At 59.8% G+C, this 57,671-nt stretch carries 50 protein-coding genes and 6 tRNA genes (2 of these 56 cut by a window edge); 53 read left to right on the forward strand and 3 right to left on the reverse strand.

The annotated features are described in order from the left end of the window. The 26 genes from ACGHEN_RS01645 to proC form a co-directional block, all read left to right on the forward strand. Positions 1–1,145, forward strand: partial view of a cation-translocating P-type ATPase gene (locus ACGHEN_RS01645; protein WP_390396863.1) — the 3' portion only. 1,537 nt of this gene lie to the left of the window's left edge; only the last 1,145 of its 2,682 coding nucleotides appear in the window; its start codon lies off the left edge, out of view; it ends in the stop codon at positions 1,143–1,145. A gap of 471 nt (positions 1,146–1,616) precedes the next feature. Continuing rightward, positions 1,617–2,570 (forward strand): ribosome small subunit-dependent GTPase A, encoded by a 954-nt coding sequence (rsgA, locus tag ACGHEN_RS01650; protein WP_390399351.1) that lies wholly within the window; start codon positions 1,617–1,619, stop codon positions 2,568–2,570. 252 nt (positions 2,571–2,822) lie between these two features. Further along, complete coding sequence (gene cpaB / locus ACGHEN_RS01655) at positions 2,823–3,482, forward strand: Flp pilus assembly protein CpaB (protein WP_349124676.1); 660 nt, start codon at positions 2,823–2,825, stop codon at positions 3,480–3,482. Further along, complete coding sequence (locus ACGHEN_RS01660) at positions 3,482–5,125, forward strand: P-loop NTPase (protein ID WP_349124675.1); 1,644 nt, start codon at positions 3,482–3,484, stop codon at positions 5,123–5,125. The genes cpaB and ACGHEN_RS01660 overlap by 1 nt, the downstream gene beginning before the upstream one ends. Next, positions 5,122–6,450 (forward strand): CpaF family protein, encoded by a 1,329-nt coding sequence (locus ACGHEN_RS01665; protein ID WP_390396867.1) that lies wholly within the window; start codon positions 5,122–5,124, stop codon positions 6,448–6,450. The genes ACGHEN_RS01660 and ACGHEN_RS01665 overlap by 4 nt, the downstream gene beginning before the upstream one ends. Continuing rightward, entirely contained in the window at positions 6,423–7,349 is a 927-nt protein-coding gene (locus ACGHEN_RS01670) for a type II secretion system F family protein (RefSeq protein WP_390396870.1), read from the forward strand. Before ACGHEN_RS01665 ends, ACGHEN_RS01670 begins: the two co-directional genes overlap by 28 nt. Beyond that, complete coding sequence (locus ACGHEN_RS01675) at positions 7,346–7,987, forward strand: type II secretion system F family protein (RefSeq protein WP_390396873.1); 642 nt, start codon at positions 7,346–7,348, stop codon at positions 7,985–7,987. The genes ACGHEN_RS01670 and ACGHEN_RS01675 overlap by 4 nt, the downstream gene beginning before the upstream one ends. Before the next feature lie 10 nt (positions 7,988–7,997). Beyond that, positions 7,998–8,231, forward strand: a complete 234-nt coding sequence (locus ACGHEN_RS01680; RefSeq protein ID WP_390396876.1) for a Flp family type IVb pilin — start codon at positions 7,998–8,000, stop codon at positions 8,229–8,231. Beyond that, the gene (locus ACGHEN_RS01685) at positions 8,195–8,758 is read left to right on the forward strand and encodes a hypothetical protein (protein WP_390396879.1); all 564 of its coding nucleotides are present in this window, start codon (positions 8,195–8,197) and stop codon (positions 8,756–8,758) included. The genes ACGHEN_RS01680 and ACGHEN_RS01685 overlap by 37 nt, the downstream gene beginning before the upstream one ends. A gap of 1 nt (position 8,759) precedes the next feature. Further along, positions 8,760–8,978, forward strand: a complete 219-nt coding sequence (locus ACGHEN_RS01690; protein WP_147333370.1) for a hypothetical protein — start codon at positions 8,760–8,762, stop codon at positions 8,976–8,978. Then, entirely contained in the window at positions 8,953–9,453 is a 501-nt protein-coding gene (locus ACGHEN_RS01695; RefSeq protein ID WP_390396882.1) for a TadE/TadG family type IV pilus assembly protein, read from the forward strand. The genes ACGHEN_RS01690 and ACGHEN_RS01695 overlap by 26 nt, the downstream gene beginning before the upstream one ends. Further along, positions 9,425–11,590, forward strand: coding sequence for a hypothetical protein (locus tag ACGHEN_RS01700; RefSeq protein WP_390396885.1), 2,166 nt, complete (start codon positions 9,425–9,427; stop codon positions 11,588–11,590). Before ACGHEN_RS01695 ends, ACGHEN_RS01700 begins: the two co-directional genes overlap by 29 nt. Next, positions 11,590–12,066, forward strand: a complete 477-nt coding sequence (locus ACGHEN_RS01705; RefSeq protein WP_390396888.1) for a hypothetical protein — start codon at positions 11,590–11,592, stop codon at positions 12,064–12,066. Before ACGHEN_RS01700 ends, ACGHEN_RS01705 begins: the two co-directional genes overlap by 1 nt. Next, complete coding sequence (locus ACGHEN_RS01710; RefSeq protein WP_390396891.1) at positions 12,063–12,422, forward strand: DUF192 domain-containing protein; 360 nt, start codon at positions 12,063–12,065, stop codon at positions 12,420–12,422. The genes ACGHEN_RS01705 and ACGHEN_RS01710 overlap by 4 nt, the downstream gene beginning before the upstream one ends. Before the next feature lie 58 nt (positions 12,423–12,480). After that, positions 12,481–12,747 (forward strand): hypothetical protein, encoded by a 267-nt coding sequence (locus ACGHEN_RS01715; RefSeq protein WP_117770513.1) that lies wholly within the window; start codon positions 12,481–12,483, stop codon positions 12,745–12,747. Then, a complete protein-coding gene (locus ACGHEN_RS01720; protein WP_390396894.1) occupies positions 12,747–13,031 on the forward strand; it encodes a ribbon-helix-helix domain-containing protein in 285 nt (94 codons plus the stop codon). The genes ACGHEN_RS01715 and ACGHEN_RS01720 overlap by 1 nt, the downstream gene beginning before the upstream one ends. Positions 13,032–13,166: 135 nt before the next feature. Continuing rightward, positions 13,167–13,239, forward strand: a tRNA-Phe gene (locus ACGHEN_RS01725). A gap of 484 nt (positions 13,240–13,723) precedes the next feature. Further along, a complete protein-coding gene (locus ACGHEN_RS01730; protein WP_117770515.1) occupies positions 13,724–14,785 on the forward strand; it encodes a glycoside hydrolase family 5 protein in 1,062 nt (353 codons plus the stop codon). A gap of 6 nt (positions 14,786–14,791) precedes the next feature. Continuing rightward, entirely contained in the window at positions 14,792–15,670 is an 879-nt protein-coding gene (gene rsmI / locus ACGHEN_RS01735) for a 16S rRNA (cytidine(1402)-2'-O)-methyltransferase (protein ID WP_118376994.1), read from the forward strand. A 69-nt stretch (positions 15,671–15,739) separates the two neighbouring features. Continuing rightward, positions 15,740–17,341, forward strand: coding sequence for a methionine--tRNA ligase (gene metG, locus ACGHEN_RS01740; protein ID WP_390396897.1), 1,602 nt, complete (start codon positions 15,740–15,742; stop codon positions 17,339–17,341). A gap of 110 nt (positions 17,342–17,451) precedes the next feature. Beyond that, positions 17,452–18,312, forward strand: a complete 861-nt coding sequence (gene rsmA, locus ACGHEN_RS01745) for a 16S rRNA (adenine(1518)-N(6)/adenine(1519)-N(6))-dimethyltransferase RsmA (protein ID WP_117776647.1) — start codon at positions 17,452–17,454, stop codon at positions 18,310–18,312. Beyond that, entirely contained in the window at positions 18,302–19,219 is a 918-nt protein-coding gene (locus ACGHEN_RS01750) for a TatD family hydrolase (protein ID WP_390396901.1), read from the forward strand. Before rsmA ends, ACGHEN_RS01750 begins: the two co-directional genes overlap by 11 nt. Positions 19,220–19,262: 43 nt before the next feature. Next, positions 19,263–19,349, forward strand: a tRNA-Leu gene (locus ACGHEN_RS01755). 288 nt (positions 19,350–19,637) lie between these two features. Further along, positions 19,638–20,576 carry an SPFH domain-containing protein gene (locus tag ACGHEN_RS01760; protein WP_055250521.1) on the forward strand — a complete coding sequence of 313 codons (939 nt, stop codon included), beginning with the start codon at positions 19,638–19,640 and terminating at the stop codon, positions 20,574–20,576. A 6-nt stretch (positions 20,577–20,582) separates the two neighbouring features. Beyond that, entirely contained in the window at positions 20,583–21,053 is a 471-nt protein-coding gene (gene rlmH, locus ACGHEN_RS01765) for a 23S rRNA (pseudouridine(1915)-N(3))-methyltransferase RlmH (RefSeq protein ID WP_117736221.1), read from the forward strand. 73 nt (positions 21,054–21,126) lie between these two features. Next, the gene (proC, locus tag ACGHEN_RS01770; protein ID WP_390396905.1) at positions 21,127–21,897 is read left to right on the forward strand and encodes a pyrroline-5-carboxylate reductase; all 771 of its coding nucleotides are present in this window, start codon (positions 21,127–21,129) and stop codon (positions 21,895–21,897) included. A gap of 157 nt (positions 21,898–22,054) precedes the next feature. On the opposite strand, the gene ACGHEN_RS01775 is transcribed toward proC, so the two are convergent. Beyond that, the gene (locus tag ACGHEN_RS01775) at positions 22,055–22,228 is read right to left on the reverse strand and encodes a DUF6724 family protein (protein WP_168170424.1); all 174 of its coding nucleotides are present in this window, start codon (positions 22,226–22,228) and stop codon (positions 22,055–22,057) included. A 111-nt stretch (positions 22,229–22,339) separates the two neighbouring features. Here ACGHEN_RS01775 and serS point away from each other — a divergent pair, with 111 nt between their 5' ends. The 8 genes from serS (at position 22,340) to ACGHEN_RS01815 (ending at position 29,192) form a co-directional block, all read left to right on the forward strand. Then, positions 22,340–23,623 carry a serine--tRNA ligase gene (gene serS, locus ACGHEN_RS01780; RefSeq protein WP_055285929.1) on the forward strand — a complete coding sequence of 428 codons (1,284 nt, stop codon included), beginning with the start codon at positions 22,340–22,342 and terminating at the stop codon, positions 23,621–23,623. Positions 23,624–23,796: 173 nt separating this feature from the next. Next, the gene (locus tag ACGHEN_RS01785) at positions 23,797–24,174 is read left to right on the forward strand and encodes a hypothetical protein (RefSeq protein WP_117645937.1); all 378 of its coding nucleotides are present in this window, start codon (positions 23,797–23,799) and stop codon (positions 24,172–24,174) included. A gap of 77 nt (positions 24,175–24,251) precedes the next feature. Continuing rightward, positions 24,252–24,328, forward strand: a tRNA-Arg gene (locus tag ACGHEN_RS01790). Between the two features lie 355 nt (positions 24,329–24,683). Beyond that, a tRNA-Arg gene (locus tag ACGHEN_RS01795) sits at positions 24,684–24,760 on the forward strand. A 188-nt stretch (positions 24,761–24,948) separates the two neighbouring features. Further along, positions 24,949–25,025: transfer RNA gene (locus ACGHEN_RS01800), tRNA-Arg, on the forward strand. A 163-nt stretch (positions 25,026–25,188) separates the two neighbouring features. Next, positions 25,189–27,630, forward strand: coding sequence for a tetratricopeptide repeat protein (locus tag ACGHEN_RS01805; protein ID WP_390396910.1), 2,442 nt, complete (start codon positions 25,189–25,191; stop codon positions 27,628–27,630). A 285-nt stretch (positions 27,631–27,915) separates the two neighbouring features. Beyond that, entirely contained in the window at positions 27,916–29,034 is a 1,119-nt protein-coding gene (locus tag ACGHEN_RS01810) for an AAA family ATPase (RefSeq protein WP_390396913.1), read from the forward strand. A gap of 67 nt (positions 29,035–29,101) precedes the next feature. Beyond that, positions 29,102–29,192: transfer RNA gene (locus tag ACGHEN_RS01815), tRNA-Ser, on the forward strand. A gap of 131 nt (positions 29,193–29,323) precedes the next feature. On the opposite strand, the gene ACGHEN_RS01820 is transcribed toward ACGHEN_RS01815, so the two are convergent. Beyond that, positions 29,324–30,664 carry a D-alanyl-D-alanine carboxypeptidase family protein gene (locus ACGHEN_RS01820; RefSeq protein ID WP_390396916.1) on the reverse strand — a complete coding sequence of 447 codons (1,341 nt, stop codon included), beginning with the start codon at positions 30,662–30,664 and terminating at the stop codon, positions 29,324–29,326. 199 nt (positions 30,665–30,863) lie between these two features. Between ACGHEN_RS01820 and ACGHEN_RS01825 the strand changes: the two genes are divergently transcribed. From ACGHEN_RS01825 to larD, 19 genes are all read left to right on the forward strand, one after another. Beyond that, on the forward strand, positions 30,864–31,559 hold the full coding sequence (locus ACGHEN_RS01825) for a response regulator transcription factor (RefSeq protein WP_368138203.1): 696 nt from the start codon (positions 30,864–30,866) through the stop codon (positions 31,557–31,559). Between the two features lie 25 nt (positions 31,560–31,584). Beyond that, on the forward strand, positions 31,585–32,823 hold the full coding sequence (locus ACGHEN_RS01830) for a sensor histidine kinase (protein WP_390396920.1): 1,239 nt from the start codon (positions 31,585–31,587) through the stop codon (positions 32,821–32,823). A gap of 103 nt (positions 32,824–32,926) precedes the next feature. Beyond that, positions 32,927–33,802: a phosphate ABC transporter ATP-binding protein PstB gene (pstB, locus tag ACGHEN_RS01835; RefSeq protein WP_390396923.1), complete on the forward strand. Its 876-nt coding sequence runs from the start codon at positions 32,927–32,929 to the stop codon at positions 33,800–33,802. 64 nt (positions 33,803–33,866) lie between these two features. Next, positions 33,867–34,595 (forward strand): response regulator transcription factor, encoded by a 729-nt coding sequence (locus tag ACGHEN_RS01840; protein ID WP_118080836.1) that lies wholly within the window; start codon positions 33,867–33,869, stop codon positions 34,593–34,595. A 3-nt stretch (positions 34,596–34,598) separates the two neighbouring features. After that, positions 34,599–36,023, forward strand: a complete 1,425-nt coding sequence (locus ACGHEN_RS01845; RefSeq protein ID WP_390396926.1) for an ATP-binding protein — start codon at positions 34,599–34,601, stop codon at positions 36,021–36,023. A gap of 178 nt (positions 36,024–36,201) precedes the next feature. Continuing rightward, positions 36,202–36,858 carry a YveK family protein gene (locus tag ACGHEN_RS01850; RefSeq protein ID WP_195239562.1) on the forward strand — a complete coding sequence of 219 codons (657 nt, stop codon included), beginning with the start codon at positions 36,202–36,204 and terminating at the stop codon, positions 36,856–36,858. A gap of 2 nt (positions 36,859–36,860) precedes the next feature. Further along, entirely contained in the window at positions 36,861–37,598 is a 738-nt protein-coding gene (locus tag ACGHEN_RS01855) for a CpsD/CapB family tyrosine-protein kinase (RefSeq protein WP_055309657.1), read from the forward strand. A 17-nt stretch (positions 37,599–37,615) separates the two neighbouring features. Continuing rightward, entirely contained in the window at positions 37,616–38,266 is a 651-nt protein-coding gene (locus ACGHEN_RS01860; RefSeq protein ID WP_117716627.1) for a tyrosine-protein phosphatase, read from the forward strand. A 39-nt stretch (positions 38,267–38,305) separates the two neighbouring features. After that, positions 38,306–38,806, forward strand: coding sequence for a GNAT family N-acetyltransferase (locus tag ACGHEN_RS01865; protein ID WP_390396931.1), 501 nt, complete (start codon positions 38,306–38,308; stop codon positions 38,804–38,806). 201 nt (positions 38,807–39,007) lie between these two features. Further along, positions 39,008–41,032, forward strand: a complete 2,025-nt coding sequence (htpG, locus tag ACGHEN_RS01870) for a molecular chaperone HtpG (protein WP_390396934.1) — start codon at positions 39,008–39,010, stop codon at positions 41,030–41,032. 387 nt (positions 41,033–41,419) lie between these two features. Next, positions 41,420–44,185 (forward strand): YhgE/Pip family protein, encoded by a 2,766-nt coding sequence (locus ACGHEN_RS01875; protein WP_390396937.1) that lies wholly within the window; start codon positions 41,420–41,422, stop codon positions 44,183–44,185. Then, entirely contained in the window at positions 44,186–46,375 is a 2,190-nt protein-coding gene (locus ACGHEN_RS01880; protein ID WP_390396939.1) for a YhgE/Pip family protein, read from the forward strand. It begins immediately after the preceding gene. Between the two features lie 200 nt (positions 46,376–46,575). Beyond that, the gene (locus ACGHEN_RS01885; RefSeq protein WP_117839796.1) at positions 46,576–47,559 is read left to right on the forward strand and encodes a DMT family transporter; all 984 of its coding nucleotides are present in this window, start codon (positions 46,576–46,578) and stop codon (positions 47,557–47,559) included. A gap of 116 nt (positions 47,560–47,675) precedes the next feature. Then, positions 47,676–48,974 carry a M20 family metallopeptidase gene (locus tag ACGHEN_RS01890; RefSeq protein WP_117839795.1) on the forward strand — a complete coding sequence of 433 codons (1,299 nt, stop codon included), beginning with the start codon at positions 47,676–47,678 and terminating at the stop codon, positions 48,972–48,974. Between the two features lie 39 nt (positions 48,975–49,013). After that, a complete protein-coding gene (locus ACGHEN_RS01895) occupies positions 49,014–49,466 on the forward strand; it encodes a hypothetical protein (RefSeq protein WP_390396942.1) in 453 nt (150 codons plus the stop codon). Between the two features lie 159 nt (positions 49,467–49,625). Continuing rightward, entirely contained in the window at positions 49,626–50,939 is a 1,314-nt protein-coding gene (hisS, locus tag ACGHEN_RS01900; protein ID WP_117640032.1) for a histidine--tRNA ligase, read from the forward strand. Positions 50,940–51,196: 257 nt separating this feature from the next. Then, complete coding sequence (locus ACGHEN_RS01905) at positions 51,197–54,010, forward strand: phosphoenolpyruvate carboxylase (protein ID WP_390396945.1); 2,814 nt, start codon at positions 51,197–51,199, stop codon at positions 54,008–54,010. An 879-nt stretch (positions 54,011–54,889) separates the two neighbouring features. Then, positions 54,890–56,167 (forward strand): nickel-dependent lactate racemase, encoded by a 1,278-nt coding sequence (gene larA / locus ACGHEN_RS01910; protein ID WP_390396948.1) that lies wholly within the window; start codon positions 54,890–54,892, stop codon positions 56,165–56,167. Between the two features lie 49 nt (positions 56,168–56,216). Continuing rightward, positions 56,217–56,948 (forward strand): D/L-lactic acid transporter LarD, encoded by a 732-nt coding sequence (larD, locus tag ACGHEN_RS01915; RefSeq protein WP_390396951.1) that lies wholly within the window; start codon positions 56,217–56,219, stop codon positions 56,946–56,948. Positions 56,949–57,145: 197 nt separating this feature from the next. Here larD and ACGHEN_RS01920 read toward each other — a convergent pair whose 3' ends face one another. Then, positions 57,146–57,671, reverse strand: partial view of a TetR/AcrR family transcriptional regulator gene (locus tag ACGHEN_RS01920; protein WP_390396953.1) — the 3' portion only. It continues 14 nt past the right edge of the window; the window shows 526 of its 540 coding nt (coding positions 15–540); its start codon lies off the right edge, out of view; it ends in the stop codon at positions 57,146–57,148.

Consider the following 57,671-nt stretch of genomic DNA (forward strand, 5'->3'; position numbering starts at 1 on the left):
TGGTCTTCTGCGGCCTGTCCGGCATGATCGACCCGGTCCGTCCCGAGGTGGCCGACGCCATCCACGAGGCGCACGACGCCGGTATCCGCACCGTCATGATCACGGGCGACCACATCGACACCGCCGTGGCCATCGCCAAGCAGCTGGGCATCGTCGCCGATCGCAGCCAGGCCATCACCGGTGCCGACCTCGATCGCATGAGCGACGAGGAACTCGACGCGCACATCGAGGACTACGGCGTGTACGCCCGCGTCCAGCCCGAGCACAAGACACGCATCGTCGAGGCTTGGAAGTCGCGCGACCAGATCGTGGCCATGACGGGCGATGGCGTCAACGACGCCCCGTCCATCAAGCGCGCCGACATTGGCGTTGGTATGGGCATCACCGGTACCGACGTCACCAAGAACGTCGCCGACATGGTACTTGCCGATGACAACTTCGCTACCATCATCGGCGCCTGCGAAGAGGGTCGTCGCATCTACGACAACATCCGCAAGGTCATCCAGTTCCTGCTTTCGGCCAACCTTGCCGAGGTGTTCTCGGTGTTTATCGCCACGCTCATCGGCTTTACCATCTTCCAGCCGGTGCAGCTGCTGTGGGTGAACCTGGTCACCGACTGCTTCCCCGCGCTCGCGCTGGGCATGGAGGATGCCGAGGGCGACATCATGAAGCGCAAGCCGCGCAACGCCAAGGACGGTGTCTTTGCCGGACATATGGGTCTGGACTGCGTGGTCCAGGGCCTAATCATCACCGCGCTGGTGCTGGCGAGCTTCTTTGTGGGCGTGTACTTTGACATGGGCTACATCCATATCGCCGATATGATCGCCGGCAATGCCGACGAGGAAGGCGTGATGATGGCGTTCATCACGCTCAACATGGTCGAGATTTTCCACTGCTTCAATATGCGCAGCCGTCGTGCGTCGCTGTTCACCATGAAGAAGCAGAACAAGTGGCTGTGGGCTTCCGCCGCGCTGGCACTGGTGCTGACGGTGATCGTGACCGTGCAGCCGACGCTTGCCGAGATGTTCTTTGGCCCCGTGACGCTTGAGCTCAAGGGCGTTGTCGCTGCCCTGGGCCTGGCCTTCCTGATCATCCCGCTGATGGAGATCTACAAGGCGATCATGCGCGCGGTCGAGAAGGAGTAGGTCGAAAGGTCTTCCTTCCCACCGGCCCGACCGCCTGCGGGGTTTCTTCCTCGCTGGTCCTCGCGCTTCGCGCTGCGGGATCGCTCGGAAGAAACCCCTCCCGGCGGGCGGGCCTTCGGATAACCTCTCGGGACCATTGGCTGAGGGAAAGTGTGTGAGTCGGTCGAGCATTTGCTCGACCGACTCTTTTTTGTGGGAAAATACCTGCTCAGTTGTGATTTGTGGTGCTGGGAGGCGCTTGTGGGCAAGGCTAAGGCTAAAGCGAAGAAAAAGACGACGGGGGCGCGGGCTAAGCGTGATCGTCGTCGGAAGCTCGCGACCGAACCCCCTGTATCTGCTGAGGAGTTGCTGGCGAGTGTACCGGGGCTTGACGCGCTGCAGGATGTTCCGGCGTTTGATGACCTGCCGGTCGATGAAGCTCAGCAGGCTGCCTTTGATGATTTCTGCGCACATGCCGAGGAGCCCGAGCAGATGCAGCTTGGCGCCGTGGTGCGCTTGGATCGTGGGTTTCCGCTGGTGGCGACTGCCGACGATACCTTCCGCGCCGAGCATGCCGTGGGATTTGCCAAGTCGCGCGGTGGGGACGAGGTCCTGCTGCCTGCCGTGGGCGATCGTGTGGCGGTGCGCCGCGCTCCCGGGCACGATATGGGCGTGATTGAATGCGTGCTGCCGCGCCGTACGAGCTTTGAGCGTTGGCGCGGCCGTGCTCGCGGCGAGCGTCAGGTGCTTTGCTCCAACGTGGATAGCGTGCTGATCGTGCAGGCGCTCGGCGCCGGCGAGGTACTGCTCGACCGCGTGGCGCGCTCGCTGGTGTTGGCACTCGACTGCGATGCCGAGCCGGTGGTGGTACTCACCAAGGCCGACCGCTGCGACGCCGATGAGCTCGAGCGCGATCTGGACCGTGTGCACCGCTTGGTGGGTCCGGACGTGCGCGTGATCGTGACGTCCTCTGCCGAGGGTCGTGGCCTGGACGAGGTGCGCGCCTGCGTGCCCGCCGGGAGCTGCGCCATGATCTTGGGTGAATCGGGTGCTGGCAAGTCGACGCTGCTTAACGCGCTGCTGGGTCACGATACGTTGGCGACCGGCGGCGTACGTGAGCGCGATGACCAGGGTCGCCACACCACGGTCGCGCGCGTGATGGTGGCGCTGCCGGGCGAAGCCGGCGTTATTGCTGACGCGCCGGGCCTGCGCAGTCTGCCGCTCGTGGGGCATGAGCGGGGCTTGGCACGCGCGTTTCCCGAGATTGTCGAGGCGTCGCGTGCGTGCCGGTTTGCCGACTGCACACATACTCACGAACCGGGCTGTGCCGTTCGCGAGGCCGAGGGTGCCGGGCGGATCGACAGCCTGCGTTTGGAGACGTTCCAAAACTTGGCGTCATCCATGCGCGTGAGTGCTCAGATGCTCGATCCCGATGTTCATCTGTAATTGAATCTATCTATGACAGCCGTCTCCCAATGGTGCGGGAGGCGGCTTTTTTATTGCCGATGCGCCCCTAAACGTGCATTTATCCGACGTGCTGACAAAAACCTTGCCACGAGCTTGACGGGTCGGTCAGCTTTTGGTCGGCAATTGGTTTGACACTCAAAACCAAGATTGCGATCGCGTTGTTTTGCCGCTTGCTCGCTCGGACAATGGTGGTACGGGCATCCGCCCGGTGCTACCTTGAGAGGAGCGGCCGTGAACAAGAGCAAGCGCATCGCCATCAGTCTGATCGCGGGCGTGCTCGCCGCGCTGCTCTGTATGGTTTACGCGTCATCGATTCGCTCGCAGGCAGAGCAGGCCCAGGCCGAGACACTGGCCAAGTACGGCGGCGATCGCGTCGAGGTGTGCGTCGCGGCGCGTGATATCGATGCGGGCGAGACCCTCGACGAGACCAATGTCATAACCCAGGAATGGCTGGTGAGCCTGCTGCCGCGCGATGCGGCGACCGAGCTGCGCCAGGTGCGCGGTGACGTGACGACCTCGCGCATCCCTAAAAATGCCGTGATTTGCGATGTCTACACCAAGGCCGAAAGCCACACGCTCGAGGTGCCCAAAGGCAAGGTCGCCGTTTCGGTGGCGGTCGATGCCGAGCATTCGGTCGGGGGCGCCACGGGCGTGGGCAGCTACGTGGACGTGTACGTGCAAAAGGACGGCGTGACCGATCGGCTGTGCGGCGCGCGCGTGATCGATACCAGCGAAGTGGCCGGCGCCACGCGCGAAGGCAAGATCGAATGGGTGACTCTGGCGGCCGACCCCGAAGACGTTAAGGAATTGCTGGGGGCCTCGGGTAAGGGGACGGTCAGTTTGACGATCCCCGCCACGGTGCGCGGCAAAAAGAGCGGAGGCGACGAGTGATGAAGGCGATCTGGCTTGCATGCTGCGCGTGCGGTGATTACGGATTGCTGCAGCGGGAAGTCGAGGGCCGCGATGCGGGCGCGCAGGTGCTTCGCGTGGGCGACCTGGATGGGCTGGTGTCCATGGCGCGGGCGTTTCCGTCGCGCCGCGGGGCGGCGATTATCGCGGCAGCCCTGTTCGATGCCGAAGACGTGCGAAAGACCGTTGCGCGTCTGACGGCCGAGGGCCGCGTGAGTCGCGTGGTCGTACTGATAGAGACGCTCGATCCTTCGGATATCGAGAGGCTGTTTCGCGCGGGGGCGACCGAGGTTATCGCTGCGCGCAGCATATGCGGCAACGGGCGCGCGGGCGAGGGAACGGTTGATTACGACCGGTGTCTGACGATTGAGCCCGATGCTTTTGTTGATAGGGAACCCGGGGCGCCTCGCGCTACAAGAGGCCCGCGTGTTGATGATTGTGGAAAAGCGGAAGCCGAGCATGGTCGGTGTCCCCGGGACCCCCTTGCATACGATGAAGTCGGAGAGCCGGTGCCGTATGGCGAGGATCTTTTAGCTGTAGATATGGGATACGTGCATGGCGTAAGCCTGGTCGATGAACTCGACGAGGTGGAGGGGCTTGCCGGGAGCGACAGCGTGCGTGTCGATGCGACCGTGAAGTCTCCAGACTCGGTTCCGCAGACCGAGCAACCTGCCATACCGGCTTGGGCGCAGCATATGAGCGCTGCCGGGGAGACGGGGGCGTTGCCGTCCGTGCCCGCGTCGCCTGCCCCCGCGTCGCCAGCGGATGCCGCCGCTCCGTCGCATCGAGCCCCGGTTGTCTGCGTCGTCTCGGGTTCGGGCGGTTGCGGCAAGTCGACAATCGTCGCCGCCATGGCGCACGCGGCGTCGCTGCTGGGCCTGCGTGCTGCCGTGCTCGATTTGGACCTGATGTTTGGAAACCTCTACGACCTGTTGGGTGCCGATGCCCCGCATGACATGGCGACGCTTATCGAGCCATCGGCTGCGGGCGCACTTGCCGAATCGGACATCGTGGCCGCCTCGATGCGTGTGGCTCCGGGCGTCACGCTTTGGGGCCCGGTCGCCGCGCCCGAACAGGCCGAGCTCATGGCGCGCCCGGTGGAGCTGCTGCTCGACGTCTTGCGTCGCGAATCCGACGTGGTTCTTGTCGACACCTCGGTCTTTTGGGGCGACGCCGTGGCGGCCGCAGTGGCGGCAAGCGACCGCTGCCTGGTCGTGGGCGATCCATCGGTGTCGTCTGCGACGTCCGCGGCGCGCGTCATCGAGCTGGCGAGCCGTGTGGGCGTGCCGCGTACGCGCATGAGCGCCGTGTTCAACCGGTTTGGCGCGCGCGGCGCCGACGAGGATGTCGCCATGCGCTTTGAGATTACCTGTGCGTTGAGTTCCAAGATCCGCATCGCCGACGGCGGGCAGGACTTGGCGGCGCTCATGGCGTTCGGCCGTGCTGACGAGGCAGTGGGCCAGACCAGCGCTTTTGCCACCAGCGTGCGCGAAGCCACGCGCAAGATGCTCGTGGAGTTGGGCTGCGCCGTCGGTCCCTGGAGTGACATGGTCACCGACCGTGCGACACGCACCGAGCGCCCGCGCATCCGTCTTCCCTGGTCGCGCGAGGGTGATTCGCGATGAGCTTGCAAACAAGGATTAAGGCGGCCGGCGCGGCCGCGGCGACAGTGCCTGTTGACGCAGGGCGCCACCGTGCCGTCAAGCGCCGCACCAAGCGCGCCGTGATGGATCGCATGGGCTATGACGAGGTGGCGCGTATTAGCGCATACATCGATCCGGCGCGCGCCCGCTCGGAATTGCGTCCTGCGGTGGAGGCGGCGCTCAACGTGGAGGAGGCGACCGACCTGGCGACGCCCGAGCGCGAGACCATCATCGATGAGATCCTGGACGACGTGGTGGGCCTGGGCCCGCTGCAGCCGCTCATCGAGGACGACACCGTCACCGAGATCATGGTCAACGGCTGCCGATCGGCTTTCTTTGAGCGCGGCGGCGTCTTATATCCCATCGAGCATGCGTTTGAGGATGACGAGCAGATCCGCGTGCTCATCGACCGCATCATCTCGCCACTGGGCAGACGCATCGACGAGCGCAGCCCCATCGTCAACGCGCGCCTCAAGACGGGCTATCGCGTCAACGCGGTGATTCCGCCTGTGGCGATCGATGGGCCGATCCTCACCATCCGCAAGTTTTCAGACCGCATCTGTTCGTTGGACGAGCTTGTGGGCCTGGGGTCGCTACCGCTTTGGTATGCACAGCTGCTGTCGTGCGCGGTATCGCTGCGTCAGGATTTGGCGGTTGCAGGTGGCACGGGGTCGGGCAAGACCACATTGCTCAACGCGCTATCGTGCGAAATATCCACCGGCGAGCGCATCGTGACGATCGAGGACTCCGCCGAGCTCAAGTTTGCGCATCACCCGCATGTGGTTCGCCTGGAGGCGCGTGAGGCTTCAATTGAGGGCGAGGGCGCGGTGACAATCCGCGACCTGGTGACCAACGCCCTGCGCATGCGTCCCGACCGCATCGTGGTGGGTGAGGTGCGCGGTGCGGAATGTTGCGACATGCTGCAGGCCATGAACACCGGGCACGATGGGTCGCTCACCACGCTTCATGCGGGCACCGAGCAGGAGACCGTGGTGCGTTTGACGCTGCTTGCGCGCTATGGCATCGACCTGCCGAGCGAGCTTATCGAGGAGCAGATTGCCATGGCGCTCGACGGCATCGTGATGTCCGAGCGCCATGCGGACGGCAGGCGTTTCGTGTCCTCCTATTCGGGGGTGCGACGCGGCACATCAGGCGGCGTGGAGCTTGAGCGCTACGTGACGTTCGATGCCGCCACGCGCGCCTGGACGCTCGATCGCGAGCCTCCGTTTATCGCAGAGGGCCTGCGCTCGGGAACGCTCACGCAAGAGGAGGTGGACGAGTGGAGATCGTTGTGCCCCTCGTCGTAGGGGGTTTGACAGGACTTTCTGCCGCGGTGGCGTGCGGGGCGGAGCCTCGTGCGCCGCGCGTGCCGCCGGCGGAGCTGGTCAGCCATGCGCTTGAGTTGGTTGCCGAGAAGCTGCCGCGCGAGTTGGTAGAAAACGACCTGCTAAAAAAGATTGCCCGCTCTTGGGCGGCGCTGGTTCCAGCACATCGCGTTGGCCTTGTTATCGAGGATGACGAGGCGCGCCTGGCATGCTTGCTGCTATCGAGTGGTGTCTGCGGCATTGCCCTGACTGTCGTATCGCTGTCGCCCATCGGCTTTGTCCTGGGGTTGCTCGCGCCGTTTGGCGTAGGCGCCGCTCGCGACACCTTCGACCGTCGCCGCGAGCAACACGATGTGGAAGAAGCCATGCCCGAGGCCTTTACGGCGCTCTCTATGTCGCTCGCCTCGGGTCATTCGCTGGCCCAGGGCATGAGGTTTGTGGGAACTCACGCGCAAGAGCCGGTGCATACCGAGTTTTTGCGCGTGGCGGCGGCGATCGACTGCGGCGTCTCGGCGACTGATGCGTTGGATGACCTACTCGACCGTATCGATGCCCCCGGCCTTTCGCTTGTCACCTTGGCGCTTAAGGTGTCGCAGCGAACCGGTGCCCCGCTTGCCGACCTGTTGTCCGAGGCGTCGAGCATGGTGGGGGAGCGCATTGAGCTCAAGCGCCGCTTGGACGTCAAGACATCGCAGGCTCGTATGTCGGCACACATGGTCTCGGCGATGCCGGCGGGTATGTGCGCGGTGCTGGCGCTGCTTTCGGCCGACTTTCGCCGCGGCCTTGCGACGCCGGCGGGTGCCGGTGCCGTGGTACTGGGACTTGCCCTCAACGCCGTCGCCCTGGTGGTCATCCGACGCATTATGCGGGTGGAGCTATGAGCGCCCTGGTCGGGGTCGCGGCATGCCTGTGCGCGCTCAGCGTGTTTGTCGCGACGGGGCTCAATCGTGCGGACGCATGCAAGATCGCCCAGGTCTGCAAACGCGAGGCGCTGCTGGTTGTTGCGGCTGCCCGATCGGTGACCGATGTCCTGGTAGCACGGTTGAGGGGCATGCTCGGCACGGGTGGTACGGCGCAGGTGTCGCTTGGCGAGGTGTCCGAGATGATCGACGTGGTGCGTCTGGGGCTTTCGGCCGGCCTTTCGTTCGATGCGGCGCTTGAGGTTTTTTGCGCCAATCGCCGATTGACGTTGGCGCTCCGCCTTGAGCGAGCCTGCATGGCATGGCGTGTGGGCGTAGGGACGCGAGAGGATGAGCTTCTGGCGGCCGCGCGCGACCTGGATGTGCGGGCGCTCGAGACCTTTGCCATCACAGCGGGGCAGGCGCTTGCCCTCGGTGCCCCGCTTGCCGAGACGCTGGCGGCTCAAAGTCGCGAGATTCGCGCGGCCCATCGCGCTGCAGTCGAGCGCGAGATTGAGCGCGCGCCGGTCAAGCTGCTGATTCCCACCGGCACGCTCATCTTGCCGGCGTTGCTTCTGTCCATATTGGGCCCGCTGCTGGGGGCAGGCGGGATGATGTAGGGAGGAATACATGAATACGATGACTGACGTTGCTGGCAAGGTCTGGAGCTGGGCGTTTTGCCAGTCAATTCACGCTCGCCGGCGTGCCGAGGAACTGCTGCGGGAGGAGAGCGCGCAGGGCACCACCGAGTACGCCATCCTGGTCGGTGTGCTCGTGGTGATCGCCATCATTGCCATCGTCGCATTTAAGGGCAAGGTCCAAGATCTATGGAGCGCTATCAGCGAGGGCATCAACAGCCTGTAGAGGGCGCCCGTCCCGTCGGCGCGTTGTTGGTGCTCGCCTGTGCGGTCGTGGCGGTGGCAGTGGCGGTTTGGGGGCTTAACGCAGCACGGCAACAACGTTTAGGGGTTGCCGCGGATGCGGGCTCGGGTTCGACTGCGGCGTCTCAAATAGACGATGCGCGAGACGCGGACGATGCGAATGCCGCCGTCACGGCGCAAACGTTCTTGCAAGCACTCGACGAGCGAGCGGACGCTGCAACGGGTTCATCTGCAAACAATGCCGTCGCTGTTCGTCTCGCATGGTCCGAGTGCCGACCGATGACCGAAGCGGCGGCGGATATGCTGCGTGTCTATCGCGAGGTGCCCACGGCGCAACTTGCTCTGAGTGGCTATCTCGACATCAAGGGCAACGTGTGGGGCGCCATCGTGCGTGACGGACGCGGCTGGGTCGATATGGTGACGGTTGCCGCGGATGCTGGTGATACTTCGTGTCGCCTGCGCGTGGTCCGCCTGATCCCGCAGACAACGAACTCAAAGGAGGGGTCGTGAAATGCATGATGTCCTGCGTGAGGAATCTGCCCAGGCAACGGTCGAATACGCCATCGTCACGGTGGCACTGCTTTCCATCGTGCTGGCGATCGCAGGGCTTTGGCGTGCCGGTGCCGATGGGCGCTTGGCGGCGCTGGTCGAGCGGACGGCGTCTCACGGCGTCACCTCGACATCGGTTGTTGACGCTGCTGCGGGTGCTAAGGACATCGTGCTCTATTGATGTCACGCGCGAGGACCGGGCGCAGTCTACGGTCGAGGCGGCATTCCTGCTGCCGACGTTTCTGACGCTCGTCCTGTTGGCGCTGCAGCCGGTGTGCCTGCTCTACACGCGCGCCGTCATGGAGTCTGCCGCCGCCGAGACCGCGCGGCTTATGACCACGACGACGGTGGGGGATGACGAGAATATTAAGGAGTTCGCCCGCCGCCGTCTTGCCGCGGTGCCCAACGTCTCGATTTTTCATGCCGGCGGGCCCCTGTCGTGGGATATCGAGCTTGGTCGGGCCGATGCGGGCGGCGTCTCGTCCGTTTCCGTTACCGGCGAGGTTAAACCGCTGCCCGTGATCGGTGCGTTTGCGCAGGCTATGGGTAGCGCAGGCCATAACGGCTATGTCGAGCTTAAGGTCGACGTCTCGTATCGATCGCGTCCCGAGTGGCTGGAGGGAGATTATGATTCATGGATTGCTGCATGGGATTAAGCGCTGCCTGTTGAAGGTGACGAGGGGGCTTGCGGGCCGTTGCCGACCGCGTGCTCGCTGCAAGCGAGGCGGCTTTATGGGTCGAGCCGGGATCGACCTGTTTATCGAAGACGGTGCCTATACCACGCTCTCTTCTGCGGTGGTCATCTTGGTGGTGCTCACGTTGCTGTTTTCGTCGACGGCGGCGATATGGAGCATGTCGCGTGCCGGGGACACCCAGGTGGCTGCCGATAGCGGCGCGCTGGCAGGCGCCAATGTGGTGTCGTCCTACCATACGGCTGCGACGGTGGTGGATGCGAGCATTTTGAGTTTGGGCCTGGCGGGGTTTGCCACGATCGGCACCGGCTTGGTCGCCATCCTTATTCCGGGTGCCGAGCTTGCCGCGGGCGATATGGTCGACACGGGAGTCGAGATCATTAAAACGCGCAACAAGTTTGCCAAAAGCGCCTCCAAGGGCTTGCAGAAAATCGAGACGGCTCTACCGTATCTGGTTGCCGCGCGAGCTACGCAGGCCGTGTCGGCGCAGGATACCGAGGGTGCGACCTATACCGGTACGGCGCTTGCCGTGCCCAGGACGTCCGAGTCGGATTTCGTTGCGCTCGAGGGGTCCGAGATCTCGACCGATGCGATGAAAGACACATCGAAAGATCTGGAACGCGCGGCAGATGAGCTGCAGAAAGCCTCAGAGGAGACGGCGAAAGCAAAAGAACGCGCCTGGCTTGCGGATTGCGGCGGGTCGGTTCCGGCTTCGGCCGGTAGCTGTTCATGTATGTGGGAACGCGCGGGGAGCTTGGCAAAGCTCTCAGGTGAGCAAAACCCGCATTATGCCTCAAGCGTTACGTGGGAGCCACAGGTGGCGCTCGACCGCGCAAAAGCTTACTACCGTCAGCGTCTGGCAGACGAAAAACCGCAGAGTTCAAGCGTCGAGACGAAGGCGGAGTCGGCGGCGCGCAAGGCGTTTTACACCTATGCGAGCGCAGAGGTCAATCGCGCATATATAACCGAAGACGGAGACCGGGCCGCTTCCTATATCCCGCTGTTGCCGCGCAACACTGACGAGGTGCGAGCGACGGAACTCTATACCGATGCGGTGTGGCCAACCAGTACCAACGATGGCAAGACGTATCTGCATTACGGAACGAGTTGCCCCAACTATAAGAAGGGGGCGCCATGCGGGCTAGCCTCGGTTGCTGATTATGACGGGCAGGACAGATGCAACAGATGCCATTTTGGCGTTTCGTCGCTCGGTGCCGTTGCAGCGCCTTCGACTTCTATCGAAAACGGCTTCGAGTACCACTTTGATCGATTCAAAGACGCTCTGGAAGACTATGTCGAATGCCGCAACAAAGAGCTCGAGCTCATGCGCCAGACCGAGGACGAGGCTGACCGTGCGGGTAATGCGTTTGACCAGGCCATTAAAGCGCTTTCGGGCGAGCGTCCGCGTATCGCTCCGCCCGGTCGCAACGGCGTGGTTGCCCTTGCGGTTTCGGGTGCCATCTCGAGCCCCGATGAGCTCAACTCTTCGTTTAACACGACAGTCAGGCTTGGCGATCGCGGCGCGATCTCTGCTGCGGTGCTGGCGCCCGATGACGCGACGGCGCAGAACAACGTTCTCTCGCGGTTTTTCTCGACGCTGGAGGAGCGTTCGGGTGGCGTTGTCGGCGTACTCGATGGCGTCATGGATGTTTGGGGACGGCTGCTTGTGGGATACGGAGACATCCAAGGCTCGGCCGACGAGCTCATGGACGAGATGATCGATGACCTGGGAGGGGGCAGTGGCGCGTTGGGCTCCATTGCGTCGTGGCTTGGCGATACCGTTTCGGCGTCCGTGGCGGCGCTAGGCTTGGAGCCGTGCGACTTGCGCCTACGAAAGCCGGTGCTGACCGACACCGCCAACGTCATCAAGAGCCCGGGGTCTGACATCACAGGTCTTTCTAATGTGCAGGACAAGCTACGAAGTATTCCGCTGGGCGTAACCGACCCCAAGGCGCTTTGCGAGGCGCTGGAATATCAAGTCGAGCGCACCATCAGCGGCACGGTGTTTACGCTTGCAGAGATTCCGCTGCCCGGCGGCGGTTCCATCCCACTTACCGTCGATGTCGCCACGCTGGCGGGTGCCTTGGGCGGTGGGTCGTAATGGGCATCCGCACGCGCCTGTGCGAGGAGCGCGCCCAGGCGACGGTCGAGATGGCCGTGGTCACGCCCGTCCTGCTGGTTCTGGCGCTTATCGTGTACAACGTCATGGTCTTTGCCGGCGTGGTCGCGCGCTTCGATCGCGTGGTGCCCGATATCGTGCTAGCGCATGCCGTGGCGCCGAGCGGGGAGGGCGATGACAGCTCCATCGATGCCTCCGCGACCGTTCAGGCTCAGATCCAACATGCCATGGAAGGCTATGACTTGCAGATTGAGGTCTCGAGCGAGCAGGGTGCGACGACATCGGATGGCGGTCTGCTTTCGCTTTCCGGCACGTTTAGGACCTATACCTGTACCATGCGCTATGAGCCGTGGCCGAGCTCGCTCAGCATCGCCGGCGTTTCGCTGGGGGCACCGGCAAAGTTGTCGCACGAGCGCGCAGTGACAGTCGACCCGTGGCGTCCGGGGGTGGTCACGTGAACGCGGTCTCATCCTATATTGCCTACGCGCGGGCGCTCAACAGGCTGGGTTGGACGCCTGCCGAGTTTGTGGTGGCGGAGTCGTTTGCCGTGCGTCTACGCGGCATGCTGGGACGGTCTCCGATTGCTGCAAACGGGTTGCCGCTCGTCATGGCGTTTACACGCTGCTCTTCGGTCCACACCTGCTTTATGGTCTATCCCATCGACGTTGCCTTTATTGACCGTAACGGCAACGTCCTCGCGCGCTACGAAAACGTCCGTCCTTGGCGTATGTGTTCCTGTCCCGGTGCCTGGGCAGTACTGGAACGCCCTTCAATCCTCGCTACACCTCCCGCCCTTCAACAAGTGCCGGCGTAGGAATTGGCGACAGCTGACTTTCGTCATACGAAATTGGGTAAGATGGAGGAGAAGATGCATGGATGTTGAGATCCATCCCAACGCCAAAAAACACTTGACGGAAAAGCAGGTGCTTGGTGCCTGGTTCGCGGTTACTGAGTGCATTCGCCGCGAGTCGGAGGATGAGCCGCCGAGATGGCTTGCCATTGGATGGCTTCCAGATGGTCGAAGTGTGGAACTTGTTGCGGTCGAACTAATTCGTGGATGGCTCATTGTTCATGCCCTGTCTCCGGTTCAGAAGAAATTCTGGCAAGAGATCGAGCGAGCTCGGCAGAGGGGTCGATGATGAACAAGGCGTATACGGCTGCCAATGGTCAGGTTGTAACGGATGAAATGATTGACGCGTGGTGCGAGTCGTACGAGCATGGCGGGTTTCCGGACGGCGAGCATACCGTTGGGGGGATCGTGCACGGGCGGCCTCCGCTCTCAAGCGAAGGGACGGCAACGCTATCGGTCAAGATTCCCCTAGGGATGAAGGAGGCGATTCGTCGTCGGGCGGCGGCTGAAGGAATGACGCCAAGTGAGTTTGCCCGTGCAGCCCTGAGCGAAAAACTTCTTGCGGCCGGTTGATGTCTCTAACGTGCTGTTCTATAGGGTCGGACTTGTGGCTGACGCCGTGCTCAAAAACTTTTTTCAAATTCTCGGTTGACCGGAGCGCGTCCTTGGTTATACTAATCAAGCCTTGAAACAAGGCACACCTCAAATGGCTGGGTAGCTCAGTTGGTAGAGCAGAGGACTGAAAATCCTCGTGTCAGGGGTTCGATTCCCTTCCCCGCCACCTTGAATTGACTAGGACCTCTGCAAAGGGGTCCTTTTCTTTTATGTGGACCATGCGCGGAATCGAACCCCGTGAGGGCGCGGAGCTGAGGAAACGCGCAAGCGTTTTCCAGCGTAGCTCGCAAGGCGCGCAAGCGCCGCAGCGGTCCGTCCGCGCAGCGCGCGGACGCGATTCCCTTCCCCGCCACCTTGAATTGACTAGGACCTCTGCAAAGGGGTCCTTTTCTTTTATGTGGCGCCCGCGGGTTATGTGGACCCGCGGAAAATGCATCCCATTATTGAACGAAAGAATGGGATGCGCTTTCCGGCGCTTACTTCCGACGTGCGTGCGCATCTCAGCGTGCCCGCCCCAGACATTTCTCCCGCTTTTGCGCCACTTTGCAGACCGTTCGGTCGTCTGTCCGCACGCGCGGGTATACTCAAAACGATACTTTTCCTATGCAATACGATGCAGGCTCAGCCTGCACGATCCGAAGGGGGCAGTGATGGAGAGGATACTCGGCGTTAATCTCTCTGGCTGGTTTATTCCCGAGCCTTGGGTGACCCCGTCGCTATACGCGGCGACCGGTGCATCCAACGCGGCCGAGCTGCAGGAGGCCATGGGCACCGCCGCCTATAACGAGCGCATGCGCCGTCATTACGAGACGTTTGTGAGTGAGGACGATTTTTGCCGCATGGCGCAGATCGGTCTCAATGCCGTGCGTCTGCCGGTGCCCTGGTATGCCTTTGGCTCGCAGGAGTCCGATGCGTCCTACATCTCGGTTGTCGACTACATCGACCGTGCAATTGAGTGGGCCGCCAAGTACGACATCCGCGTGCTGCTCGATTTGGCAACTGTGCCCGGTGGCCAGGGCGATTCCAATGATTCGCCCACCACGCCGGAGGCTGTTGCCGAATGGCATTCGTCCACCAACGGCCGTCATGTCGCACTCGACGTGCTCGAGCGCTTGGCCGATCGCTATGGCGAGGCCGAGAGCCTGCTGGGCATTGAGCTGCTGGACACGCCGCAGATGAGCGTCCGCAAGAGTCTCTTTACCATGACGGATGGCATTCCGGCCCACTACCTGCGCAATTTCTATCGCGATGCCTACGAGCTCGTCCGTTCGTATATGCCCGAGGATAAGATCGTCGTCTTCTCGTCGTCGGGGCATCCCAGCGAATGGAAACATTTTATGCGCGGCGCCAAGTATAAGAACGTCTACATGGACCTTCACCTGTACCATTACCGCGACGAGTATGCGCTCGACATCACGAGCCCCCGCGGGCTGACGACGGCGATTTCGCGTAACAAGCGCGAGCTTAAAGAAGCGATCTCGACTGGGTTCCCCGTGCTGGTGGGCGAATGGTCGGGCGCGGCGATCTTTGCCAACTCGTCGGTTACGCCCGAGGGACGCAATGCCTACGAGCGTGTGTTTATCGCCAACCAGCTGGCTTCGTTTGCGCCGGCTGCCGGTTGGTTCTTCCAAACGTGGAAGACCGAGAAGCGTATTGCAGCATGGGACGCCCGCGCGGCGCTCGGTACGCTCGAGCGCGGCATGATTGAATAGGTTGATATGACGCAAAACAGCGCCCATACGGGCAAACTCTATGTGGTCGGCACGCCCATCGGCAACTTGGGTGACCTGTCCCCGCGCGTTGGCGAGGCCTTTGCCGCCGCCGATGCCATTTGCTGCGAAGACACGCGTGTGACGTCAAAGCTGCTGATGCACCTGGGCATTTCCAAGCCGCTTGTCCGTTGCGACGAGAATGTGATCGCCAGCCGCGCCGCCGGTCTGGTCGACCGTCTGCTGGCGGGGGAGACCCTCGCCTTTGCCTCGGACGCCGGCATGCCGAGTGTGTCCGATCCCGGCCAGGCGCTGGTCGAGGCGGCGCGTGAGGCCGATGTGCCCGTAGAAGTTATTCCCGGGCCCTCTGCTTGCGTCACGGCGCTCGTTTCGTCCGGCATTCCCTGCGAGCATTTTTTCTTCGAGGGCTTTTTGGGCCGAAAGCACGGCGACCGTGTGCGCCGTTTGCAGCGCCTTGCCGTGGTGCCCGGCGCACTCATCTTCTACGAGTCTCCACATCGCATCGTGGCGACGCTCGAGGCCGTGGCGGAGGTCTTTCCCCAGCGTGAGGTTGCCGTCTGCCGCGAACTCACCAAGCTGCACGAGGAGGTCTTGCGCGGGCCCGCTGACCAGCTTGCCGAGGAGCTGCGTGCTCGCGGCGAGGTAAAGGGCGAGATTGCGCTGGTCATCGCGCCGCCGAGCGAGGATGAGGAGGCCGGCATCGCGCCGGTTGGCGCTGCGGTAGCGGATCCCGACGAGGCCCTGCGCGAGGATATCCGCGCCGCGCTCGAGGAGGGGGAGCCCGCGTCTGCGGTGGCCAAGCGCCTGTCTCAGAAGTATTCGCGCCGCAAGCGCGATGTCTATGCCATGGTGCTCGATATGCAATAGATGGAGGATATCCAGCCCTTGCGCTAGAATCATCCTCTGTATGCAACGTTTTTCTGGAGGACAAACCCCATGGATCAAAGCAAGCCTTCGTTCTTTATCACGACGCCCATCTACTACGTCAACGCCGATCCGCACCTGGGCACGGCTTATTCCACCATCATCGCCGACGTTCAGGCTCGCTATCGCCGTTCCGCCGGCTATAACGTCAAGTTCCTGACCGGCATGGACGAGCACGGCGAGAAGGTCGCCGAGGCCGCAGCCAAGCATGGCATGACGCCGCAGGAGTGGACCGATAGCCAGGCCCCGCACTTCAAGGAGCTTTGGAGCAAGCTCGAGATTTCCAACGACGACTTCATCCGCACCACCGAGCCGCGCCAGCATCATGCCGTGCAGTATCTGTGGGAGCGCATGAAGGAGTCCGGTTACCTGTATAAGGGCAGCTACGACGGTTGGTATTGCGTGCCTGACGAGACCTACTTCACTGATACGCAGGTCCAGAAGGGCGACGAGGAGTACGGCAGCGTCGGCCAGCATCTATGCCCCGACTGCCACCGTCCGCTTGAGCGCGTGCAGGAGGAGTCCTACTTCTTTAAGCTTTCCGCCTTCCAGGACAAGCTTCTCAAGCTCTATGACGAGCACCCCGACTTTGTCGAGCCTGCGTTCCGCATGAACGAGGTACGTAGCTTTGTCGAGGGCGGCCTTAACGACCTTTCCGTGAGCCGCACGAGCTTTGACTGGGGCATTCAGGTCCCGTTTGACGAGGGTCACGTGACCTACGTGTGGTTCGATGCGCTGCTCAACTATATGACGGCCGTCGGCTACGGTGTCGACACCGACGAGGCGCGTGCCGAGCTGGCCTATCGCTGGCCCGCGCAGTTCCACATCGTGGGTAAGGACATCATCCGCTTCCACTGCGTCATTTGGCCCGCCATGCTCATGGCCATCGGCGAGGCCCTGCCCGAGCACGTCTTTGCCCACGGCTTCCTGACCGTGCGCAATGCCGAGACCGGCAAGGCCGAGAAGATGTCCAAGAGCCGCGGTAACGCCATCGCTCCGCAGGACGTTATCGACATGCTGGGCGTCGAGGGCTACCGCTATTACTTTATGACCGACGTGGTCCCCGGCACCGACGGCGCCATCAGCTTCGATCGTATGGAGCAGGTCTACAACGCCGATCTGGCCAACAGCTGGGGCAACCTCATTTCGCGCTCGCTCAACATGAGCGCAAAGTACTTTGACGGCTGCGCCCCGGCTAAACCGGCGTCTGCCGACGCGTTCGATAACCCGCTGGCAAAGATTGCCGACGGTTTGGTCGAGCGCTACATGGCCAAGATGGACGTGCTCGATTACGGTGGAGCCAAGGATGAGGTCATGGAGCTCATCCACGCCGCCAACCACTACATCGAGGACTCCGAGCCCTGGGCACTTGCCAAGGACGAGGCTAAGGCTGACGAGCTGGCGTTTGTGATCTACAACCTGCTCGAGGCCATCCGCATTTCCGCTCACCTGCTGATGCCGCTCATGCCTCAGACCTCTGCCGAGGCCCTGCGCCGCCTGTCCTGCGAGAACGAGGCCGCGACCGACGACCTCAAGGGCATTTGCGCTTGGGGCCTGCTTGCTGGTGGTCAGCCCGTCGAGAAGGGCGATCCGCTGTTCCCGCGTCTGGCGTAGAGACCGCGCGAGCGCCATATCGGCAATTTGCTGTTTAGATGTAAGGGCATGGCCGCAACGGTCCATGCCCTTTCGTTTCAAGACGCCGCCATCATGCTAAGGAGGCAACCATGACAACTTCGCCTTTGGCAAACCCCACGGCCACCAGGGAGCTGCTGGAGGAGTTTGGCCTTGCGACCAAGCATCGCCTGGGCCAGAACTTTCTAATCGACAATCATGTGATCGAGCGTATCTGCGAGCTTGCCGAGCTTGCAGGTGACGAGCGCGTACTCGAGGTGGGTCCGGGTTGCGGTACTTTGACACTTGCGTTGCTGCAGGAAGCGGCGTGCGTTACGTCCATTGAGGCCGATCCCGAGCTTGAGCCGGTGCTCGATGCCCACGCCGCCGACTATGCCAACTTCCGCTTTATCATGGGCGATGCGCTCAAGGTGACGCCGGAGCAGATTGAGCAGGCTGCGGGCGGTGAGCCGACGGTATTTGTCGCGAACTTGCCCTATAACGTGGCGGCGACGATCATTTTGCAATTTTTCCAGACAATGCCGGCGCTCAAGCGCGCCGTCGTCATGGTGCAAAAGGAGGTTGCCGATCGCATTGCCGCAGTGCCGGGCAACAAGACCTATGGCGGCTATACGGCAAAGCTTGGCCTGTATGCGCAGGTGACGGGTCGCTTTGAGGTGCCGCCGCGTTGCTTTATGCCGGCGCCACACGTGGACTCGGCCGTCGTGCGTATCGACCGTGTTGACGGTGTGGTGCCCGAAGGACTCGATCGCGAATTTGTGGCCCGCGTGATTGACGCTGCATTTGCTCAGCGTCGCAAGACCATCCGCAATTCCATGAGCGCCAACGGCTTTGCCAAGGACGTGCTCGATGCCGCCTTTGAGGCTTGCGGTATCGCACCCACCACGCGCGCCGAGACGCTCGGCGTCGCCGACTTTGTGTGCCTGGCTCGGGAGCTTTCCCATGACGCTTAATGCCGAACGCGTGACGTTTACCAAGAAAAAGAAGACGGTTGCTTGTCCCGTGCCCTTGGCACCGCTTGCCGACACACATGCGCATCTGCTTTCGTTCTGGGGCAAGGATGTGCCCGAGACACTCGTGCGTGCCAAGGCGGCAGGCATCGACCTGTTGGTGACGGTCTTCGATCCCATTGCCGACAAGCGCAGCGTGACGGACTATAGCGACTGGCTGACGCGCGAGATTCTGCCGATACGGGATATCCCGCAGATCAAGTATCTTGCCGGCGTGCATCCGTATGGCGCGCCGGACTATACCGACGACGTTCACGCACAGGTCGTTGCCGCGCTTGATGATCCCTTATGCGCCGGTATTGGCGAAATCGGTCTGGACTACCACATGGATTACGACGACGACATCACGCCGGCGCCCTACAGCGTGCAGATTGATTGCATGGCGCGCCAGCTCGAAGTCGCCGTGCGCTGCAATGTGCCGGTGGAGTTGCACCTGCGGCACGAGGACTCGGATGGGGAGCGCACCTCGCATATGGATGCGCACAACGTGCTTCGTGAGGTGGGCGTGCCCCAGGCCGGTTGTGTGCTGCACTGTTTTGGCGAGGACCGCGCCACGATGGAGCGCTTTGTGGAGCTGGGCTGCTATATCGCCTATGGTGGTGCGGCCACCTTTAAGCGCAACGACGACGTGCGCGAGGCATTTGCGGCAACCCCACTCGATCGAATTTTGTTCGAGACGGATTGCCCGTATATGGCTCCGGAGCCCATCCGCGGTCTTGAATGCGAGCCCGCAATGATCTCCATTACGGCAAACGCGCTGGTTAACGACCGTGTCGATCGCACTGGTGAGGACGCCGAAACAATCGCGCATGCCGCTTGGGAAAATGCCTGCAAACTTTTTCAAAAATAGTTCTTGCGTTCGCGGTGGCGCTCCGTTATTCTAATTCCTGCACGCGGGCGTGGCGGAATTGGCAGACGCGTACGGTTCAGGTCCGTATGGGGGCAACCCCATGAAGGTTCAAGTCCTTTCGCCCGCACCATTAAATGAAAGAGCTCCCAGCAATGGGAGCTTTTTTGTTATGTGCCCATCGCGGGGACTTGAACCTGCGAAGGAGCGAGCGTCAAGAAAACGCGGAGCGTTTTTAGCGAGCTGGCAAGGACGCCGGCAGGCGGCCGATGCCGGTGCGGATCCGCGAAGCGGATACGCGGACGTCCTTTCGCCCGCACCATTAAATGAAAGAGCTCCCAGCAATGGGGGCTTTTTTGTTATGCACGATCTCCTTGGACGGGTATCCTAATGGCAACGTGTGCCTATCAGAGGAGAGACCATGCTGTTTTCCGGTATCATCGCCGCCCTTACCAGCCTTTTGATTCCCATCATCATCCTGTTGCTGCTGCTCCCCAACGCCTGTTATGTCGTTGAACAGCAGCACGCCGTAATCATCGAGCGCTTGGGTAAGTTCAATCGTATCGTCAACGCGGGCTTCCACGTGAAGGTGCCCGTGATCGACCGCAAGGCCGCCACGGTGAGCCTGCGCACCATGAAAAACGGTTTTGGCATCGACGTTAAGACCCAGGACAACGTGACCATCGGCCTTGAGGTCTCCGCTCAGTACCACGTGAGCTACGACATGGGCGCCGGCCCGGCAGATTCGGGCATCTACAAGAGCTACTACATGCTGCAGGAGCCCGTCGACCAGATGCGTGACTTCATCACCGACGCCCTGCGCTCTTCGATTCCTGTCTACACACTCGATGAGGTCTTTGCCAAGAAGGATGACATCGCCAAGGATGTCAACGCTACCGTTTCCGAGCAGATGGCCGCCTACGGCTTCACCCTCGTGTCGACGCTCATCACCAAAATCGCACTGCCGACCGAGGTTGAGAACTCCATGAACGACATCAACGCTGCCCAGCGCAAGCGCGCTGCCGCGCAGGAGCTCGCCGAGGCCGACCGCATCAAGCGCGTCACCGAGGCGACCGCCGAGGCCGAGGCTATGGAAAAGGCGGGCGAGGGCATCGCCAACCAGCGCAAGGCCATCGCGCTGGGTATCAAAGATTCGCTCGAGATCATCCAGGAGACGGGTGTCGGCAATGACGAGGCCAACCAGCTGTTCATGTTTACGCAGTGGTCCGAGATGATGACGGAGTTCGCTCGCACGGGTAAAACCTCGACGGTCGTGCTGCCGAGCGACTTTTCGCAGTCGGCCTCGATGTTCGAGCAGATGCTGGCCGCCGGCAAAGTTCAGAACGATTCGAAGGAGTAGACGCGCGTGAAATACACCGTCGTTTGCGTCGGTAAGCTCAAGGAGCGCTTTTGGAAGGACGCGTGCGCTGAGTACACCAAGCGCCTAGGTGCCTATGCCAAGGTGGATATGCGCGAGGTGGCCGATATCGACCCGGCCAAGGCGGGCGGTGTGGATGCCGCGCGCGACAAGGAGGGGGCGGCGATTCTTGCCGCCTTGCCATCTCGAGCGCATGTGATCCTGCTGGCTATCGAGGGCAAGGAGCGCTCGAGCGAGGAGTTTTCGGCGAGGCTCGACGATCTTATGCTGCGAGGCAGCAGCGACATTGCCTTTGTAATCGGCGGTTCGGACGGCGTGAGTGATGACGTGCGCGCACGAGCCGACGAGATGCTCAGCTTTGGACGCATTACCTTGCCGCATAACCTGGCGCGTGTGGTGCTGCTGGAGCAGATTTACCGTGCCTGCAAGATCAGCCGTGGCGAGCCGTATCACAAATAGGTCGGCAATACGAAACAATGGCGTGGGACAATACCTTTCGTTTTGAGGAATGTGTCTGAAAGGACTATGCGATATGAAGATTGGATTTGTCGGTTTTGGCAATATGGCGAGCGCTATGGCCGATGGCTGGATCGCTGCCGGTGTAGCTGCGAGCGACATGTGCGCCTGCGCGGGTCGCTACGACGCACTGGTTGAGCGCTGCGAGGCGCGCGGCATGGTCGCCTGCCACGATGCCGCCGAGGTTGTCGCCGCATCCGATATCGTGGTCGCTGCGGTCAAACCGTACGTGATCGAGAAGGTATTCGCCCCGCTCAAGGATGCTCTTGCCAAAAAGGTCGTTCTGTCGGTTGCCTGGACCTGGGACAGTGCCAAGTGGGAGCAGGTCCTGCCGGGCGTCGCGCATATCTCGACGGTGCCCAACACGCCGGTTTCGGTGGGCGAGGGCGTCATCGCCTGCGAGAAGGCTTCGACGCTTAACGACGAGCAGCGTGCTGTGGTGCTCGACCTGCTCGGTAAGCTTGGCGCTGTCGTCGAGCTCGACACAAGCCTGCTGTTTGTGGGCGGCACGGTGGGTGGTTGCGCTCCGGCGTTTGTCGCCATGGCAATCGAGGCCCTGGGCGATGCGGCGGTCAAGCACGGTATCCCGCGTGCGGATGCTTATCGCATTGTGAGCCAGATGGTGCTGGGTACGGCAAAGCTGCAGCTTGCAACTGGCCAGCATCCTGCGGCGATGAAGGATGCCGTATGCTCGCCCGGTGGTGCCACCATCAAGGGCGTCGTTGCGCTCGAGGACGCCGGCATGCGCAGCGCCCTGGTCAAGGCAATCGACGCAACCCTCCAGTAAAACCGACCAAAAAAGGGACAGTTTATTTTGGCAGGTTTTTCCTGCGGTTTTGTCCTTTTAGCGAAAAGTGCCCCGCAACTGGCTCAATTCCAGTTGCGGGGCACTTGCGTTTGCCCAGATAAAACCGACCAAAATAAACCTGTCCCTTTTTGGCAGGTTAGTCCCAGAAGCTGTCTTCTTCGTCCTCGGACTTGGGGCCGCGGTCGACATACATCTTATGGGTGCGCTTCTCCATTACAAAGGCAATAATCGCAAACAGCAGGATGCCGCCGGCGAAAAGGATGGCAAAACCGGTGCGGGTGCCAAACAAAAAGGAAAAAACTGCGTCCATTGGGTGCCTTCTTGCGTAGTTGAGTTGGGTCGTAAACGCTCATAAGTATATACTTGCCCATACATGTACAAGGTTGCAACCTAAATGGAATGTATATCGCCGGAGGATCTAATGCTTGATATCAAGTTTGTTCGCGAGAACCCCGATGCCATCGATGTCGCCATGGCTAACCGCCAGACGTCTTGGGATCGCGAGAAGTTCTTTGAGCTCGACGACGAGCGTCGTGCCGTCATCACCGAGGTTGAGGAACTTCAAGCCACGCGCAATGCCGAGTCCAAGAAGATCGGCGCCCTGATGAAGGAGGGCAAGAAGGACGAGGCCGAGGCCGCCAAGGAGGCCGTGCGCGCCGTCAACGAGAAGATTGACGGTCTGGCCGAGCGGCGCACCGCCCTCGAGCAGGAGCAGTACGACTTCATGGCTCACCTGCCCAACATTCCTTGCGAGGCCACGCCGTACGGCAAGGACGAGGACGAGAACATCGAGCGCCGTCGTTGGGGCACCCCGCGCGAGTTCGACTTCGACTTTAAGCCGCACTGGGATCTGGGCACCGACCTCGACATCCTTGACTTCGAGCGCGGCAACAAGCTCTCCGGCAGCCGCTTCACCGTTCTCGGTGGCGCCGGCGCCCGTCTTGAGCGCGCCCTCATCAACTTCTTCCTCGATACGCACACCAGCCGTGGTTTTAAGGAGTGGTGGCCGCCCATCGTCGTCAAGCGTCAGACCATGTTCGGCACGGGCCAGCTGCCCAAGTTCGAGGACGACGCCTATCACGTCTCGGGCGACAACTTCCTGATCCCCACCGCCGAGGTCGTGCTCACCAACCTGCACGCCGGTGAGGTCCTCGACGCCGACACCCTGCCGCGCCGCTACACCGCCTTCACCCCCTGCTTCCGCGAGGAGGCCGGTTCCGCCGGTCGCGATACCCGTGGCATCATCCGTCAGCACGAGTTCGACAAGGTCGAGATGGTCAAGTTCGCTAAGCCGGAGGAGTCCGACGAGGAGCTCGAGAGCATGACCGCCGAGGCCGAGTACCTGCTGCAGCAGCTGGGCCTTCCGTATCGCGTGATTAGCCTGTGCACCGGCGACTTGGGCTTCTCTGCCCGTCAGACCTACGACATCGAGGTCTGGCTGCCGAGCTACAACGCCTACAAGGAGATCAGCTCCTGCTCCAACTGCGGTGACTTCCAGGCTCGCCGCGCCAACATCAAGTATCGCGACCCCGAGAACTTCAAGGGTTCGCGCTACCTGCACACCCTCAACGGTTCCGGCCTGCCGGCTGGCCGTACCATGGCTGCCATTCTGGAGAACTACCAGAACGCCGACGGCACCATCACGATCCCCGAGGTCCTGCGTCCCTACATGGGCGGCCTCGAGAAGATCGAGCCGGTCGCGTAACTTGGCTGCATAGGCGATATGCAAGGGCGCTCCTTCGGGGGCGCCCTATTTCGTGCGCAGGTCCATACCATGCTGTGCGGACAGCTCAATAGAAAACACACGAACAACTGTTCTGTATGCAGCCATCTACCTGCTATGCTTTTGTTGGCTAAGAGCAAGAGAAAGGGGACGCGATGGAGCTGTTTGATGATCGGGTGGTTTTGTTTGAGAGCGACGAGGGCGGGGAGTACCTGCTTGTGACGTGTGAGCCGTCTGGCATGGGTGGCCTGGTGGTTCGACAGACGAGCGAGGGGCCGTTGACGCAATGGTGCTACGAGGAGTCGCCTCATGTGGTTGAGACGTTTGTGGCGCACGAGGGGCTTGTGGCCCTAGAGCATTTCTATGGGGTCCAGACATCTAATCAGGTTGCTCGCATGTTGAGCATCTCGTTTGCCGATTATGATTGTGCCCAGCGGGTGAGATCGCTCCTGAGGGAACTTGATGCTAAGTTTGACGTGATCGAAAAGCCAATCGATCGTACGGGGAATGGCGGTATATGCGGAGCAGCATGACAAGACTGCGTTCCACAAAAAAGTTTGAAATTGTGCTTGACTCCAATAAGCTAAAGTGGTTTTATATGTCTTGTGCTGCGGCGTTACCTCAGCTGGATAGAGGGTCTGACTACGAATCAGAACGTCATAGGTTCGAATCCTATACGCCGCACCAATTGAAATTGAAAGCCTCCGGCAACGGGGGCTTTTCTTTTAGGCGGACGCCGCATGGATTCGAACCTCGGTCGAGGCGCGGGCGTCAAGAAAACGCGGAGCGTTTTTAGCCCGCGGGCGAGTCCGCCGGCAGGCGGGCGAAGCCGGTGCGGATCCGCGAAGCGGATGCGCGGAATCCTATACGCCGCACCAATTGAAATTGAAAGCCTCCGGCAACGGGGGCTTTTCTTTTATGGCAACACCGCATGGATTCGAACCTCGGTCGAGGCACGAACAACTTAATTATCACTCCGTAAAATTTTTTCTAATTGTCGCTTGACCCATCGGGGGCTCGCGTGCATAATAATCCGTGCGTTGCGGCGTTACCTCAGCTGGATAGAGGGTCTGACTACGAATCAGAACGTCATAGGTTCGAATCCTATACGCCGCACCAACTGAACTTTAAAGCCTCCGGTAACGGAGGCTTTTCTTATATGTCGACATACTTGAGGAGTTGCTTTCGCCGTGTTTGAAAGTATCGATTCGATCGACTGCATCAAATGAGTAAAAATCAAATTCGATAACTTTTTTGAAAAAATGCTTGACCATTATTCAGTCCATGTGCATAATAATCAACAAGTCGCGGCGTTACCTCAGCTGGATAGAGGGTCTGACTACGAATCAGAACGTCATAGGTTCGAATCCTATACGCCGCACCATTTGAGATTAAAGCTCCCGGCAACGGGGGCTTTTCTTTTGCGTCAGCTTGAGTGCTTTCGTCCAAAGGGACGATTTCCTGTCGACTCGTGTAAGATTCCGAGTAGATGTCGCGACTTATTCGCGACCACTCCTTCTTCAAGCGACCGATCAGGGTGATATTTCGTGGCAGAGCGTCCGACATACAAGCTCAGGTTTCTCGATCCCAAGAAGCGCTTTCCGGCGATGCCCGAGCAGCCTGCGGGACGCTCATATGGCGTAGTCTGGAAACTCTTTGGCGAGGATCAGCATGAATCTTGTTATGTCGTCGAATTTGTTGGCAAAAGTCATGTGTCGCTTTTGGGCTACGTAAGCGTTTCGGGTGAGGTGTACAAGGTGGACCGCCCCGTCAGCGAGGCTCCGCTGCCCAACGATCCCGACATGGAACTGGTCCTTGACGAGTCGGACTCCGGTATTGGTGAGATTGTGGTTCGGGGAGCCAACGGCACGATGCGCGCGTGCGCGCGAACCGTCGGCTCTCCCGAAGGCCCCATGCGCGAGCAGTCCGACCACGAGACATGGAATTCGACCCGCTCCCTTCCTTACGGCGAGTTCATGGCATCGATGTTCCTGCGCTACGTGATATTCGCTGACTCCGAAAATGCCATTGCGAGCACGGCGGACGCCGGCGGACTCGACGAGGGTATGCAAAATGTTATCGACAAGATCAAGCTCGTAAAGTTGCCCGAGCCGGTCGAGGTGTTTTTGGGCTTTAACACGGCACCGCTCCCTGATGCTATCGAGACGCTGCTTTACCGCGTTGACCATGCCGAGAATCCGAGCGGTATCGAGCGCTATGCCGCTGCCCTTATGAGTGAAATTGACTTGCCCCGCCTGCGCACCATCGCTGCCAAGTCCGAGATGAGCCTGGCTCGCATTGATCGTTCAAAGCTTTTCTATCTCAATTTTGATCGTAGCCTGCTGGACCAGGACGAGATTGACATGCTGCTTGCCATCGAGTGCCGTCTCAACCGCCTCTCCGGCATCCTTGAGCGCATCGGGGCTGGATTGGTCCCCGCGGCCTCGTCGCCGAGCCTTGAGGGCTGCGCGCTCTTTGATGCGTGGCATATCGCTAAGACGACCAACGATGTTCCTCGACTGCTCGATACGGCCTCGAGCGATAACCCGTGGGGCGAACCGGGTACGGTGGCTTGCCAGCCGGGCGGTGAGTGGGATGTGCGTACCCGCTTCGCGCGTATTGTCGAGGCGCTTAACGTGGTCACGCGGCTCGACTATACCTATCGGGCAAACGTTGCCGAGGGGATTATGCTCGTTCGGTTTGGGCAGTCTGTCGTTGATGCCATGCCGCAACGTGAATACGACGCTCAAGATGACGCCTGGCACGAGCTGGACGAGGACACGCGCACGATCTGGGCCGCGGAGCACGATGCGCGCGTGGCGCTCACGCTTGCGGCAGCGTGTTTTGCCGCGGGCACCTGCATCACGCGCTGCTATGTGCAGATTGCTGCTCCCGACAGTGAGCAGGGCGAGTGCGTTGTCGCAACGTATTTCTTTGGGCGTGCGGCCTATCTGGCCGATTGCGTGCCTGTCGCCAAGGATCTTGAGAGCATGGACATGGACGATATGCCGTGCAAGCGTGTGCTTGAGGCGTATGAGTCAACCGCTCCGGAGACGATTGAGCCGGCGGAGGTTCATGCTCGTCCGCGTGATGACCATCGCATGCTGCCGCCGGCGCTGCGCGATCTGCTGCTTGCCGATACGGCTGACGAGCTGGAGGTCATGGAAGAGGACGACGACCCATACGTGGCCCGTGTTGTTGAATTGCGCGAGCAGGCAAAAGTCGACCGTACAGGTGCTTTTGAAGGCTTTTCCCGTCTTGTCGAGGAGTTGGAGGCCAAGTGCGCCGTCGCCGAGCTTTTGGCGACAGGTCCGGTTCAAACGCAGTTTTGCGATAACCAGCTGGTGCGCATGGTGCTACCGGTGTTGGAAGAAGACCGCTCTGTGCGAATCCTTCGTGCGCCCGATGCGCTGTACTTTGCCCAGCACGAGATCTGCAGCTTTTACGCCGAGCAAGAGGACTTTGAACGAGCACTGCCCGAGGTGCGCCATCTTTACGATCTGGCGCGCTCGTCCATGCAGTCGCACTTTGCGCTCATCAACGTGCTTGCGCGTCTGGAGCGCTTTGACGAGATTATCGAGGTGGCGCGCCACGGCCTAGGTATTGCCAGCGATCGTTCTGCAATCGGCTACCTGTTCTATCGCTTGGCGTTTGCCTATTGGAATTGCGATCAGCTCGACCTGGCGCTGGCTTGTTACCGTCTGGTGCCGCGCGGCGAGGAGTCGGGCAGCAGCGCGCTGGAAGAAATGCAGGGCCTTATGAACGAGATGGGTGTCAGCGAGCCTCCGACGTTCGAGGAAGCGGTCGAGACCATCCGCAGGGCTGGACTCGAATTGCCGCCCGTGCCCGCGGTGGCCAACCAGCTTGCGGATGCCGCCGTGCAACTGGTCGATAACGGCTTCTTTTTCCTGGCGCGCGGCTGCATCTTCCAAATGTGGCGCACCATGGGCAACGATGAGCTCGGCTCCCTCAATCGCTCGCTGGGGTAGGAGCGGCATAGAAGGGCTGGACCGCGCTTGTCGCCTATTTGCTCGCCATGCCGACAAAACGAAGGGGCTACTGCTACCGGCGGTACGGGGAACATTTGCGTATAGATAAGGTATAACGAATTAAGTCGTAACGAATTAAAGTACGAATTACTGTATTGAGCAGGTTACCGACAAATTGAATGGAGCCATTTGTATTGGCTCAGGTGGGTGGCTCCAGCGGGACCGGTAAGGTCAAAAGCGGCTAGGTCTGCTAAACCTGTTAAACTCTGCTAAAGTTGCTAAACTTTGCTAAAGTTGTTAAAACTAGCAGAGGAGGATCGAATGCCGAAAGCAATTAATCCCTTTAAGCCAACGGCGGGCATGAATCCGCCTGAGCTTATCGGGCGCGATGCTGTTTTGGGCGACTTTGCCGAGGCTCTAGAGAATGGTCCTGGTGCCCCCGATCGACTTATGCGCATCTCGGGTGTCCGAGGCACGGGCAAAACGGTGCTTCTCAACGCATTGGGTGATCTTGCACGAAGAAAGGGATTCGAGGTCGTTGATGTCGCCTCGAATGCCGGCTTCTGCAATAGAATCCTCGAGGCTCTGCAGCGAAATGTTCGTCTTGAGTCAATGTCGATTTCCCCATCGATTTTAGGAGTCAGCCTTGGCTCCGTGGAGGTGTCAAAGTCGGCCTCTAATTTGGGCGAGGCGATGTACGATGCCGCGAAACGCGGTGGCCTGTTCATTACGCTCGACGAGATTCAGGATGCCTCAACTGAGGAAATGCGCGAACTGGGCAATGAGATGCAGCTTTTGATTCGCCAAGGGGCGAATGTCGCCTTTGCATTCGCTGGCCTGCCAACGTCGGTGGATGGCGTAGTGGTGGATGATACCCTTACGTTCCTTCAGCGGGCAAAGCATGTCGAACTCACTCGGCTTTCCGATTTTGAAGTCGGTGGATCGTTTGAGGATACGATGAGACGAGCGGGCAAAGAGCTCGACGAAGGCGCTGCTGAGCTGTTGACTAAGGCTTCGGCGGGCTATCCCTTTATGGTCCAGCTGGTCGGATATTACGCTTGGCAGGTTGCTGCGCGCAGCGGGGCGGAGAGCGTGAGCGAAGAAGCCGCTCGCAAGGGTATTCAGGCGGCTCTTGATAGTTTTAATGCTATGGTGATTGCCCCGGCGCTGCGCAGGGTGTCGGAGCGGCAGTTTCAGTATCTCGCGGCAATGGCTCAATGCGAGGGCGGCGAGATTGCCAACGGCGATATCGCCAAAAAGATGGGGTTACCGGCGAATAAAGTCGGGTCGTATCGTAAACGTCTCATCGATGCGGGGTTGATTGAGCCTGCGGGCTATGGCTGTGTTTCGTTTGCAATTCCGTATATGCGCGATTATCTGCTGGCGGCAGTGCGAGAGAGATAAAAATGGAATCCCCCAAATTCCCTCTTGCCCATCTTCGGCTGTTTGGTTACTATAGAACGGCTGTTACGGAGAGCTGACCGAGAGGCCGAAGGTGCTCGCCTGCTAAGCGAGTATGCCCCAAAAGGGCATCTGGGGTTCGAATCCCCAGCTCTCCGCCAGTATGACTTTAAAGAAGGGTTCCGAAAGGGGCCCTTTTTTAGTTGAACCACGTTAGCTGGGGATTCGAACCTCAAAAAAAAGAGGCATCCTTTCGGACGCCTCCTTTTAATGGGCTTATTATTCTTGCGCCCTACACCTCGGGCGCCTTGGCGACGGTCTCGCTTTCTGCCGTGAGTGGGCGGTTGTCGATGCGGCGGCCCAGGCGGTCGAGCTTCACGAGTAGCCACTCAATGGGATTCGGCCCCGAGCCTTCCTCGTCGGCAACCAAATCCATGACGGCGATCTTGGTGCCGTCTTGCTTGAGCGTCACGCTACCCACCTTGTCGCCCACATGTACCGTGCCCGAAAGGTCATCATAGGTAACCTTCTCGGTCACCTCTCCGGCAAGCGCAAAGACGGTCGCCTGAGCTGCGGGATCGGCGAGCGTGGCATCGATCGTCTTGTCCGTCCAGTCGGTCTGGCTGATGCGCGCGATGAGCGGATTGCCGTTGGCGGTCTTTTCCTGCGTGTTGGCGATCGCAACCGTCACCTTGTGGTCGTAGTACCAGTTGGCAAGGGCGGCCGTGTCGGCAAAGCGCTGGTCGGTGGTGCTGGAGTTCAAAACGACGGTGTAGGTCTCGTCGTCATCGCGGTTGTAGGCTCCCGTAAAGCAATAGCCGGCATCGTCGGTGGTGCCGGTCTTACCGCCGATATTGCCGTCCTGCCCCAGCAGCTCATTGTGCGTATCCATGGAATGCGAATGGTCGGAACCGTCGGCGCCCGTAACCTCAATCCAGGAATCGTCGCTCGCCACGATTTCGCGGAACGTGTCGTTCTTCATTGCCTCCTGCATCATCAGGGCTACATCGTGCGCGGTGGAGTGCATGTTACCGGCCCACTCATCAAAGTCCAGACCGTGCGGATTCTCAAAAAGCGTTCCCGTGCAGCCGAGCTCTTGAGCGCGCTCGTTCATGGCCTTTACAAAGGTGGCCACGGCGTCCTTGGTCTTGGGGTCGATCTTTTTGCCCACGTGCTCGGCAAGCGCGATGGCGGCATCGTTGCCCGAGGGGATCATCAGGCCGCGCAGAGCTTGCTCCACGGTGAGCTCGTCGCCTTCGAGCAGGCCGGCGGTCGAGTTGCCTACGGTGGCGGCAGCATTGCTCACCGTGATCTTCTCGTCCATTTTGCAGTTCTCGACGGTCAGGATTGCAGTCATGACCTTGGTAATTGAGGCGATCTTGACCTGCTCGTCGGCACTTCGGGCGTAATAGACGGAACCGTCCTTGCTCATGACGATGGCGTTGGTCGCATCGATATCGGGTAGATTATCGGCCGTGATGCCGCGGGCGTCGGCGGTCTTACCGCAAACGATATCGGTCGTAAGCACCTGGGCGTTGGCGATAGACGGCACGCCGGCAGCAAGGGCGAGAGCGCAGGCAATGCCGGCGGTCAGTTGCGCGGAGCGCTTTACAAGAGAACTAAGGGTCTTCACAGATTTCGCTTTCGACGGGATGGTCTCTTTAGAGTTCAAAGTATATCGTTTACCGGCGCGGACAATCAGTGCGCGGGCGTGCACTGCCCATGTATGCGCCCGAACGGACGCATAGGTGCTTAAGGTCGACTTAAACGACCGCGCTTGTTGTGTGTGGCGCGCGCTGCCTCGGGCATAATGGAGCGCGAGAGGAGCACGCATGAACGAGCGCATTTTGGTAGTTGATGACGAGAAGGCCATCGCCGACCTGGTCGGTATCTACCTTACAAAAGAGGGCTTTGATGTTCAGATTGCCTATAGCGGAGCAGATGCTGCCAAGGCGATTTTGGAGCAGGAGTTCGATCTGGCGCTGCTGGACGTCATGCTGCCCGATATCGACGGCTTTGAGTTGCTGCGCACCATCCGCGCTGGCCATACCTATCCCGTTATCATGCTGACGGCGCGCGATGCCCAGCAGGATAAGATCGAGGGTCTCTCGCTGGGCGCAGACGATTACGTGGTCAAGCCGTTCCGTCCGCTGGAGCTCATAGCGCGCGTTCATGCTCAACTCCGTCGTTACACCAGCTACGGCAGCCGCGCACAGGCGGTCGAGTCACCGACCATCCAGCTCGACGGCCTCGAGATCAACCGCGACGCTCGTTGTGTGACGGTGGACGGCGCACCGGTGCGTCTCACGCCCATCGAGTATTCCATCTTGCTGTATCTGGTGGAGCATCGTGGCAGCGTGGTGGCCGTGGGGGACCTGTTCCGCGCGGTGTGGAACGAGGACTTTATGCCCGGCTCCAACAATACGGTGATGGTGCACATCCGCCATCTGCGCGAAAAGATCGGCGACGATGCCCAAAAGCCGCGCTTTATCAAAAACGTCTGGGGCGTCGGCTACATAATCGAATAACGCCTTTGGTGGTGGGGAAGTGGATATGACAAAAGACGATAGGCGGGTATTCGAGGTGCCCGATCGACTCTTTGAATACATAAGGGCGGTCGTCGACAACCGCGCGCTTGCGACGGTGCTGCTCTTTTTGCTGAGTCTGCTACTCATTGGCATTGATAATATCATTGGCATCCTGGCAGTTCTGCTCGTCGGCTTCTTGCTGATCGATCGATTCGAAATCGTCCGCCGTTGCGTGGTAATCGGCGGTGCCGCGTGGACAATTACGCTGGCGATCGGGGCCATGGCGCTTGGCGGTATTGGCGAGCCCGTGTTCTTTGACGCCGCCTTTGTGTTCAACATGCTCGGCTTTGTGCTGGCGCTTGCCGTGTGCGTCCTGTTCTTTTGCGGACGCGCCCTGTATTACCAGGGTTATGAGCAGGGCGAGCAGCATGCCGACCGCGTAATCGCCGCCCGTATTCAGGACCGTCTGATCGATAGCCCCGACACGTGGGATACCATCGACGGCGACTTTCTCGAGGTCGAAGGTGCGCTCAATCGGGCGCGCGATTGTGAGCGCAAGGTTCAACAGGCCCTGCGCGACGAATCGCATCGCAAAGATGACCTGGTTACGTATCTGGCGCACGATCTGCGCACGCCGCTTGCCAGCGTGGTGGGCTATCTTTCGCTCCTACAGGAGGCTCCCGATTTGCCGCTCGAGCAGCGTGCACGCTTTACGGGCGTGGCGCTCGACAAGGCCCACCGGCTCGACGCGCTCATCGAGGAGTTCTTCGACATCACGCGTTTCGATTTCCACGATATCGTGCTCACCCGCGCCTACGTCGATTTGGGGCTATTGCTGGCGCAGGTGGCCGACGAGTTCTATCCCATTCTCAACGAACAGCACAAGGAAGCCCAGGTTGATATCTGCGAGGACCTGACGGTGCTCGTGGACGGCGACAAGATGGCTCGCGTATTCAACAACATCATGAAAAACGCCGTTGCCTATAGCTATGAAGGCTCGACGATTACGATCGAGGCCAGGCGTTTGGGCGACGGTGGCGTACGCGTACGATTTGTAAACCAAGGCGATCCGATCCCTGAGCCAAAGCTCAAGGTAATCTTTGAGAAGTTCTATCGCCTGGATGCAGCACGTGCGACCAATCGCGGCGGCGCTGGGCTGGGTCTTGCCATCGCCAAGGAGATTGTATGCGCGCATGGCGGTACCATCGTGTGCGAATCGACGCCCGAGCATACCGTCTTTACCATCGAGCTGCCCGCCGCATAGCCAGCGTTCCCTTACAAACACCTGACAATGCGCTCACGTGCATATGAGCCGCGATTTCTACTATCGATACTGCTGAATTGATATCGATGTGGAGGTATGCGGTATGACGGCTGCTGCGGCCATGGGGCCCACGGAGCTCGAGGAGCTAATGGAGGCGCAAGCCGAGGCTGCGCACGAGCGCGAAGTCGGGGACGCGACTCGTCCCACGGCGCAGGATCTTGCCGCCTCGCCGACGCGCATCGACGTCAAGGGCCTCGACCTGTTCTATGGCGACCACCACGCGCTCAAGGACGTATCCATCAAGATTCGCGACAAGCAGATCACCTCGTTTATCGGTCCTTCGGGCTGCGGCAAGTCGACGCTGCTGCGTTGCTTTAACCGCATGAACGACGACATCAAGGACTGCCGCATCGAGGGTAAGATCGCGCTCGACGGCCAGGATATCCTGGGCGACTACGACATCTGCCGCCTGCGCCAGCGCGTGGGCATGGTGTTCCAGCGCCCCAACCCGTTTCCCATGAGCATCTACGACAACGTCGCGTATGGTCCACGCGGCATGGGCGTGCGCGACCGCGCCGTTCTGGATGAGTTGGTCGAGGACTCTCTTCGTCGCGCTGCGCTATGGGATGAGGTCAAGGACAAACTCAAGGAGTCGGGGCTGGGCCTTTCGGGCGGGCAGCAGCAGCGTCTGTGCATCGCCCGCGCGCTTGCCGTGCAGCCCGATATTCTGCTGATGGACGAGCCCACGAGCGCTCTCGATCCCGTGTCGACGCTGGTGGTTGAGCAGCTGGCCTGCGAGCTCAAAGAGACCTGTACGCTCGTGGTCGTTACGCACAATATGCAGCAGGCGGCGCGCATCTCCGACTCGGTCGCGTTTTTCTTGCTGGGCGAGTTAGTGGAGCACGCACCCACCGCTCAGCTCTTCAAAAATCCCACCGACCCGCGCACGGCGGATTATTTAACGGGACGTTTTGGCTGATACCATCTAGTAAAGGTACCTTTAGGGTTAAGATGCGGTCATGCCGGCCGCAAAGGGGTTCAACATGATCTATTACGTCGAGGACGATGACAACATCAGGGATTTGACGGTCTATGCACTGCGCAAGCAGGGAATCGAGGCCGAAGGCTTTTCGTGCGATGGCGAGTTTAAGGCCGCCGTGGCGCGACGGGTACCCGATGCCGTCCTGCTCGACATCATGCTGCCCGATACCGACGGTTTGGCAATTATGCGTCGCCTGCGCGCCGACCGCCTGACGGCGACGGTGCCCATCATGATGCTCACCGCCAAAGATACCGAGCTCGATAAGGTGATGGCGCTCGATGGCGGTGCCGACGATTATCTGACTAAGCCGTTTTCGCTCATGGAGCTTGCCAGCCGTTGCCGTGCGCTGCTGCGCCGCGGCGGTATGGTCAAGCAGGTGAGTGATGTGCTCAGCGTGGGCGATATCGTGCTTTCGCCCAGCCATCGCGAGGTGACCGTTGCCGGTGAGCCACTCAAGCTTACTTTGCGCGAGTTCGATTTGCTCGAGTATCTTATGCGCAAACCCGGTGTGGTCTTTACTCGCGAGTCGCTGCTGCAGAGCGTGTGGGGCTGGGACTTCGATGGCGGCTCGCGTACCGTCGACGTTCACGTACAGACGCTTCGCCAAAAGCTCGGCGAGCGTGCCAGCGCTATCGAGACAGTGCGCGGCGTGGGCTATCGTCTGGCCGAGCCTTCCGCTGGTGGCGATACCGAAGATGCCGGCATTGCGGACGCCGCAACGGAGGAGTAGCCCGTGGTCTTTGCCCCTCAGGGAAAACACACGCTCTCGCATCGCGTGTTTGCGACGATATTTGTCTGCGCAATGTCCGTCATTTTGGCGTTTACGGTGTTGGGTGCGTTCTTTGTGCAAAACACCTTGGCAGATGCCACGAGTGCCAACCTTTCGCAAGAAACCGAGCTTATTGCCGCCGCCTTAAACGAGCAGAAGGAACCCATCGCATTTTTGCGAAGCCTCGATCGCGAGGACCTTCGTATCACGCTGATCAACAGGGATGGATCGGTCGCCTACGACAACGAGGCGTCTCCTTCCATGTTGCCCAACCATGGCGATCGCCCCGAGGTCGTTGAGGCCCTTGAGAGCGGTTCGGGCTCCGCGGAGCGCTCGAGCGCCACGCTCGACGAGATTATGCTCTATCGCGCCGTCGCCCTTGATAACGGTCAGGTCGTTCGTTTGGCGCAAGCCCAGCCTGGCGTCGCGGCGATTTTGCTTTCGCTGGTGGCGCCGATGCTGCTTATCGCGGCGGCGGGCGCGGTGCTTTCGTTTTTCCTTGCGCGCCGCGAATCCCGTGCCATCATTGCGCCGCTGCAGGAGGTCGATTTGGACCACCCGCGCCGTAGCTATGAACATGCCTACACCGAGATGGTTCCCATGCTCGAACGCATTGAGTCGCAGCGCCAGGAGCTTAAACGCCAGATGGCGGTGCTGGCCGATAACGACCGCATGCGTCGCGAGTTCACGGCCAATATCACTCATGAGCTCAAGACCCCGCTTACCGCGATTTCGGGCTACGCCGAGCTTATTGCAAACGGCATGGTTGAGGGCGAGGATGACCTGCGCAACTTTGGCGGTCGAATCTATCGCGAGGCGCGCCGTCTAGCAGCGCTGGTAAACGACATCTTGACGTTGTCTAACCTGGACGAGGCCGAGCGCGCGACCGAGGGCGAGGCAGTGCCTATTGGTTCTACGGAACCCATTGAGCTCTCGCGCGCTATTACGACGGTGGAGCAGCGCCTTGAGCAGGTCGCCCGACAGTCGGACGTGACCATCGTGCGCAAGACGAAGCCCGTTGTGGTCGAAGGTGTGCCACGCCTGATCGACGAGCTGATTTATAACCTGGCCAGTAACGCTATTCGCTATAACCAGCCCGGTGGCACGGTTACGCTTCGATGTGGGACCAATGATGAGGGCCATCCGTACCTGACGGTTGCCGATACAGGTATCGGCATCGCGCCCGAGGAGCAGGGCAAGGTGTTCGAGCGCTTCTATCGCGTGGACAAGAGCCGCTCCAAGGCACGTGGCGGAACAGGCTTGGGTCTGGCCATCGTTAAGCATGCCGCCGTGTATCACCATGCTTCGCTCGACCTATCGAGCGAGCTGGGTGTGGGGACTACCATCACGGTGACGTTTCCCGTACAGCAAGAGGGACCGTTCGCGTAGCTGTGTGGCAAAAACCGAGGATTAGACGATACGCCCGCGTCTCCGCTGCCGCGTAGGTTGTTGCGCAACTTACGCGCGGACGCTGTATCTTATGTATAGAGTTCGGACATGGCAGAAAGATGCGATATCATATGAGCAGTTTTGTCAATCCGAACTGGGGAAATGAAAGGCAAGCTGCATGACCCTTCTCGAACTGTTCCAGCTGCTGAAGAAGCACCTTCAGCTGGTCATCACCCTTCCGGTGGTCTGCGCGATCGCCATGGGCATCGTGTCCTTCGTTGCGATGGACAACACCTATACCGCGACGACGAGCATGTACATTCTCGCCAAGACCGACGATAGCGGTCAGATGAGCTACAACGATCTCTCGGCGAGTCAGATGCTTTCCAACGATATCGCCACGCTGCTGGATAGCGATAGCGTTAAGAGCGGCGCAGCCAATGAACTGGGCCTCACCGATCTGGATGACTACAAGGTGTCTGTTTCCTCCGAGACCACCACGCGTGTCATTACGCTTTCGGTTACCGGCACCGATGCCAAGGAGACGGCTAAGGTCGCAAAGGCCATGGCCAGCTCGGTGAGTACGGTCGCTCAGAACGTCGGCGCTGCCCAGAGCATCAACGTTATCGACGAGGCTAAGACTCCCGAAGTCCCCAGCGGCCCCAAGCGCACGCTGTACGTTGCTGTCGCGTTCCTCGCCGGTATCTTTATCGCAGTCGCCTATGTCGTTTTGGCAGACATGCTCAATACTCGCATCCGCGGTGCCGAAGAGGCAGAAGAGCTCCTGGGTATTCCCGTTGTTGGCCGAATTCCGGCTATGAAAGGTGGTAAATAGGCATGGCTAAGGCAAAGAACACCGATAAGCTCGTTGTACAGAATGCCGCCAAGACCCTTCTGGCCAACATCCGCTTTGCGAGCGTGGACGACCCCATTCGCACCATCACCGTTACCTCCTCGATTCCCAACGAGGGCAAGTCTACGGTTTCCATTAACCTTGCCCAGGCTATCGCCACGAGCGGCAAGTCCGTGCTCCTGGTCGAGGCCGATATGCGCCGCAGGTCTCTTTCCGATATGCTCGGCGTTCGTTCGCGCGGCGGACTCTATGCGGTCCTTTCCGAGCAGATCTCCATTGACCAGGCAATTGTCGAGACGGGTCAGAAGAACTTCTACTTCCTCGATGCCGAGCCGCATATTCCCAATCCTGCCGACATCATCGTCTCTCACCGCTTTGCCAAGCTGGTAAAGGCACTGTCCGCCAAGTTCCAGTACGTCATCTTCGACGCTCCCCCGGTCGGCACCTTCATCGATGCTGCCGAGATCGCCAGTCTGACCGACGGCACGCTGTTCGTAGTGCGCGAGGACTTTACCAAGCGCGAAGAGGCGCTCAACGCTATCGGTCAGCTTAAGAAGTCCGAGAAGGTCAAGCTCATCGGTACCGTTATGAACTACTGCGAGACTGAGACCAGCGAGTACTACTACTCCTACTACACCAAGGACGGTAAGAAGGTGAAGAAGGGCTCCGACGATCAGGGGACTTCCAAAAAGGGCATCTTCACCAACCGAGCAAACGTTTAGTTGATTAAGGCTGACCTATGCGTGACATTCATTGCCATATCTTGCCGGGTGTAGACGACGGCGCCGCCGATCTCGATGAGAGCTTGGCGATGCTCGAGGCTGCCAAGCGGGTCGGTGTAACCAGAATCGTTTGCACTCCTCACTGCCGTGATCCCTATTTTGATTACGACAAGATGTGGGATGCCTTTGAGCTGCTGCGTGATAACGCTGACGGTTTTCCGCTCCAGATGGGCTTCGAGGTCAACCATCGAAAGCTCGTTGAGCTTGGTATCGATGCCGCGGAGCACTTGCATTTCGATGGAACCAACGAGTTTCTGCTCGAGCTTTCGACGCATGCCGATGCGTATGCGTTTAGAGAGTACGAGAACACGATTTACGATTTGCAGTGCCGTGGCTACCAGGTGATCATCGCTCATCCTGAGCGCTATCGTGCGGTTCAAAAGGATGTAAGCGTGGCGGAGCGCCTGGTCGATATGGGCTGCAAGCTGCAGGCTTCGGCGGACTTTATTGCCGGCGGTCGCTTTGGTCGCGAGAAAAAGCCGGCACAGCGCCTGTTCGATCAGAACCTGTACAGCTTCATCGCGAGCGATGCCCATAACGTGGGTCATTACGATTGCCTGGCGAAGGCTCGCGCGAAGTTTAGCGTGCGCGGAGCTCATTTTCGCTAAAATCTGTCCCTAACGTTCGCATTGAATGAAGGGGCAGCCATGGATATTCAACTTAAGACGGGATGCTTTGATGACGCGGCGTTGGTGCGCCGCGTCGTTTTTATGGACGAGCAGGGCTACGAGAATGAGTTCGACGCTATCGACGAGGACCCGAACTGCGTTCATGTGACGCTCTATGTAGACGGCGAGCTTGCCGGTTGCTCGCGCGTGTTTCCCGAAGAGCTTGAGCGCGCGGCTGACGCAGAGGCTCCGGTGTCGCCGGCGTGCGATTTGGACGAAGGCGTCGCGGCGGGGGAGACCTATATTATGGGGCGCGTGGCTGTACTGCCGAGCATGCGCCGTCGCGGTCTGGCGAGCAAGATTGTCGAGGCCAGTGATACGTGCGCGCGTGATGCCGGCGCCAAGCTCATTAAGCTGCATGCGCAGGAATACGTGCTGCCGCTCTATGCCAAGGCGGGCTACACACAGATTGCCCCGGTGGACTATGAAGACGAGGGCCAGCCCCATGCTTGGATGGCCAAGCGCGTAGATGGCAGATAGGGACGTTCCTTTTCTGCCGGCAGTTGGGGCACTCCTTGGCAATTGGCGCATCAGAGCGCTCTGACATACAGTTTTTCGATTCCGTATGTATATATGCGCGCTAATGGGTTATAAAATCTAAGTCTGAACATAGCAGGTCTGCGATGCGGCTCGGGCAACCGGGCCGTTTTTGCGGACGGGGGTAGCGCGAAAGGACTGCACATGCGTCAATTTAAGACCGAGAGCAAAAAACTGCTCGACCTTATGATCAACTCCATCTACACCAATAAGGAAATCTTCCTGCGCGAGCTTATCTCTAACGCGAGCGACGCCGTCGACAAGCTCAACTTTAAGAGCCTGCAGGACCCGAGTGTCAAGCTCGATCAGGGCGACCTGGCTATTCGCGTCTCCTTTGATAAAGACGCCCGCACCATTACCATCTCGGATAACGGCATTGGCATGACCGCCGAGGAGCTCGAGCGCAACCTGGGCACCATCGCCCATTCCGGCTCCGAGGAGTTTAAGACCGAGAACGCCGAGCAGCAGGGTTCGGATGTCGATATCATCGGCCAGTTTGGCGTGGGCTTCTACTCGGCTTTTATGGTCGCCAGCCATGTGAAGGTCGTCAGCCGCGCCTATGGCGAGGATGTCGCCCATGTGTGGGAATCCGACGGTCTTGAGGGTTACACCATCGAGGATGGCGAGCGTGCCGAGCACGGTACCGATGTCATTCTGACGCTGCGTGAGAACGAGAAGCTCGACGCCGACGGCGAGGCCGAGACCTACGATCGCTTCCTGACCGAGTGGGGCCTCAAGAGCCTGATTCAGCAGTACAGCAACTATGTGCGCTACCCGATTCAGATGATGGTGAGCAAGAGCCGCCAGAAACCCAAGCCCGAGGACGCCGGCGACGATTACAAGCCCGAGTACGAGGACTACCAGGAGCTCGAGACCATCAACTCCATGACGCCAATCTGGAAGAAGCGCAGCTCCGACGTTGAACAGAAGGATTACAACGAGTTCTACAAGTCCACGTTCCACGACTTTGACGATCCGGCGCGCACCATCAGCTTCCATGCTGAGGGCACGCTCGAGTATGACGCCCTGCTGTTTGTGCCGGGCCGCGCGCCGTTCGATCTGTACAGTAAGGACTACGAGAAGGGCCTGGCGCTCTACAGCTCCAACGTTCTGATCATGGAGAAGTGCGACGACCTGCTGCCCGACTACTACAACTTTGTGCGCGGCGTCGTGGATTCCGCCGACGTGACGCTCAATATTTCGCGTGAGACGCTGCAGCAGAACCGTCAGCTCAAGGCCATCGCCAAGCGTGTGGAAAAGAAGATCACTGCCGACCTTGAGGATATGCGTGACAACGACCGCGAGGCTTACGAGAAGTTCTTTGAGAACTTTGGCCGCGGTCTTAAGTACGGCATCTACTCGAGCTATGGCATGAAGGCCGATGAGCTCGCCGACCTGCTGCTGTTCTGGTCTGCCAAGGAGCAGAAGATGATTACCCTGGCCGAGTATGCCAAGGGCATGCCCGAGGATCAGAAGGCCATTTACTACGCCGCCGGCGACTCGCGTGAGCGCTTGGCCAAGATGCCCGTGGTAAAGGGCGTGCTCGACCGCGGCTATGACGTGCTGCTGCTGACGCAGGATGTGGATGAGTTCACGTTCCAGGCCATGCGTGAGTACGTTGCCGCCGATATGCCCAAGATCTACGAGGACGATGCTGCCCGCGAGGCTGCCGAGAAGGCCGTTGCCGACGGTGCTGAGCCCGAGGTCGAGGATCGTCACTTGGAGCTCAAGAACGTCGCGACCGGTGATCTTGACCTGGCGACCGAGGACGAGAAGAAGGAGGCCGAGGACGCCACCAAGGAGAACGAGGACCTCTTTAGCGCCATGAAGGAGGCGCTCGGCGACAAGGTCGAGAAGGTCGCCGTCTCTGCGCGCCTGACCGATGCTCCCGCGTGCATCACCACCGAGGGCCCGCTTTCGCTCGAGATGGAGAAGGTGCTCCAGAAGGGTCCCGAGGGCGCGCCCGACGGTATGCCCAAGAGCCAGCGCGTGCTCGAGCTCAACGCCAAGCACCCGGTCTTCGCCAAGCTCGTCGCCGCCCAGAAGGCGAGCGATGCCGACAAGATCAAGCAGTATTCCGGTCTGCTCTATGACCAGGCCCTGCTGGTCGAGGGCATTTTGCCCGAGGACCCCGTGGCCTTCGCGGCGGCTGTCTGCAACTTGATGTAGTTCGGGGATACGGCACCGTAACTAGATTAGAACGAGAGTGGATAATCTCCCACTTTTGGCTCGAATGCGGGCTTGAAGTGGGAGATTTTCCACTCTCGTTTCCTTTTGAATGATCCCTTGGGGACGGAGGAAAGCGGATCACCGGATCAGGCCGACCCCCTCGGTGATCCGTTTTCCTCCTTCCCCAAGGGATCAATTATTTGTCGGGGTTGTGGTTTTGTGACCTGCTGAAATTTAAGATACTGTACAACTGTACGTTAATTCGTCTTCGTAGTATATTGCTACCCGCAAAACTCAATACCATTGTGCTCTGAGACGCTAAAGCGCCTACGTACAATGGTTGTCGATAGTACGATTTGATTCAACGACAGGATGGATGGCCCAAGCGTGAGTCTCGGCAGCAAACTATCCGATGCAAAGGTCTCCTTTGCGATATTCAAGCGCGACATTAAGCGACTACTTGTGAACCCCGTCGCCTTGGTGGTTACCCTCGGCGTGTGCGTTATTCCCTCGCTGTATGCCTGGTACAACATCGTGGCAAACTGGGATCCGTACGGAAACACTCAGGGTATCAAGATTGCCATCGCCAACAACGATCAGGGCACCCAAAACGACCTGGTGGGTGAGCTCAACGCGGGTGATAAGGTCGTCGATCAGCTCAAGGAGAACGATCAGTTGGGCTGGACCTTCGTCGATTCGGCGGCCGACGCCAAGGAGGGCGTCGAGAGCGGTGAGTACTATGCGGCCATCGTAATCCCCAAGAACTTCTCGGATAACCTGGTCTCGATGCTCGACGGCAACTACCATCAGCCCAAGCTTACGTACTACGTCAATGAGAAAAAGAGCGCTATTGCACCCAAGGTTACCGACACCGGTGCAAACACCATCGAGCAGCAGATTAACTCGGAGTTCGTCTCCACGGTGGGTGAGACCGTTGCCAGTATTGCCAAGGATGCCGGAGTCGATTTAAAGGACAAGGCAACCCAGGCTCAGGATTCGTTGGCCGGTTCGGTATCAGAGGCTTCTGATACGTTGGGCGAAGTGCGCGATTCGATTGGCGACATGAATGCCGCCATCGATAAGACGTGTGGTTCCATTGCCTCGGCAGATGCAGCACTTGCCGGTCTGCAGGGTCAGGCGCCGTCGCTGACGCAGGCGATCTCCCAGGGCAACGACCTGCTGGGCGAGGCTCGCGCCACGGCGGGTAACTCTGTCGCCTCGCTCTCCAAGGCGCTCTCGGAAGGCAGCCTTGCGCTCACCAAGACGTCAGCCTCCGCGAACGCTGCGATTGGCAAGCTGACGGGCACGATCACATCTACGACCACCCGCATCGACAACTCGCTCGAGTCTCTCCAGGCGACGATCGACCACAATAAGGCCGTTATCGGGCACTTGGAAATTCTCGTCAATGACACGTCGACAGGTTCCAAGGAAATTGACGCGCGCATTGTATCGACCATCGATTTGCTCCGCGAGCAGAATGAAAAGCTTCAGAGCATCAAGGACGGTCTGTCTGCACAGTCGAGCGCCATGGCGAATGACGCCGCGGCTGTCTCGGGTGCCAGCGACGCTATCAATAACGCAATCCAGACCGGTGCGACCAACCTTGGCCAGGCCCAGACGGACCTGGGTCAAAACGCGCTGCCGAAGGCCTCGAGCGCGCTCGATTCCTTTGCCGCCGTCTCGGGTGATCTGACGGGAATCGTGTCTGGCCTCACGCCTACTATTGCAAGTGCGCGCGGTACACTTTCGCAACTCAACGCTACGCTCGGTCAGGCCAAGACCACGCTGTCCCAGACCGACGCCTCGCTTGCCAAGGTCCAGGACAAGCTCGCTACCGCCGCCAACGACATCGCGGCGCTGCAGACCTCCGAGTCCATGGGCGAGCTGGCCGACCTGATGGGCGTCGACGTCGATGACGTTGCTGACTTCATGGCATCTCCGGTCGAGCTGACCTCCAAGTCGATCTATCCGGTTAAGAGCTTCGGCTCGGGCATTGCTCCTTTCTACACCAATCTGGCGCTTTGGGTGGGCGGCTACGTGCTCATCGCCATTTACAAGCTCGAGGTCGATCGCGAAGGCGTTGGCAGCTTTACCGCGCGTCAGGGCTACTTTGGCCGCTGGTTGCTCCTGGTGATCCTGGGCGCGTTGCAGGCCATTATCGTTACGGTGGGAGATCTGGTCATTGGCGTACAGTGCGTCAGTCCGCTCCTATTTGTGCTGGGCGGCATCGCCATCTCATTTACGTACGTCAACATCATTTACGCGTTGTCCACTACGTTTAAGCATATCGGCAAGGCAATCGGCGTCATTCTTGTCATCGTGCAGATCCCGGGTTCGTCGGGCATGTACCCCATCGAGATGATGCCCGGCTTCTTCCAGTGGCTGCACCCGCTGCTGCCCTTTACCTATGGCATCAATCTGCTGCGTGAGACGGTCGGCGGCATGTATTCGTTCAACTACCTGTTTAACCTGTGCATTCTGGGCGTGTTCTTGATCGTGGCGCTCTTTATCGGCCTGCAGCTGCGTCCGCTGCTGCTCAACCTCAACCTGCTCTTTGATAAACAGCTTTCCACGACCGGTATGATGATTTGCGAGTCTAACGACCTGCCGCGCGAGCGCTACTCCTTGCGAACGGCCATGCGCGTCGTGCTCGATTCCGATTCGTACCGTCGCGAACTGCTCGATCATGCGGTCGCCTTTGAACATCGCTACCCGTACTACATCAAGGGCGGTTTTGCCGCCGTGGTGGGCGTCCAGGTCCTGCTCTTTGTCCTGTCGACGGTTCTCGATATCGACAATAACGGCAAGATCATCCTGCTGGTCATTTGGATCATCTCGGTTATTGCCATCTGCGGCTGGCTTATCAATATCGAATACATCCGCGCGAGCCTCAATACCCAGATGCGCATCTCGGCGCTTTCCGATGAGGACCTGCGTCGCGAGATGCGCGAGCACACGGCCGCCATTCCTGCCGCCCGCCGCATGTTTGGCCTCAACGCCAGCGAGCGTGGTGCCAAGGGTGGCGATCAGTCCACGGGCCGCTTGCCGCATATAGGCTCGCACCATAAATCTCAGGGCAGCGACAGCACAGCCACAAATGATGGAGATACCACCCCGCTTGGCAAGCACTCCAAAGGAGGTGAGGCATAAATGAAGAACATCCTGCATCTGTTTAAGCGCGATGTCCAAAACGTGTCTCGCTCCGTAATCGGCTTGGTTGTCGTGATGGGCCTCATTATCGTGCCGTGTCTGTACGCGTGGTTTAACATCGCCGGCAGCTGGGATCCGTACGGCAACACCGGCAATCTTAAGATCGCCGTGGTCAACACCGATGAGGGTTACGAGAGCGATCTGATCCCCGTCGAGGTTAACGTGGGCGAAAACGTGACCGCCACCCTACGCGGCAACGAGAGCTTCGATTGGGTTGTGCTTAACGATCGCGAAAAGGCTATCGAGGGCGTTAAGTCGGGCGCGTACTATGCTGCCGTCGTTATCCCCAAAACGTTTAGCGCCGACATGATGACGCTTTTCTCGACCGACGTGAAACACGCCGATATCGAGTTTTACGAGAACCAGAAGGCCAACGCCATCGCGCAGATCGTGACCGAGAAGGGTTCGAGCGCCGTTCAGAACCAGGTTAACGAATCTTTTACCGAGACCATTACGAGCATCGGTCTTAAGACGGTGTCCAGCCTGCTCGATTACATGAGCACCGACCAGGTCAGCAACTTTATCGCCAACCTGTCCTCGACGCTCGGCGATTCGGTCCAGGACCTGAAGGACGTTCAGGCCAGCGCAACGTCGCTTGCGGGCATTTTGAGCTCCACGTCCGATTCGCTGACGTCGGCGAGCGGCATGCTCAAGCAGACCGGTGCCGTCGATGAGTCGACAAAGCAGCTCATGGAACATGCCAAAAGCGGCATCGATGATTCCAAAGAAGCGCTTAAGGCGGCAAGCGATGCCATCGATGCCGCGATCGATGGAAGTGCGGGTTCGTTCGACAATGTGTCTGCCGAGCTCGCGAAGGCGTTCGATGCCGCGAACCAGCATGTCGACCTTACGGTGTCCCAACTCAACGATGCCGCTGCGGCCCTCAATGCGCGCGCCAAGGATATCGATGAGATGGCCGATCAGCTCCGCAGCCTTGCCGACCAGGTGAGCGATGAGAATTTGAAGGACGGTCTCAAGTCTGCCGCGACGTCGCTGGGCAGAATCGCCGTTGAGTACCGCAACAATGCCAAGGATCTGGCGGCCACCGCGAAGTCTCTCTCCGATAGCATGGCAGAGGTTAACAAGTCGCGTGCCGAGGTCGATCAGGCAATCGCGGATGCCAAGGCTGGTATCTCGGGCGCCAAGATTGACTACGACTCTACGTTCTCGGTTAAGGCCAAGGAGCTCAAGAAGACTATTTCGGGCATTTTGGATTCGCTCAACGGTATCTCGGGCGACCTGGATAGTGCTGTTGCCGGCCTGACCGACGCATCCGGTTCGCTGGCAAAGGGCCTCTCCAAGGCTGCAAAGCTGGTCAACAAGGCTTCCGATCAGCTGGGCGAGGCGTCGGGCAAGATCAGCGCGTTTAAGGACGAGCTCGACGGTGCCCTTATGTCTGATGATCTAGCCACGATCAAGACGATGATCGGCAATGATCCCGAGGGTCTGGCCGTGTCGCTTTCCGGCCCTGTCGCACTCGACCGTAAGCCGGTCTATCCGATCCGCAACTACGGTTCGGCCATGGCGCCGTTCTACACGATTCTGTCGCTCTGGGTCGGCTCGATCGTACTGGCGGCCATGATGAAGGTCTCGGTTGACGATGAGCTTATCAACGAGCTCATCCCCGTGCGCCTGCACGAGATCTATCTGGGTCGTTACCTGTTCTTTGGCGGTTTGGCTCTGCTGCAGGCAACGCTCGTGTGCGCGGGCGACATTCTGTTCTTTGGCATTCAGTGCGACAACCCGCTGCAGTTTGTGCTAGCGGGCTGGGTCGCGAGTCTCGTGTTCTCCAATATCGTCTACACGCTTACGGTTTCGTTTGGCGATATCGGCAAGGCGCTTGCAGTCGTGCTGTTGGTCATGCAGGTCGGCGGTTCGGGCGGCACGTTCCCCATCGAGATGACCGGCCCTGTGTTCCAGGCGATCTATCCGTTCTTGCCGTTCACTCACGGCATCAACGCCATGCATGCCGCCATGGCTGGCGCCTACCATATGGAGTACTGGGTTGAGCTGGGTATTCTGGCGAGCTATCTGATTCCGTCGCTGGCCCTGGGCGTCATCTTCCGCCGCCCGGTCATCAAAGCCAACGACTGGATCATCGAAAAGCTTGAAAGCACGAAACTTATTTAGTGCAACAGCGTGACATCGACGAAACATCGAGGTTTACTCTGCCGACGCTTTAGTGGGCTGGATTGCGTGGGCTGCTTGGTTGTTGCTACAGTAGCGGGGCGTGCCGGGGGTCCGGTGCGCCCCGTTTTTATTTGACCATGAGGCGGCACGCAGCCATACGCGTGCGGACACCACGCCCAGATTGAGTGTGAGGATGTTCCATGGCCCAATACGCTGCCAACGAAATCGAAAACATGCCCGATAGCCCTGTGGCCCGTGAGGATTTGGGCGCGGGCGGTATTCCCAGGGGCGCCGGCGCACGCTCCCCGCTGTTCTGGAAAGTTTTGCTACTTTCGGTGGCGGTCATCTGGGGCTACTCCTTTACCACTATGAAGGACGCACTCGGCACCATTCCGGTGTTCGAGCTGCTCTATGTACGCTTTCTGCCTGCAGCGTTGGTCATGTTTGCCGTCTTCCACAAGCGCATCACTGCACATTTCAACGCTCGCAATCTGATCGTTGGCCTGAGTATGGGCGTGCTCATGTGGGCGGCCTATGCGTTGCAGACGGTCGGTCTGGCATATACTACGGCGGGCAAGAATGCTTTTTTGACGGGCACGTATTGCATCCTCGTGCCGTTCGCGAGCTATTTTCTGAGCGGAGAAAAACTCACCCGCTATAACCTGGGCGCGGCACTGCTGTGCTTGGCGGGCATTGGCTTGGTGGCGCTCGATAGCGTCGAGTTCAACATCGGTGACGTCATTACGCTGGCAGGCGCGGTCTTCTTCGCCATCCAGATGGCGGTGACCGCCAAGTACGGTCGCAAAATGGACATCAACGTTATCACGTTTTGGATGTTTGTGGGCAACGGCGTGCTGAGCCTGGTTTCGTCGCTGTTATTCGAGACCCAGGCGCCTCTGTCCGTGTGGACGCCGAACTTTATCGGTGTGATGGCGTTTCTCTCGGTGGGCTGCACATGCGTGGCTCTGCTCATCCAAAACGTCGGCCTGGCGCATGTCCCGGCTTCGACGGGCTCACTGCTCCTTTCGATGGAGTCGCCTTCGGGCGTGTTGTTTTCGGTGCTGCTGATGGGGGAGGCGCTCACCTCGCGCCTGCTCGCCGGCTTCGTGCTTATCTTCCTGTCGATTATCTTGAGTGAGACTCACTTCGATTTTTTGCGCAAAAAGCCGCGCCCGCAATTGTAAACAACTTGTTGCGCCGCCCTCCCGGGGCGGCATTTTTTATGCGTCGCCCTTAAAGTTGTACCTTGCACTTTATGCTATCAAAGTGCTTGCTGCAAAAACGTTACTGGAGGGCATCTATGGCACCAGCTTTGTCCGATTTTCAACCGCAACCAGCGCCCAAGGCTACCGCAGCGGCGCAGGCCGCTATCGGTGACGGTCTTGTTGCAGAAGCTCAGACTTTTGCAGACGAGCTTGCTGTGTGGCGACACGATCTACACCAGATGCCCGAGCTGGGTAACAACCTTCCGCAGACGTCCGCCTTTATCCAGGCGCGTCTGGACGAGATGGATATTCCCTATGCCGTGCTTGTCGACGGCTCCTGTGTCGTTGGCCTTATCGGTGCCGGCGCGGCAGCTGCTGCTCGGGGTAACGGTACGTGCACGGACAAGCAGGCCGGTACGGTCATCATGCTCCGCGGCGACATGGATGCCCTTCCCGTTGCCGAGGAATCCGGCGAGCCCTTTGCATCCACCAATGGCTGCATGCATGCTTGCGGTCACGATATGCACGCGACGGCGCTGCTTGGTGCGGCTCGTATGCTCAAGGCCCGCGAGTCCGAGCTTCTCGACGCCAACGCCACGGTTAAGTTGCTGTTCCAGCCGGGCGAGGAAACCTTTGAGGGTGCCCGTGCTGCCATCGTCGACGGTTTGCTGCAGAGCCCACGCCCCCAGGCCGCCTTTGCCATGCATGTCAATAGCCAGTCGCCGCTTGGCCTGGTGCTCTACGGCAGCCCGGCGCTCTCGGGCGTGTACGGTTTTCGCGTCACGCTTCAGGGCAAGGGCGGCCATGGCTCGAGCCCCGAGATCTGCATCGACCCCATCACGGCCGGCGTCCATGTGCATCTGGCGCTTCAGGAGCTCATCTCCCGCGAGGTGCCGGCGGCCAAGGAGGTCGCGCTTACCGTTGGCAAGTTCGCCGGCGGTCAGGCCGCAAATGTCATCCCCGACACTTGTGTGCTCGAGGGAACGCTGCGTGGCTTCGACGTCAAGCTCATGGAGCACCTCAAGACCCGCATCGCGGAGGTCGTCAAAGGCGTTGCCACGACCTATCGTACGCCGGCGACTATCGAGACGCTCTCGGATGTTCCGCCGCTGGTACTCGATGACAATATGACCCAGGCTTCACTTGGCTATGTGGGTGCGACACTGCCCAAGGCCACCTTCCTGCCGCTGTTCCACGCCATGGCGAGTGAGGACTTCGCGTTGATCTCGAGTGAGATCCCGAGTGCGTACTTTACCGTGGGCGCTGCCGTGACTGATACGGACGAGCATTTTGCTCAGCATCATCCCAAGGCACGTTTTAGCGATGCCGAGCTTCCCCTTGGCGCCGCGGCTTATGCGGCAGTCGCTTTGGGCTACATCGCCGACCACCGGTAGCACCCAATCTTGCTACTCGTTTGTTTAAAAAGGAGCAGTATGTCCCAGCAGCGTAAGTTCTTCCCCGGCTGGCTCGTGGTGGCTTCCGGCTTTGTCATCATGGCCACGTGCTACACGATTTTCGTTAACTGCATGAGCCTGTTTCAGCCGCTCGTCGTCAGCGACCTGGGCATCACGCTTGCGCAGTACAACATCTCCAACGCCATTTCCACCGTGGTGAGCGTTATCGGCTCACTTGTGATCGGTCATGTTGCCGATAAAGTAAGCGGTCGCGTTTTGGGCTCCCTCACTGTAATCGCCACCTCTGCCGTTCTTGCCGGCATGAGCCTTGTCGGTGAACTGTGGCAGGTCTACGTGCTCTTTTCTGTTTGCCCCGTTCTGTCCGTGGCTGCCCTGGAAGCCGAATGGATGCTCGTACCATCATTCGGCTTCCAGGGCGGCCACGGGCCTACGAAATGCCCCGTTTTCCTCCGTCCTCAAGGGATCACGTGATCCGAAGGGGACGGAGGAAAACGGATCGCAAACCGCGGCGGCGCATCTGGCCGAACGAGCCCCCATACCCTCGTTCGGTCAGACGCGCCGCCGCGTTTTGTTTTTGTGCCGTATAATGACCACTACCTATGACGCGATACAAAAGAAAGGTGTTTGCCCATGCAGGCACAGAAGGCGGAGGGAACCCGCGACCTTATCGGCGCCGAGATGCGCGCCTGGCAAAAGATGCAGCAGATCGCTGCCGGCGTGTTCGAGCCGTTTGGTTTTAAACCCATCGAGACGCCCGCGATCGAGCAGGTTGACGTGTTTGTCCACGGTATCGGCCAGTCGACCGACGTCGTGCGCAAGGAAATGTTCCGCGTGTTCAGCGGTGCCAACCTGGAGCGCGTCTTTACCGAGGGCACCGACACCAAACTCAAGCCCAAGCAGCGCCTGGCACTTCGCCCCGAGGGCACGGCCGGCGTGGTGCGCGCCGTCGTCGAGAACAATCTGGTGCCCCAGGGCTCCACGCCGTTTAAGGCTTACTACGCCGAGGCCATGTTCCGCGGCGAGCGTCCCCAGAAGGGCCGCCTGCGCCAGTTCCACCAGGTGGGCATCGAGTGGCTCGGCGCTCCCGATCCGGCGGCAGACGCCGAGTGCATCATCATGCTCATGGAGTTCTACAAGCGCCTGGGCTTCGATCTTTCCAAGCTTCGTCTGCTCATCAACTCGATGGGTGACGCCCAGTGCCGTCCGGCTTATCGCGAGCAGGTCAAGCAGTTCATCCTCGATCACGCCGACGAGATGTGCGATGAGTGCCGCGAGCGCGCCGAGCTCAACCCGCTGCGTGCCTTCGACTGCAAGAACGACCACTGCCGCGAGATCATGGCCGAGGCTCCGCTGATGGGTGACAACCTGTGCGATGAGTGCCGCGAGCACTACGAGCAGGTCAAGCGCTATCTGGATGCCGCCGGTATCGAGTATGTCGAGGATCCCACCTTGGTGCGCGGCCTGGACTACTACACCCGTACTGTCTTTGAGGTCGAGGCCCCTGGCGCCGGCGTCGGCTCCATCGGCGGCGGCGGCCGCTACGATGGCCTGGTCGAGCTCGAGGGTGGCAAGCCCACGGCGGGCGTCGGCTTTGCTGTCGGTTTTGAGCGCGCCCTGCTGGCCCTGCAGGCCTTTGGCAGCGATTTGGGTGCCGATGAGGCCCCGTGCGTCTATGTCGCCAACGCCGGCAAGGAGCTGCGTCAGAACGTCTTTGCCATTACGCAGGAGCTTCGCGCCGCAGGTATCGTGACCGAGGCCGACTATCAGGGCCGTTCGCTCAAGGCCCAGTTTAAGCAAGCCGATAAGGTGGGCGCCAAGCTCATCTTGGTCCTGGGTGGCGACGAGCTTGCCGCCGGCAAGGTCAAAGTGCGCGACATGCAGAGCCATGACGAGGTGCTCGCCGATCTGGACAACGTCGTCGAGGCGGTTCGCGAGCGCCTGTAGCGCATCTTTTTGAGCTTCGGGCCTGCTAACGTGCCCTGCTCATGGAGAGCGATTGTTACGGGGGTGTTTCGCTTTTATGCGGAATGCCCCCGTTTACGTATGCCGCCCACCGAGAAATACGACCATTTAGGGCAAAAACCTTTGCAATGCAGAAAATACTTTTGTGTGGTAAAGCGCAATCAGTGTCGAAAGTATTTCTCAAGCGCCTATAATGAATACCGCATGTTACGTGCACAGAAGGAGGAATGGGAGGAAACGTGGCTGAGAACCTAAGCAACCAGTCTGTACCCGAAGCCGCGGCGCGCGTCGCTGCCGTGGTCAACCGCCTCGTTAACCGAATCGGCTCGAATGCCGAGTCCAGGGAGCGTCTCGCCGAGATCGAGATCCCCGAGGAGCTGCGCGACAATCTGGCGCTGTTCTTGCGCCTGGAGCGCCGTGTGCTTAGCGAGTATGATCCCGAGATCGCGGACCTGTTCGACAAGATTTTGACAGCCGAGATTGTGGTCAATGCCGGCAACCCCGGTACCTGCGCTGCCGACGAAGCCGTCGACGAGCAGGGCGTGCCCACCGCCGACGAGCCCACTGCCGTGGCATTTCGTGAGGTCGTCGATTTGATCGACAGCCTGCCGCTCGATAAGCAGCAGGTCATCGTTCGCGCCTTTACGAGCTTTTTCCATCTGGCAAACCTGTCGGAGGAGAACTACCGTGTGGCGCAGCTGCGCGAGCGCGAGGCCGGTGCGTCGACCGATACCGAGGTCGATCCTGCCAACGAGCTTACCGTTGCCTATCACCAGCTGGTGAATGAGCTGGGTGTCGAGGGTGCCAACGAGCTGCTCGACAAGCTCGAGTTCCACCCTGTCTTTACCGCACATCCCACCGAGGCCCGTCGTAAGGCCGTCGAGGGCAAGATCCGCCGTATCTCCAACCTGCTGGAGGAGCGTCCGCGTCTGGGCGGCTCCGACCTGGTGGAGAACGAGCGCCATATGCTGCAGGAGATCGACGCCCTGGTGCGTACGAGTCCCATCGCGCTCAAGAAGCCCACGCCGGTCGAGGAAGCCGATACCATCATCGACATCTTCGATAACACGCTGTTCGACGTTATCCCCGTTATCTATCGTCGTTTTGACGACTGGGTGCTGGGCGACAAGGCCGGCACCGTGCCGCCGCTGTGCCCGGCGTTCTTCCATCCCGGCAGCTGGATCGGTTCCGACCGCGACGGTAACCCCAACGTCACCGCCAAGGTGAGCCGTGAGGTCGCCGCCAAGTACTTTACGCACATGGTGCTCAAGCTCGAGGACAAGTGCCGCCACATCGGCCGCAACCTCACGCTCGAGGCTACCTACAGCAAGCCGTCGGCCGAGCTCATTAACCTGTGGAACCATCAGGTCGAGATGAGCCCTCGTTACACGGCCCGCGCCGAGCTGATCTCCGAGCACGAGCCGCATCGCGCCGTCATGCTCGTCATGGCAGACCGACTCAACGCCACCGTCCGTCGCATCACCGACACCATGTACCACAGCGCCGATGAGTTCCTGGAGGACCTGCGCGTCGTCCAGCGCTCGCTGGCCGCCTGCGGTGCCGTCCGTGCCGCCTACGGCCCGGTCCAGACCATCATCTGGCAGGTCGAGTCCTTCGGCTTCCATATGGTCGAGATGGAGTTCCGTCAGCACTCCGTGGTGCACGCCCGCGCCCTCAAGGATATCCACGAGAACGGTATCCATGGCGACCTGCAGCCCATGACGCGCGAGGTCATCGATACCTTCTGCGCTATCGGCTCCATCCAGAAGCGCTACGGCAAGAAGATGGCGCATCGCTACATCATCTCGTTTACCAAGAGCGCCCAGCATGTGGCCGACGTCTTTGAGCTGGCCCACCTGTCCTTTGCACACGAGGAGGATGTCCCCGAGCTCGACGTGATCCCGCTGTTCGAGCAGCTCGAGGACCTCGAGGGCTGCGTCGACGTGCTCGACCAGATGCTTACGCTGCCCGTGGTGCAAAAGCGCCTTGCCCAGACCAACCGCCGCATGGAGGTCATGCTGGGCTATTCCGACTCCTCCAAGGACGCCGGTCCTACCACGGCCATGCTCGCGCTGCACTCCGCGCAGGAGCGCATCGCCAAGTGGGCCGAGAAGAACGATATCGACCTGGTGCTCATGCACGGTCGCGGCGGTGCCGTGGGCCGTGGCGGCGGCCCGGCCAACAAGGCCGTGCTGGCGCAGCCCAAGGGCTCGGTCAACTGTTTCTTTAAGCTCACCGAGCAGGGCGAGGTCATCTTTGCCCGTTACGGCAACCGCACGCTGGCCCAGCGCCATGTTGAGTCCGTTGCCGCCGCAACGCTTTTGCAGTCGGCCCCGAGTGTCGAGAAGACCAACACCGAGACCACGCAGAAGTTCTGGGATATGGCCGAGAAGCTCAACGCCGCAAGCCACGAGCGTTATCTGGACCTGCTGAACACCGAGGACTTTACACCGTGGTTCTCGACCGTGACGCCGCTGACCGAGGTCGGTCTGCTGCCGATTGGCTCGCGTCCCGCCAAGCGCGGCTTGGGCGCCAAGTCGCTCGACGACCTGCGTACCATTCCGTGGATCTTCAGCTGGAGTCAGGCGCGCATTAACCTGGCCGCTTGGTACGGCCTGGGCACCGCCTGCGAGCAGCTGGGCGACCTTGACCAGCTCAAGGCTGCCTACCAGGAGTGGCCGTTCTTCCGCACCTTTATCGACAACATCGAGATGTCGATCGCCAAGACCGACCAGCGCATCGCCAAGATGTATCTGCACCTGGGCGACCGCCAGGATCTGTCCGAGAAGGTCTTCACCGAGATGCAGCTCACGCGTAAGTGGGTCCTTGCCATCGTCGGTGACGAGTGGCCGCTGCAGCGTCGTCGCGTGCTCGGCTGTGCCGTCCGCGTGCGTAACCCCTATGTCGACGCCCTGTCCATCGCCCAGGTCCGCGCCCTTCGCGAGGTGCGTATGAACCAGGACGAGATGGCCGAAGAGAAGAAGGCCGAGTACATGAGCCTGATCCTTTCGACTGTGACCGGCGTCTCGGCAGGATTGCAGAACACGGGGTAATCGATAGCCCTGTGGCTCTCACCGGGACCCGATGGGTTTCCCTCTGAATGCGTCCTCGCACTTGAAGCCCTCTTATCCTGCTCCTTCGGAGCTGCGGATAAGGGGGCTTCGTGCTGCGGAATGCATTCAGAGGGAAACCCATCGGGTCCCTGCGTCCTCGGTCTTCTGGGATTAAAGCTGAAGGGAATAAGGCGCGCTTCGCGCATAGCGTGGAGTGCGGCGAGGGCTTCTTGCGTCCTGCGGAGTGTGCCTAAAAGTAAACTAATGGCGGGCCCTGCGATGTCTGGTCTTCGGCGGATCAGCCGCTGGGTGAGGGTGGTGCTTGGGGCGACGTGCAAAAAACGGAGTTTTCAGCAGCCAAAGATTGGTGCATAAGGCTATGGGTGACGTTCGCGGCCCCTGTTGATGCTTTTGCACGACAATTGGGCTTTGGCGATGTTCATATATGGCTGGTTTCTCGCCGCATGCTATCCAGATGGGACGAGTCATGAGGACTATCTAACTTTTGAAAGACTTTTGACACCAAAATCTTATTCCGCGATGCTGAATACTCGCAAAAATGCACGCTCCGGAGGGTACCACCCTGTTACGGCTAGAAATCCATACGCCAGTTTATGCAATTAATTAACGCATTTATGCAAAATGGCTTACGTGCGTACGTCTCGGGCTAGATGTTTGCCTCGGCGCTGCGTAAATCATCCTGTCTATAGTGTCTTTGACAGGCGGCCGCGATCCCGTTTGGGATCGCGGCCGTTTTGTAGTGGGCCAAATATGAACGTTGTGTTAACGAGTCGGTGGACGGTGGTGTTTTTCGGTGAGCGGCGTATCCTTCCAACGGTTTATCTAGTGTGTCAGTTGAAAGGAAGAGGGCGCTCGTCATTGTTTGAATGTGAACTGCCGTTTGACCACAAGACGTTGCATCTGGAGCTCGAGGATAAGAACTTCGCGGGTGTGATGGAAGGTCATCAAAACGAGTTTAAGACTACAAAATCGCAGGAAGAGCTGGTAGAGGAGTCGCTTGCCAACCCTTATGGCTCGCCTTCGCTCGAGGAGCTTTGTGCTGGCAAGAAGGATATTGTTATCATTAGCTCCGATCATACGCGTCCCGTTCCCTCGCGTGTGACGATGCCTATTCTGCTGCATCACATCCATTCCGCTGCGCCCGAGGCTCGCGTGCGTATTTTGGTTGCTACGGGTATGCACCGTCCGTCGACACACGAGGAACTCGTCAACAAGTATGGCGAGGAGATCGTTGCCAACGAGGAAATCGTTATGCACGTCGCGACTGACGACAGCATGATGAAAAAGATCGGTACCCTGCCTTCTGGTGGCGAGTGCATCATCAACAAGATTGCCGCCGATTGCGATCTGCTGCTTGCAGAGGGCTTCATTGAGCCGCACTTCTTTGCCGGTTTCTCTGGCAGCCGCAAGTCCGTCCTGCCTGGCATCGCCAGCTACAAGACCATCATGTACAACCACAACGGCCAGTTTGTGAACGATTCCCATTCGCGTGCCGGCAACCTGTGCCATAACCACGTGAGCGAGGACATGTTTGCCGCTGCCGAGATGGCTCACCTTGCCTTTGTGCTGAACGTGGTGCTCAACGGCAAGCACGAGGTCATTGGCTCCTTCGCCGGCGACATCCACAAGGCACACGAGGCTGGCTGCGAGTTCGTAAAGAGCCTTGCCGGCGTTGAGCCCGTCGAGTGCGAGATTGCCATCACCACCAACGGCGGCTACCCGCTCGACCAGAACATCTACCAGGCCGTGAAGGGCATGTGCTCTGCCGAGGCCACGCTTCCCGAGGGCGGTGTGATCATCGACGTCGCCGGTTGTGCCGACGGTCACGGCGGCGAGGGCTTCTATCACAACATCGCCGACAACGATCCGGCAGAGTTTGAGCGCGCCTGCATCGACCGTCCTAAGGACGAGACCCTGCCCGATCAGTGGACGAGCCAGATCTTTGCCCGCATCCTGGCGCATCACCCTGTGATCATGGTCACCGACCTGTGCGATCACCAGATGATCAAGGATATGCACATGACGCCGGTCAAAACCCTCGAGGAGGCGCTCAAGCTCGCCTTTGAGATGAAGGGTGCCGATGCCAAGGTGGCCGTCATTCCCGATGGCCTGGGCGTTGTTGTCGCTCAGCACTAGCGCGCGGCCTAAACGAATCGTTTATAACTGACAAGAAAGATAAGGTTTTATGCTTACCAAACTCCTCTGTGAATTCGGCGCAACGGCCCTCATGATCATCTTTGGCGTGGGCGTGCACTGCGATACCGTGCTCAAGGGCACCAAGTATCAGGGCTCCGGCCACATGTTTGCCATCACCACCTGGTCTTTTGGCATCTCGGTCTGCCTGTTTGTCTTTGGCGGCGCCGTGTGCATGAACCCCGCCATGGTGCTTGCCCAGTGCATCGTAGGCCTGGTGCCGTGGAGCAGCTGCATCCCCTTCATGATTGCCGATATGCTCGGCGGCTTTGTGGGCGCCGTAATCGCTTGGCTTATGTATGCCGATGAGTTCAAGGCTTCCGAGGGTGTCGTCGACCCCATTGCCCAGCGCAACATCTTCTCGACCAACCCCACCACCGAGGGCACGAACTATGTTCGCAACTTCTTCTGCGAGGCTATCTGCACCTTCGTGTTCATTAGCGCCATCCTTGCTGCCGCTAGCCGCGCCGGCGAGAACGTTCTGATGCTCGCCATCTGCGTCGGCCTGATCGTTTGGGCTGTTGGCATGGGCATGGGCGGCATCACCGGCTTCGCCATGAACCAGGCTCGTGACCTTGGTCCTCGCATGGCCTATCAGGTGCTGCCGATCAAGAACAAGGCTGACAACAACTGGAAGTACGGCCTGCTCGTTCCTGGCATCGCTCCGTTTGTCGGTGCCGCTCTGGCTGCACTGTTTGTGCACGGTTTCTTGGGCATGTTCTAGTCAAAGGACGGCTCTATAAGGTCCGGGCTCGGTAGGGGTTAAGGGCATTCTTGGCTGTGTTCGAACAAGCAACTCAACATATATATCTGAATTTGGATGGGAGGGGCTTGTTGCTGGTAGGGGCGTTGAAGCGTGAGTGAATCTTTGGGATGCGTGGCGCCTTGGGTTGGGGCGATGCTTTGGGATGAGGTTCTTACTTAGTTGAAGAGGGGTTTTATGGCTGAGAGGTAGTCTTTGGCTACGTCCTCTTTTGGGGCTTGGAAGTTGTGCCAGGCCCACCATTGGACCATTCCTACGAAGCTTGAGGCTATGTGGTGTAGTAGGAAGCTTCGGTCCATGGTGGCGGCGGGGCCGTTTGGGTCGGTGGGGACGGTTTCGGCTGCTCGTGACATGATGGTCTTGCGTAAGCAGTCGGCGAAGACGCGTGAGCCGGCGCCGGCTACGAGGGCTCGAACGCCCTGGCGGCGCTCCCAGAGGTTGTTGAGGATATGTTCGACCTGCACGAGTGGGTCGTCGAGCGGTGTGCCATCGTCGTCGAGGGCGTGGGTGCAGATGTCGCTTACGAGCTTGGACAGTAGGTCGTCTTTGCTCTTAAAGAGGCCGTAGAACGTGGCCCGACCCACATGGGCGCGCGCGATGATGTCGCCGACGGTGATCTTGCCGTAGTCCTCCTCGCGAAGGAGCTCGGAAAACGCCGTGACAATGGCGGCGCGGCTTTTGGTT

The sequence above is a fragment of the Collinsella sp. i06-0019-1H4 genome (genome assembly GCF_042849575.1).
GTDB lineage: Bacteria > Actinomycetota > Coriobacteriia > Coriobacteriales > Coriobacteriaceae > Collinsella.

What these genes read in the sequence shown, in the direction of transcription:
- rsgA (WP_390399351.1), top strand. Translation starts at nt 1,617, where the DNA reads ATGCAGCTTGGCGCCGTGGTGCGCTTGGATCGTGGGTTTCCGCTGGTG.
- ACGHEN_RS01660 (WP_349124675.1), top strand. Translation starts at nt 3,482, where the DNA reads ATGAAGGCGATCTGGCTTGCATGCTGCGCGTGCGGTGATTACGGATTG.
- ACGHEN_RS01665 (WP_390396867.1), top strand. Translation starts at nt 5,122, where the DNA reads ATGAGCTTGCAAACAAGGATTAAGGCGGCCGGCGCGGCCGCGGCGACA.
- ACGHEN_RS01675 (WP_390396873.1), top strand. Translation starts at nt 7,346, where the DNA reads ATGAGCGCCCTGGTCGGGGTCGCGGCATGCCTGTGCGCGCTCAGCGTG.
- ACGHEN_RS01680 (WP_390396876.1), top strand. Translation starts at nt 7,998, where the DNA reads ATGAATACGATGACTGACGTTGCTGGCAAGGTCTGGAGCTGGGCGTTT.
- ACGHEN_RS01685 (WP_390396879.1), top strand. Translation starts at nt 8,195, where the DNA reads ATGGAGCGCTATCAGCGAGGGCATCAACAGCCTGTAGAGGGCGCCCGT.
- ACGHEN_RS01690 (WP_147333370.1), top strand. Translation starts at nt 8,760, where the DNA reads ATGCATGATGTCCTGCGTGAGGAATCTGCCCAGGCAACGGTCGAATAC.
- ACGHEN_RS01700 (WP_390396885.1), top strand. Translation starts at nt 9,425, where the DNA reads ATGATTCATGGATTGCTGCATGGGATTAAGCGCTGCCTGTTGAAGGTG.
- ACGHEN_RS01705 (WP_390396888.1), top strand. Translation starts at nt 11,590, where the DNA reads ATGGGCATCCGCACGCGCCTGTGCGAGGAGCGCGCCCAGGCGACGGTC.
- ACGHEN_RS01715 (WP_117770513.1), top strand. Translation starts at nt 12,481, where the DNA reads ATGGATGTTGAGATCCATCCCAACGCCAAAAAACACTTGACGGAAAAG.
- ACGHEN_RS01720 (WP_390396894.1), top strand. Translation starts at nt 12,747, where the DNA reads ATGAACAAGGCGTATACGGCTGCCAATGGTCAGGTTGTAACGGATGAA.
- ACGHEN_RS01730 (WP_117770515.1), top strand. Translation starts at nt 13,724, where the DNA reads ATGGAGAGGATACTCGGCGTTAATCTCTCTGGCTGGTTTATTCCCGAG.
- rsmI (WP_118376994.1), top strand. Translation starts at nt 14,792, where the DNA reads ATGACGCAAAACAGCGCCCATACGGGCAAACTCTATGTGGTCGGCACG.
- metG (WP_390396897.1), top strand. Translation starts at nt 15,740, where the DNA reads ATGGATCAAAGCAAGCCTTCGTTCTTTATCACGACGCCCATCTACTAC.
- rsmA (WP_117776647.1), top strand. Translation starts at nt 17,452, where the DNA reads ATGACAACTTCGCCTTTGGCAAACCCCACGGCCACCAGGGAGCTGCTG.
- ACGHEN_RS01750 (WP_390396901.1), top strand. Translation starts at nt 18,302, where the DNA reads ATGACGCTTAATGCCGAACGCGTGACGTTTACCAAGAAAAAGAAGACG.
- ACGHEN_RS01760 (WP_055250521.1), top strand. Translation starts at nt 19,638, where the DNA reads ATGCTGTTTTCCGGTATCATCGCCGCCCTTACCAGCCTTTTGATTCCC.
- proC (WP_390396905.1), top strand. Translation starts at nt 21,127, where the DNA reads ATGAAGATTGGATTTGTCGGTTTTGGCAATATGGCGAGCGCTATGGCC.
- ACGHEN_RS01775 (WP_168170424.1), bottom strand. Translation starts at nt 22,228, where the DNA reads ATGGACGCAGTTTTTTCCTTTTTGTTTGGCACCCGCACCGGTTTTGCC.
- serS (WP_055285929.1), top strand. Translation starts at nt 22,340, where the DNA reads ATGCTTGATATCAAGTTTGTTCGCGAGAACCCCGATGCCATCGATGTC.
- ACGHEN_RS01785 (WP_117645937.1), top strand. Translation starts at nt 23,797, where the DNA reads ATGGAGCTGTTTGATGATCGGGTGGTTTTGTTTGAGAGCGACGAGGGC.
- ACGHEN_RS01825 (WP_368138203.1), top strand. Translation starts at nt 30,864, where the DNA reads ATGAACGAGCGCATTTTGGTAGTTGATGACGAGAAGGCCATCGCCGAC.
- ACGHEN_RS01830 (WP_390396920.1), top strand. Translation starts at nt 31,585, where the DNA reads ATGACAAAAGACGATAGGCGGGTATTCGAGGTGCCCGATCGACTCTTT.
- pstB (WP_390396923.1), top strand. Translation starts at nt 32,927, where the DNA reads ATGACGGCTGCTGCGGCCATGGGGCCCACGGAGCTCGAGGAGCTAATG.
- ACGHEN_RS01840 (WP_118080836.1), top strand. Translation starts at nt 33,867, where the DNA reads ATGATCTATTACGTCGAGGACGATGACAACATCAGGGATTTGACGGTC.
- ACGHEN_RS01850 (WP_195239562.1), top strand. Translation starts at nt 36,202, where the DNA reads ATGACCCTTCTCGAACTGTTCCAGCTGCTGAAGAAGCACCTTCAGCTG.
- ACGHEN_RS01855 (WP_055309657.1), top strand. Translation starts at nt 36,861, where the DNA reads ATGGCTAAGGCAAAGAACACCGATAAGCTCGTTGTACAGAATGCCGCC.
- ACGHEN_RS01860 (WP_117716627.1), top strand. Translation starts at nt 37,616, where the DNA reads ATGCGTGACATTCATTGCCATATCTTGCCGGGTGTAGACGACGGCGCC.
- ACGHEN_RS01865 (WP_390396931.1), top strand. Translation starts at nt 38,306, where the DNA reads ATGGATATTCAACTTAAGACGGGATGCTTTGATGACGCGGCGTTGGTG.
- htpG (WP_390396934.1), top strand. Translation starts at nt 39,008, where the DNA reads ATGCGTCAATTTAAGACCGAGAGCAAAAAACTGCTCGACCTTATGATC.
- ACGHEN_RS01880 (WP_390396939.1), top strand. Translation starts at nt 44,186, where the DNA reads ATGAAGAACATCCTGCATCTGTTTAAGCGCGATGTCCAAAACGTGTCT.
- ACGHEN_RS01885 (WP_117839796.1), top strand. Translation starts at nt 46,576, where the DNA reads ATGGCCCAATACGCTGCCAACGAAATCGAAAACATGCCCGATAGCCCT.
- ACGHEN_RS01890 (WP_117839795.1), top strand. Translation starts at nt 47,676, where the DNA reads ATGGCACCAGCTTTGTCCGATTTTCAACCGCAACCAGCGCCCAAGGCT.
- ACGHEN_RS01895 (WP_390396942.1), top strand. Translation starts at nt 49,014, where the DNA reads ATGTCCCAGCAGCGTAAGTTCTTCCCCGGCTGGCTCGTGGTGGCTTCC.
- hisS (WP_117640032.1), top strand. Translation starts at nt 49,626, where the DNA reads ATGCAGGCACAGAAGGCGGAGGGAACCCGCGACCTTATCGGCGCCGAG.
- larD (WP_390396951.1), top strand. Translation starts at nt 56,217, where the DNA reads ATGCTTACCAAACTCCTCTGTGAATTCGGCGCAACGGCCCTCATGATC.